Here is a 57,671-nt window from a genome sequence, read left to right as displayed (position 1 = left end):
CCAGCACGGTGCGCAGCTGCGTTCCGATGCCGCCGCCGCAGTCGACCACGTGACCGCCGCCGGGGAAGTCATAGGTCCGGGCCGCCGCCTGCGGCGAGTCACCGAGGTAGGCGGTCATCATGCGGCCGAACGAGGCGAACTCCTCCGGGTGTGACCCGTAGTACGCGAAGAGATCGCCGGAGCCGGTCAGATCGACGCCGGAACGTCCGGTGCGGAGCGTGTCGACGATCTGGCCGAGGGACGCGTGGAACACCGGGCTGCCCTGGGTCAGGACCAGGTCGCGGGCGAACGTCGGGTGCCCGTCGCACAGATGCCGGCCGGAGTCGGTCAGTTCGTACGTGTCCGGCTGGGTCGTCCGGAAGAGACCGGTCGATGCCGCCGTTCGCAGGACCTGTCGCAGCGGCCGTTCCTGGGCGCCCGCCTTTTCCGCGATCTCGGGCAGCGTCAGCGGGCCGTCGGCCAGCAGGTCGGGGACGCGGAGGGCGGTCAACGCGTACACCGCGCGAGACACCGCCGGGTACAGCGCGGCGGTCATGATTGATTCGGGAATGGTGGCCATGTCGGTCAGACTCCAGCCGCGCGGTTGCGGCTGGTACGCACGACCAGACGGAGAGTGGTGCCGGCCGAGATCTCGTTGTTCATGGATCCCGACGCTAGAGCGGTGGGCGGACGTCAGGGACGTATTACCGATACGGGTCAGGCGATGAGGCTCAGGCCCTTCAGCGTGTGCAGCAGCCTGGCCAGGCGGACGTCCGTGTCGGTGCCCGGCCGGGGCTGCAGCAGCATCAGCCGCTGTGTGGTCGACTGACTCAGCATCACGGAGCACTCCAGCTCGAGTAGCCCGACCCGCTCGTCATTGATGCGCTTGACGTTGCAGTGCAGAGCCGCCACCGTGTGGTCGTCCCACCAGGCCGCGAAGTCCGTGCTTGCGGACCGTAGCTCATCAACCATCATCACAGCTCGCGGATCTTTTCCTCGCCGGGCGACCACCGCCCGAAGGTCTGCGACGAAGGCCTGGCCGGTCTGCTCGTGCTGCTCGGGCGGTTCCTGCCAGTGCCGGTACTCCGCGCAGGTGAACCACTGCCAGATCAGATTCGTCGACCGCTTCCTCGGCCCGGTCAGGTCGCCGAAGATCGCGATGTTCATCCGGTTCTGGACCAGCGCGTCACCGAGCTCGTGGACGATGGCCGCGGGAACGTGTGGTGACAACGCGTCGAGGGCGGCCACCAGCTGAGGGTCGGGTTCGATGCCGAACTCGGGCTCGAACGGCGTGGAATAGCCGGCCAGGCGGAACAGGTGGTCGCGTTCGTCGGCGTTGAGCTCGAGTGCCTGCGCGATGCTGCCGAGCATGGACGCCGACGGATGCGGCCCGCGACCCTGTTCGAGACGCTCGTAGTAGACGAGCGACATGTTCGCCCGCTCCGCGACCTCGTTCCGGCGCAATCCAGGCGTACGACGCAGGGTCACGCTCTTGATACCGACCGACGCGGGCGGCAGGGACTCGCGTCTACGGCGAAGGAAATCTCCGAGCTCAGTCGTCGCTTCGGGCATATGTCAACAATAGTCGTACCGGCGACGGCGATCGGCACCACCATTGATCCGACGGGCATTCTCCGAGTGCGCGCCTGGATAGGATCAGGTCCCTCAGCCGTGGGCCACGGGCTCCGCCTTGAGCCATCCATCCGATCCTGTCCTCGCCGAAGGTGCCGAGCCCGTGGTCAAGCCGTAGCTGGCTGCGACCGGCGCCACCCCGCGTGTTGTCCTGCGATACGAGGACCTGATCCCCCCGCCGTAGAGGTAAACGAGGAGGTGGGCATAGCGCCGGGGTCACTAGGCTTCCGCACATGGATCAACGTGATCAACAGAGCGACATCGTCCGGCAAATTCAGCTGCTCGAGGCCAAGCTGGTGGCCGCGACGCGCGCTCATGAGGTCGTCACACTTGCTGAGCAGGCGTCTACTTCGAAGTCGGCCGTTCCGCAGGTGATGGAGACTTTCTCACTTACCGAAGAACAGGCAGTAGTAGTCCTGGACTCACAGTTCCGTGCTGTCACCTCGACGGCTCGCGAACAAATCGAGGAAGAGATCCGAACTCTGAAAGCCTCCGTCGAGTCAAAGGGGAATTGAACGCGCGTGCTGTGCCGGCCTACGGCCCGGGATGGATGATCTAGGCTCTGCGGTGCGGCGGGCTGGTGGACGTCGCTCCAGGTGAATGATGTCGGGTGAGGGAGTGGATGGTTTAGATGGCTCGTCAGACAATCACGGTGTTGACCGACGATCTCGATGGCGGGGACGCCGACCGGACGGTCGAGTTCGGGTTCGACGGGGTGACCTACACGATTGATCTGTCGGAAAAGAATGCCGGCAAGCTGCGCAAGGCGCTCGAGCCGTACCTCGCGGTCGCTGCCAAGGCCGGCCGTGTCGCGGGACGGCGTGGTGCAGCCGGAGTGTCGCGGGCGAGCAACCGGGACGACAACCAGGCGATCCGGGAGTGGGCCACCAAGAATGGTTGGGCTGTCTCGGAGCGCGGCCGCATCCCGAGTTCCGTCGTCGAGGCATACAACAACCGCTGACCATCGGAAGACATCCCGCGGTCCGTATTGAGTGGCGGGATGTCTCCGTGACGCGTGGGGCGACGACCCGGCAGGTGAGACGCACGACGGGTCGGGTCCTGGCGCGGCGCCGGGCGGCCGTTCCGCCATGCCACGACGTGACACGAGGCCCTTTGAGCAGTGGCGCAGGCCTTCGAGATCCTGAGCAGTGCGACTCGCCGACCATTGTGGCGGGCGTAGGAACAGCCGATCACAGCGACGGTTACGCTGGGTCAACAGCAACCCGAGGAGGTGGCCTGTAGATGATCAATGTGCAGGAGTTCGCCCGGCGGCTCAGCACCCTCGGAGCCGAGGCGTTCACCAGCGACGATGTCGTGGACCTGGCGACCGCCGCCGATATTCGTATCAGCGCTGACCTGGAGATTGACGCCGATCTGGCGCAGCGCCTGCTTGACCGCATCTCGCCCGCGCTTCCCGTCACCGGAGCGCAGATCGCGGCGTCGCAGTGGCCGCCACCGATGTCCTCCCGGTCTACAGCGCCTCCGATGACGTTCTCCAGTCCCGGTGCCGTCGATGGCCCGACTGATCAGCCGACTCGACCCCGCAGTTCTAGGCCTGCGCATAGCGGCCGGCGACCCGGCTCTCGACGACCTGGCAGGTGAATCGGCTGGCTTACCCCTCCCGAATGCCGCGGCGCCCGCACGAACCGCTATGTGGCGATCGCCAACATCGCTGATCTGCACCTGAGCGTCGGCGAGGTGGCCGAGAGCTTGGACGGCGGCCGTGCCTTCCGCCCGGAATCGGCGTCGAGGCCCTCGCCTACGGCGTACATCTTGAGGTCTGGGAGGTCGTCTTCGGCGTCGTCTGGCTCGGCGTCTGCCTGGCGATGCTGATCGGCAGCCTCGCCGTGGCGGGCATCCTGATCGCTCCGAACGCCCGGAAACTCTGGGCGGAGTTGAGGGCCTTGGGCAGGCTCACAGGAAGGTTCAAGTCCGAGGGTCGCGATCCTGACCGGTGACTACCGGCAAAATGCCGCAACAGCGCTTCGGGGTATTGCCCGCGTGGTAGGGGCTGACGCGGACCTGCCATTGACGGGCCGGTTCATCGTGCACGGCGACCGCTGCGCAGTGTGCGGTCGCCAGCAACGCCATCTCCTCGATCCGGCCGGCGGGGAGGATGGCCCTCAGCCGTCCAGTGCCGACGGCCCGCAGCCTTGCCCGCCCCTCGGCCACAACGGTGACCAATGTCTGCCCGCCGTCCGTGAATCGGTAGATCCGAATGGTGTCGATAGTTGGTGAGACTCTCTCCTGACGCCCGTTCGCGGTATTCCACAGGCGGGTAGCGCGCTCGTCACCCCGGTCAGCCAGTTGGCGGCCGTCCCGTGAGAAGTTTACGCTCTTCGGCCTCCAGACAGGCCACGGCCCCGGTGCTTCCGTTCAACGGATTGCGCTCGGTCATCGACAGGGGTTCGGAGGCGCCCTGATCGCGGCAGATCGGTCGCCGGAGCCGCGGAGGTTCTCGCTGGATAGGGGGGTCAAATCCTGTGGATCGTGATGAGGTCTTCGAGGCCTGCGAGATCGTCGGCGTTGCGGGTGTAAATAGCGGCGTCGTGAGCGTGCGCGGTTGCGGCGATGAGCAGATCCATGACTCTTGCTCGTGGCTGGCGGCCGGTCTCGACGACGCGTGCGGCTAGCCGTGCGTAGCTGTCGGCGATGGCTTCGTCGATGGGGAGCGGGTCGAATCGGCGTTGAATGGCGCTGAGTCGTGCCAGGCGCAGCGCTCTCGCCTCGGCGGTTTTCGCGATCAGAACTCCGAACTGGAGTTCGGCGAGACTCGCGGCGCTGATGGCGAGTTCGCCGCGGATCGGGGTTATGTCGGTGGCGATGAGGATGCTGGTGTCGAGGATGCCTCGACTCACCGTTCGGCCCACGGGTCGGCGACGGTGTCGTCGAGGAGGTCCCGGTCGTCGGCCCATCGAGGGTCGGTGGGTTGATCGAAGACTCCGGCGAGGTCGTCCCACTCGCGCCAGGTGCGAGGACTCACCGGGCCGAGCACCGCGGCCGGCCGGCCGGCAACGGTGATCGTCACTCGTTCACCCGCTTGCGCCCGGCGCACCAGGTCGCTGGCGTTCTGCCGCATTTCCCGCAGTCCAACTTCATGCACAGACCGAGCGTAGCACATGTGCTACCGGCCCTCGAGGAGTGCATTGCCGGATCGAGACCGATCGATCGGGCCGCCGTCGAGCCGCTTCGATGTCAGTCGCCCTCGACCGGGCGGATCTCGGCGAGATCAGGTGCCCGATCATCGGCAGATCAGTACGTGATCATGCGGTCTCGGCGAGCAGCCGGGGAACCGCTGGGCAGGGGTGCCGCGGTCGCCGTGTCCAGCGCCCTGTTGTGGTTATGAACGGCCGCTCGCGGGGGTGTCGCCGTCGAAGCCGGCCTGGCGGATCGCGAACACCTGGCGTGTACCCGGGCTCTCGGTCATGGTGTAGAGGCAGTCCGGTACGCCGCCGGGGTCGTCTCCGGAGGACCAGTAGGACAGGCTTTCGGCTCCGCCGGTTCCGGGGTACGCGACCGGCTCGGCTCCTGCGGTGCGGTGCCAGTAGCGCAGCCGGGGGCTCGGCCCGCTGCTGCTGAACCAGAACCGGTCGTTGCGGGTCGTAGCGCCCTGCACGTGGGTGAACGGAAGATGGTAGGCGTCAACGGCGGGCGCCGGGGACGGCAGATGACTCACCGGGTCGAGGTCGAAGCGCCACAGGGCGATCGCGGGCTGCTCGACGTAGGCCGAGACGACCATGCGGTCCGGCTCCGACGCCCGGTCCAGCGCCAGCGAGGAGAACCGTACGCTCGTACCCGTGCTGATGATCGTGCCTACCTCGACCAGCACGTACCGGTAGCCGGCGGCGTAGAAGCGCCCGTCGGACTGCCGGCCGAAGCCCTCGTCCCGCAGGCTCGAGGTCTTGACCTCATGCAGGTGGTGCCAGTCGAACACCCGGATCGTGCTGGTGCTGGCCACGTAGAGCAGGTTTCCGTACCACAGGGCGCCGCCGGCGTGGCACGGTACGTGCTGGATGTTCCCCTTGCCGTCCGGTTGGACCAGCAGCACGTGCCGGTACCGGTCGCGGCCCGCTCCGTGGCCGCCGGCGGGAGCGAGGCTGATTCGCGATTGGACCGCCGCGTGGTCGTTGCGGGTCTTTCGCCGGTACCAGCTCAGGGCCACGGCCTCGGCGCCGTCGTATTCCCGGGTGCCGGCGGCGTCGGCCGTGGTGGTGATGCCCTGCGGATACCAGAGGAAGTTCCGGTCGTCGGCCTGGTCCTCGCTGTTCCAGCCGAATCCGTGCGCCGCGGACGGCGACAGGCCGTCCGGGGCGGGCCTCCGGGCCGCGGAGAGCGGCTCCATGGTCCGGTTGGCGTCGGCGAGGATCTCGGCGATCGTCCGGTGACTTGCGTCGCCGCCCAAGGCCTCACGGACGGAGGCCGCGTCCGGGTTCGCCTGATACGCGATCCGGTAGTCCGGGGCCTGCACCGGGGTGGGAGAGCTGGTCATCGTCGTCCTCCGGTCGTGCCGAGTCGGTCAGTTCCCGCCGAAGGCCGACGTTGCAACGTCGGCAGCTCGACGGGCCGGATGCAAAGCACAGCGGATATGCCTATCGCCAGCAGCAGACGAGCATTCGTCCACAACGGACCGCCGAGAGCGGTGACCGGCAGGATCATGCAAATGATCACCAGAACGATCCAAGCTACTCTTGCCCGGTGGCCGCGCACGGGTAGAAGGATCCCGAGAACGAGCCAGAACTGATGGTGGGTCCAGGAGACCGGTGACAGCACGATGCTCGCCGCGCCGGCGATGATGGCCGCCGTCAGCCAGTCGCCCGCCCGGGCCGCGCGTGCGGCTCGCCGGAGGGCCGCGGCGGCTATCGCGCCGCCTAGCGCCAAGGCCAGCAGGAAGCGCGGCTCGGCCGGCAGGTGCAAGCGGAGAAGCATGCCGTTCAGGGACTGATTGCCGGCCGAGGTGATGTGGCCCAGCCGGCCGACGTCGAAGATCTGCGACGTCCAGAAGCGTCGGCTGTCGGCAGGCCGGGCGACTGCACCGAGGGCCGTGCCGACGGCGAAGGTGGCCGCGGCGGTGACGGCGGCCCGGCGGCGGCCGGCCAGGAACAGCAGTGCGACGAAGATGAGTGGAGTCAGCTTGACGGCGGCGGCGAGTCCGGTCAGCACTCCGCCCCACCTCGTCCGCCGTAGAACCAGCAGATCGATGAGAACCAGCACGGCCAGAAACACGCTGACCTGACCGAAGCGCACGTTGGAGCTGAACGGCGCGGACAACGCCAGGGCCAGCGCCACCCAGCCGGCCAGACCGGAGGTCAGGCGGTTCGGTGTGAGGCGAGGTCCGCACGGCTCGTCGTCGGGGGCGGCATCTCCGGAGTGTCCAACATAGGCCCGGACCGCGAGGAAGGCCATGACGGTCACCGCGGCCACGGTGACCAGGGTCCACAGCGTCTGCAGCAGGGGGACAGGGACTTCGGCGAGGGGCCGGAGCAGCAGGGCGGCCAACGGCGGGTAGGTGAAGGGCGCGTCACCGCGGGCGAAGTCGTACAGGCTTGGAGCCGTCACCGCACCCACGTACACGTGCAGGTCGGAAAGGCGATCGTCGACCGGGCGGGACAGCGACGCCCCAGCGGTCGCCGCAGCCGCGGCGGCCGCGGCGACCCACGCCAGTCGCTTGACACCCGCTGCCCGGGCGAGACTGATCGCGGTTGTCGAGGGCACGCCGGAAGGCTATTCAGGGACGCGGGCCGGGAGCGTTCCGTTGAGCCGAACGGTAAGAGGGTGGTGCCCGAAAGGTCATGAGAGCCGGGTCGCCGCCGGCGATGTGATCCAACGGTCACCACGAGAAGTGCGCCTGCACAGAGTTGGTTGCCGGTGACAAGGCGGTCCGACACGCTCGTAGGAGTCATCGGGGAATCACTGTTCCCCAAGGAGGTAAGTCATGACCAACAACGTTCCGGCGCCCAATCCGACGACCTCTGGGGCCGTCCTGTCCTTGGCCATCAAGGCCGTTCTGGTGGCGTTGGCCTCCCTCGGTTGGGTACCTGTTTCGGACGGTGCCATCGCCGAGGTGACGCTGGCGGTCGGCGCCGTCGCCGACGCGCTGGTCTACTTCGGCATCATCAGGCCGAGGGTCGGCGAACTGCAGCGCGCAGCGGCCGCATCGCCGGCCGAGGTCAACCAGACGGTGTGACAGGGCTGCCGCCCGTACCGGGTCGGCGACAAGCCCCGCGCCGACCTGTGGAAGTGGATGCATCGGGCAGACCGCCCGCCGACGCGCTGCTCAGGCATCGGCAGATGAGGTGGCGGTCTGCCCCGAGGTTGATGCCTGTTCGGTCAATCGGCCGTGCCTCGGCTCCCCTCGCAGGGAGGCTTGGGCCGGAGGACGTTCGCGAGGAAGGAGCGAGATGAAACTATCCTCGTTGGCGGCGGGATTGCTGGGGTGCCTCATCGCGTCGATGAGTGGATGCGCTGGGCAGCGCGGTGACGACGACAGCAGTCCGGCCCCGGCGGCTTCCCGTCACCCGAGCGCGACCGGGCAGAGCAGCGCTACGGTGTGCCATGACGAAGACGTCTCCGCGGTGTTCCGGACAGCGAGCAAGCTGGACACCGGCGCGGAGGTTTACGCGGAACTCGTCGTAACCAACGTCTCTGGTCGGCCTTGTCTGGTCGGTGGATATTCCGCCTTCTTCCTGATTGAGCGATCAACGAGATTCGCTTGGAAGAAGGGACGGTCGGCCGGCGAAGCGTCGGTACCCTCGATCATCGAGCTGGCACCGGGTGAACGCGCGGCCACGACGTTCGTCTGGACTCAGTGCCGCGCCGGGGAGCATGGTTGTGCCGTCGGCGACGCTGTCGCCATCACCTTCGATCTGTCCCACCAAGCCCCCCGACCGACGTTGCCGGTCGCGCTCGAAGGGTTCCCGCCGAGGCCAGAAATCTCGATGAAAGATACGGCGCAGTTCCCTTATGAAAGGCGATGAGGCCAGAATCCAGGACGTGGGCCGGTAACAGCACCTCCAACGCGGCCGGCGGCTCGTGCGCGCGAGCACCCATGCCGCCCGGTGGCACCGCGGCCGGCCACGTGCGGACGGTCAGGACGTCGGAGAAGGTGGTGCCCGAGTCGCTGACCCGGACGGTTGTAGGTGGTGCCCGGGGGTGATCCCCGTGCGGAACTCGTACCACCATCCCGACCGCGAGTGGAGAGCCGTGGAGAAGGCTTCCCGCGGTCAGCGCAGGCGCCAGACCAGCATTCCCGCGATGTCCCCGAAACACCGTTGGCGGTAGATCACACCCGTGTGGAAGAGGTGGCCGTCCCAGACCGGATCGGCGATGCCGGGCTGAGGCTGTTCGGCGATGTAGTAGCAGCCGTCGGTGCGGTCCTGTGCGCCCCATCCGTCCTGCCAGCACGGAACCCGCACGCCACTGGACGAGCACCCGGGAGGAGCGGCGTCAGCGTGGTGTGAGTTCCCAGCCGCGGGCGTCGCGGCCAGCGCGACGGCGACGGCCGCCAGGGCAAGTGGGGCAGCAAATGGTCGTCTCGACATCGAGGGAACTCCGAAACCTTCGTCGGCGGTACGTCCGCCACCATCCGTTGGCCGAGGACCGCGAACGCGTTCACCGTGAACAGCGGCAGGTCGCCGTGCTGGTACACGTCCTGGTCGGCGAGCTGCTTCAACATCGTCGCGGCGGCCGCCGCGTCCTCCGGCGACAGACCAAGACCCGCTTCGATGGCCCGGGCCGACCGTGCGATGTCGAGGATGGCGTCGCCGCCGTGCACCGGAACCAGCTCGATGTCGGAGGACGGGATGTCCCAGAAGCCACGCAGGCGCCCGAAGTCCTTGAGCAGCCGCCTGGTGTATTCGCCGTCGGCGCCGAAGAACCGCGCGGCCCGCGGCTCCGGGAAGAACGCCGCGTCCAGGTCGGCCACGTCGTACTCCAGGATGGTCTGGGCGCCGAGCAGCTGTTCCGTGGTCCACCCGGCGGTCTGCGCGCTGATCCAGTTGTAGAACGGGGTGTCCTGGCTGCATTCGTAGTCGTCCGGGTCGATGACGCTCAGCGCGGTCGGATCGGCGTCCAGACCGGCCGAGGCGCGTCGCGCCTGATGGTCGTCCGGCAGCAGCTTCCGCAGTTGCTGGACGAGTTCGCCGGTGCTGCTCCTGGCGGTTGGTTGCTCGGTCGCCAGGACCGGCGAGACCGCCAGGCCGGTCGATGCCGCCGCGGTGGCAACGACGACCGGAAGGATCCACCTTCTCCGCACGTCCGTCTCCCTACGCTCGGGGTGTGGGCCGGTTGGCCTCACCGACCCTGACGCGGATGCGGGCCCGCTTCTCATGTGTTGTCCCGGAAAGGCAGCCGGGTAGGCCCGTGCGGACGAATCGGAGGCTCTCTGAACGGGGCTCAGGATGCCATCGGCGCGGCCGGGATCCGTGCGCTCGTGATGTGCTCGAGCAAGGCCGTGGCCACGTCGTCGGGTTGGGTCAACATGCCTCGTGGGAGCCGCGCACCATGATCGGCTCTACGCCGAGGCGAGCCGCCAGCTCGGCGCCGGGAGCCGCCAGGGCGATCGATGCACTTTCCATGAATTCGGCGACGGAGGGCGACCCGGGTGGGGAAAAGTCGGCTCTCGCGTCTCACGCGGTAGCGACGAAGGGGTATGGCGATGTCACATGGTGTTTCGCTTGGTCCCGGTCGCGATCGGCAGGGGAGATCGGCGCCGTCCCGGACAGGTGTGAAGGTCAGATCCATTCCTGTCCGGAGGTGACATGACCGAGGACGCCTTCCGCGACTTCTTCGCGGCATACTTTCAGCACGTCTGGTACTTCGCGGTACGGCGTACCCGAGCACCCGCCGACGCCGACGACGTCACGTCCGAAACGTTCGCGGTGGCCTGGCGCCGCCGTGCCGACATCCCCCGCGACGGCGGGGACCGCCTGTGGCTCTTCGGCGTCGCACGCAACGTGCTGGCCAATTCTCGGCGCCGCGCCGATCGGCAGGACCGTCTGCGTGATCGGATGGCCGCGATGAACGAACCCACACCGCCGATGGAGTACGAGACCGAGGATCCGGCCGTCTGGCAGGCGCTCGCCGCACTGACCGAGGAACACCGCGACCTGCTGCTCATGCGCTTCTGGAACGGCCTGGAGGTGGCCGACATCGCGACCGTGCTCGGCATCCGGGCATCGCTCGTGTCGTCGCGACTACACAAGGCCAAGGAGAGGTTCCGAGGTGAGTTACGGCGGCGAGATCGCGGCGCGGCCGGAGAGGTGATCGACGATTCCCCCACGGAGATGAGCACTCGGCCATGAGCGATGACGAGCTGGACCGCTTGGCCCGGCAGGACGTAGCCCTTCGGTTCGCGCCGCCGGCGCCGGGATCGGACCGCTACCAGAGTCTCCTGGAGCGAGCCATGACCACGACTGCAACCGCACCCCGGCCGGTCGAAGCCCGGCCCTCACGACGTCGCCGCCGCTGGATCGGCTGGACCACCGCCGCGGTCGCCGCCGCCGCCTCGGTGATCGCGGTCGGCGCGGCCGTGGTCCGAGGACCGGCCGAGCCGGCCCACGCGGAGCCCCCCGCCACCACGATGCGGCTGGCCGCGCAGGCCCTCACCGAAGTGAAGTCGTTACGCCTCCGTGAGGTACCGGATGACGGCGGCCCCTGGTGTGAGACGGAGGTCGGCGGCGGGGACATCCACTACTCCTGCTTTTCCCCCGGTGAGACCGAGCCCGGATTCGAGTACACGAGGATCGGCGACGACGTATACCTGACCGACGAGCGCGGCAAGATCACCAAGGACAGTTACCGGAAGCCTCGCGATCCCAAGATGGAATACGAGATCTCTGACTACGCGCCGTTCACCCGGTCGGCCGGCGACGTGATCGCGGCGGCGGCCGCCGACTCTTCGCTAACCGAGCTCACCGGGCTCACCGAGCTCGGCGAGCAGGAGGTGACCGGAGTGAACACCCGCCATTTCCGGATCTCGGTAGCGGAACGGACGAAGGACTCCGACCCGATCGCGGCGATCGCACAGCTGCCGTCGGCGGAGCTGGCCTGGTTCGGGCTGGACGGGATCGACGAGGCGCAGGGCGTCGCCGTCGAGTTCTGGGTCTCCGGCGACCACCTGATCCGGCGGGTGGCCGTCTCGAACAAGCCGTCCATCGAGTTCTACGACTTCAACGCGCCGATCACCATCCGTGCGCCGAGCCCGAACTAGGCCAGTGGTGCAACGGTTCGCGCCGGAGGACCGCAGCGAGGTCATCGTCGCCGAGCTGCCCCGGTTGGTCGCTGAGCCGATGCGCCCGTTGGGGCGGGCGCATCGGCTGGTGACCGTTCCTGAGTGGAGCGGGAGGTCTATCAGCGGATGTCGTCGCGGCCGGCCGCCTTACGTGTCGTCAGGTGCGAGGGCCCACACCGAGTGATGCTCACCCGTCCCGGCCGGCTCGCGAAGGCTCTGGGTGAGGCCGCCTGGAACTCGGTCCACCAGTCCCTCGGACCGGATTCGCTGCGTCTTCGGTCAGCGGACGCCCCGATATCACGCCGTTGGTTCTTGGATGGCCGGGTGAGCAACATCGACAATGCGATGACCGCGTTCCGCACCGGGCAGAGCGAGCTGGCCGAGCGATGGAGCCTGGCCGAGCTGGATCGCGCCCGAGCGGACGGCGATCTGCCCGCCGAGTTCGACGCCCTGTGCATGCTCGCCCGGGTCGCGCTGCGGAAGCGGTGCCTGACCGACGCGTGGCGGCTCGCCGACAAGGCCCGCACCGTGGCGGCCCACTTGCCGGATCGACGGCACGATCGCGTGCCATCGCACATCGAGGCGGTCGCGGCCCGAATGTCCGGCAACCTGACGTACGCGCGACGGCTCTATCGCGAGGGCATCGAGCTCAGCCTGGCCGCCGGCGACGCGCGCACGGTCATCGCCGAACGGAACAACCTGGGGTACGTCGAATTGCACGCCGGCGACATCGATGCCGCCCGCGAACTGTTCACCCAGGCCAGAGTGGAGGCACTGCAGGTCGGGAACGGCCACATGCTGCCCGACATCGCCCTGGCGGCGGCGGTGCTCAGTGCATCCGACGGTCACCCGGAACGAGCTGCTCACTTGCTGGGAGCGGCCGAGGCCGGATATGCCGCCCTCGGCATGATCCCGGACCCCGACGACGAGGACGAACGGTCGGATCTGCTCATCTCGCTCGACCGCACGATGACCCCCGACGACTTGGCTCTGGCCCGGATCGCGGGGTCCGTGGCCGGCATTCGCCGGTTACTGACCGACTGGGCCTGACCGGCGGCACCCGCCACCGGGGGACTCGCCCCGCGGCCGTCCGGGCAGGTCAGCACCACCGTCAGCGGCGGCGTCTTCGCTCCCGGCGGCGAGGGCGTGGCCGGCACCGACATCGTGGTGCCGCCGGACAGCGCCGGGCTGATCGTGCAGACCGAGGGCGTCGACCCGGGCGCCAACCTCGATCTGTACCTCTACCGCGGCGGGCACGCCGCTGACCGGCGAGGTGTGGGCGTACACCGAGCTGCGGACCGGTGGTCAGATCGTCCCCGGTCTGCTGGTCAGCTCCCGGTAGGGGACGGACCCGCCCGGGAGGACGCGGCTTCCCGGGCGGATCCGCACCTCAGGACCCAGAAAGGCAGCCGACGTCGCGGAGCCAGCCGGAAATGGCCGCGTTGGTGTCGTCGGGCAGCTCCACCATGATCGTGTGGCCACCGTCCAGCTCGACCTCGCTGAGGTCGGTGCAGTCCTTGCGCATCGGATCGGCCAGGGCGCTGTACGACGTGTCGCAGACGGTGTCCCGGCGCGCGTGCACGAACAACGCCGGCAGCGAGATGACCGGCCGCGTGGCCTCCGCCGCGTAGATCCGGTTAGCCCGATCGTTGAGGTACAGCGAGACGTTCCCGCGGAAACCGGTGCATTCGTACCCGGCCACCAGGGTTTCGAAGTCGGCCTCGGCGAGCATGCTGGTGTCGCGCGGGACCGTCGGCGCCACGTGGGCCGGGCCGAACCAGCCGCCCCTGGCCCGTACCGTCGCCAGACTGGACGGCCGGCCCACGACATCGGTCGCCGTGCGCTGGTAGATGACGTTGAGCGACGCCCGGGTATCCGCCTCGAAGTCCTGCACGGCCCGCTCGAGGTTCTCGTGGTAGTTGACGTAGTAGTCCCATTGGCCGTACGGGTATTGGTCGGTGGGGTAAAGGTCCCGGTTCACCAGCGGTACCAGATTGTCCAGGGTCAGACCCTCGGGGAGGTACGGCGTGGTCAGGTTGGCGACGGCCCGGCACCGGACGGGGTGGTGCGAAGCGATCGCCCAGACGACGGCGCAACCCCAGTCGTGCCCGACCCAGACCGCGGGGCGGCCGCCGAGCGCGTCGTGCAGCTCCACCATGTCCTGGACCAGCTCGCGCAGGCCGTACGCGGCCGGATCGGCCGGCACCGCCGATCCGCCGAAGCCACGCAGGTCGGGAGCGACACAGTGCCAGCCGGCCGCGGCGAAGTATTCGACCTGCCGCCGCCAGACGATGGCGCTACCCGGCCAGCCGTGCAGGAAGAACATCAACGGGCCGTTGCTGGGGCCGGCCTCCAGGTAGGCGGTGCGATGCCGGCTGGTCCGCAGGACCCGCGAGCGGATTGTGGTGATGGTGGCCGGTCGAGGGACGGTCGCGAAGGGGGAGCCGAGTGGCACTGCTGCGGCGAGCGTCAGCACGTCGCGGCGGGAGAAGGACACGGGACCTCCGTCGGTGTTGATGACAACAACAAACCCCGGAGGAGATGCTCGCCACGGACGGGGGAGGGTGGAACCCCTTTGTCCACAAGGGCAGTCGATTGAGGCGGTCAGCAATCCGGTTGCTGCCGGGCTCCGGTCCGGTCCGGTCCGTCCAGGAGAGGAGCGGCGGAGGGACTGCCCGGCCAGGCGTCGCAGATCGCCGGACCGGACGATGTGAAGTCGAAGTTTCCTGAGTTCCGAAGGACAGAAAGCAGAGCCGGCAGGGTGACCGCCGCCGTCAGCGCGTACCCATCGGTTGAGGGGTGCCAAGGTGTGGGCGTGCACCCGCCGGCTCAGGTGGCGTGACACCCCGGCGGCCAACAGGGCGGCAGGGGTGTTGCGGGAGCGATCCGCGCGGATGGCTGTGGAACTTTGCGCGTTCGGACCGGCGGCCGGTCAGGCCGCTCCGGCGACGGGTCCGGCTCGGTGCGAAGGCGGCGCTGCCACCTGCGTGGGCGCCGTGCCCGGAGGTGTGTGTCAGTTCTTCTCGATCGCGGGTGCGTACCTGTCTGCCGGTGAACGGGCAATCGTTGCTGCCCGTTCGATCGAGCTCATCCGGGCCGCTGTCGTGTGCCGCGCTCACCGTGCGAATCTTCTTCAGCAGGTGCAACCGGCGTGGCAGGCCGACCGTGTCTCTCTAGGGGTGAGCTATGCCGGAGGATGACACCGGGGGCTTTGACGAGTTCTACCGCGACACGTGTCAACGCTTGCTGCGTTACGCATATGGGTTGACCGGTGACGCGGCGGAGGCTCAGGACCTCGCGCAGGAGGCGTACGCCCGGGCGTGGCCGCGCTGGCGTCGGCTGTCGGCCTACGACGACCCGGAGGGCTGGTTACGGCTCGTGGTGAACCGGCTGTCCGCGGACCGGTGGCGACGGCTCCGCCAGTTCCGGCTCTGGTCGGCGGCGTCGATGCCCGCGCCGCCCGTTCCGCCTCCCTCGGAGAACGTTGTCGTACTGGTCGAGGCCATGCGGGCGTTGCCGGACAACCACCGCCGTGCCCTGGTGCTGCACTACCTGTTGGATCTGTCGGTGTCCGACATCGCCCAGGAGATCGGCGTCCCACCCGGCACGATCAAGGCATGGCTTTCCCGGGGACGGGTGGCGTTGGCCGCGCAACTCGGTCCCGAGCCAGAGCAATCCGTCATCGCTGGAGGACGCCGTGAAGGATGACGTGGACAGCACCTTTACTGCGCTCCGTGAGCACATCGACGGGGTCCTGGAAATGCCCGCGGCGGCGACCATCCGGCGCCGCGGGGAACGCTGGGCCCGGCGCCGCGCCACCACGGCCGCCGCGCTGTGCGTCGTGCTGGCCGGCGTCGGTGTCGCCGTCGGCCACGACCGGCTGGACCGTCGGGGACCGAAGGTGCCGAGCGCACCCCGGCCGCAGGTGAGCGAACTGTCTCTGGTCGGGTCCGCCATCGACCTCCCGGACGTGGCGGGGCCGGTCCATGTGGTCTCGACCGAATCGCTGGCCGTCGCGGCCTGGACCGGCAGCGGCGGCACCACCCACATCATCGGCGTCGATCCGAGGACCGGCCAAGAGGCCTGGCCGATGCGAACCTTGACAGGGCGGGGTTCGCTCGGTGCGGCCGACGTGGTCGACGGCGCCGTGCTCCTGACCATGGGCCGGCAACCGGGCCGGTTGGTCGAGCTCGACCCCGCCGACGGGTACAGCTCATGGCAGATCTTGTCCGAGCAGGAGGACTACCGAATTCACCTGCGTGATCGGCTGATCGTGATGTCGGCGAGCACGGGCGTCACCCGAGCTGTCGACTGGCCGACCGGTCACGTGCTCTGGGAGGTGCCGGCCGGCTCGGACCCTCCGGTTCGGATGAGAGCTGTCCCGTCGGGCCCGGATCCTCAGCTCTCCGGCTGGCCGACCCCGGACACGTCCTCCGGCGAGCGGTTCCTGCAGCTGACCGAGAGTGGCAAGGTCCTGGTCCGGGACAGCCGGACCGGTGCGGTGCAGCGCACGGTCAGCAACCTCGGGACGGCGGAGGGTCTGGTCGTGGCCAGGGACCATCTCTACACCCCGGAGCAGGGCAGTGACTCCTACCGCATCCGGCAGGCGAATCTCACCGGCCCGGACGCTTCCAGCGTGGTCTACACCGCGCCTCCGGGCCGATCCTTCCTGGGCGCGGCACCGTGCGGTGACAACCGGCTCTGCGTGATCGACGAAGCTCCGGAGGCGCCGCCGCACACCGAGCTCACCGCGATCGACGTGGCCACCTCCCGGGAACTGTGGCGGGTACCCGCACCGCCCGGAGCGGAGTCGCCCGGCTCACGCGGAGACCGCGTGCTGGTCAACGGCGACGACGGCGCCGGCGGCGTCACCTCGGCACTCTACGACTCCACCGGCCGCCAGTTGCTCGATGAGCCGGACCGCCGCTCGATGTTGCTCTGGAACAGCAACGACACCGTGGTCTCGCTGCCCGGCCTGCACGGTCCGCCGCAGCCGGGCAAGGCGAAGGGGCACGTGACCGTCATCTCGGCCGCCGACGGGAAGGCCGTCATCGAGGGTATGGCCGGCGACGCGCCCTTGACCTGCGCCGTCACCGCGAAACGGCTCATCTGTGAGGACGGTCATCGGTTGGAGGTCCGCAGCCTCGAGCCGTGAGAGGTCGCCACGGCCGCACCGGCCACCCGCCCCCACAAAACCCTGGCGCTGCTGTAACCGACCTGGTGGTTCGCGAGTGTCCAGTGCTGATGTTCCTCGAGGCCTGGCGGCTCCGGGAGACCATCCACCCGGACGGTGACAGCGTGCTGCCGTGCCGCCGCCTCGCCGGCGATCCCGAACGCCGGCGCGTGCGGGTCGCCCCGGCGCGGCGGGCCGCCGGAACTGACGGCCTGGCTGTCCAAGGCCGGGACGACTTGAAAGGGATCATCGATCGTTGTGCTCGCACTCATCCTCGCGGCCCTGCGTGTCCGTGCCGCGCAGGCGATCACCCTCATGGCGCTCACCGCGCTGGCCGCCACGACCGCCGCGGCTCTGCCGTGGGCGGTGACCGGGAGTGCGGGCCGGACGGCGGCCGCACACGTCGCCGAGGTTCCGCCGGCCGGCAAGGCGCTGTCGGTGTCCGGGCCGCGGGGAGCCGGGTCCGACCCGGAAGCCGCGGTACGCGAGTTCGCCGCCCTGGTCGGCGAGCGGTTACCGATCAGCGGCGCGACGCCGGTCCGGGGGCTGGTCGAGAACATGTCGGTGGTGGTCGGCAACGATGTCCGCAACGCGCCTGTGGCTTATCGGGACCGGTTCTGCGAGAACGTACGGGTGACCGGCGCGTGTCCCGCGGCGGCCGGCGAGGTCGCGATCAGCGCGGCCAACGCCCGCGCCATCGGCGTGGCCCCGGGTGCCCGCCTGACCCTCGCCCGGACCGGCGGCGACGAGACGCTCGAGGTACGGGTGGCCGGCACCTACCAGCTGAGCGACCCACGGGACGCCTACTGGAGCAACGCGTACTACCGCGCGACCACCGACCTCGACCCGATCTTCGGGACCTCGGCGCTCTTCGCCGGCTCCGGTCCGCGGCCGGCGACGCTCACCTACGACGTGACGGTGCCCGATGCGGTCCTGCGCGGCGACGGCGGCGCTGACCTGCGCCCGGTCCTGGCGGCGGCCGCCGGTCGGCTCGGGGGCGCCGAGGTCACCGTGGGACAACCGCTTGGCGCGCTGCTCACCGACGTGGCCCGGGACCGCGCGGCCGTCCGCTCCGGCATCGCCTTCGCCCTGGCCCAGGTGCTGCTGCTGGCGCTGTTCACGATCGCTCTGGCCGCGTACGCCACCAGCCGCTCGCGGCGGGCCGACGCGGCCCTGCACAAACTGCGCGGCAGCGGCACCCTCGCCACTCTGCGGCTCACCTTCGGTCAGCACCTGGTGCCGATGGCCGCCGGCGCCCTGGCCGGCCTGCCCGTCGGGTTGCTGCTGGCCCGGCTGGCCGCCGGCCCGGTCAGCGCGGCGGACACCGGCCCGGTGGTCCGCCTGGCCGCCCTCGCGGTCGCCGCCGTGCTGCTGGCCGCGCTACTGGCGGTCGCCGCGGTCGAGGCGGTTCTGCTGCGCTCACCGGTGTCCACACTGCTGCGCCACGTTCCCCTCCGGCGCCGCGCCTGGCCGGCCACCGTGCTCGACACCGCCTTGCTGGCCGCCGCCGTGGCCGCGATCTACCAGACCCGCTCCGGCGCGCCGCGGGCCGGCATCGCGGTGGCCGCACCGACGATGACCGCCGTGGCGGTAGCCCTGCTGCTGGCCCGGGCGCTCACCCCGCTGGCCGAGTGGTCCGGTGGCGCCGCGGTGCGCTCCGGCCGGTTGCGCTGGGGCCTGAGCGCACTTCAGCTGACCCGGCGGCCGGGCTACCAGCGGCTGTTCGCCTTTCTGGTGGTGGCCGTGGCGATGGGGGTGACCGGCGCGGGCGCGTGGGTGGCGGGCCGTGAGGAACGGCTCGCGCGGGCGCGGGTCGAGCTGGGCGCCGACCAAGTTCTGACGGTACGGGTGGCCAACCGCACGGCACTGCTCAGCGCCGTCCGTCGGGCCGACCCGGCCGGCCGCTGGGCGATGGCCGCGGTCGTCGACCCCACGGCGCACCCACCGGTGCTCGCCGTGGACACCGCCCGGCTGGCCGCGGTCAGCCGGTGGCGTCCCGAGTACGGGCCGGTCGCCCGGCTGCCCGCCGCCACGACCACGACCGGGGCGCCGGCGCCCCTGCCGCTGATCACCGGCACCCGGCTCACGCTACGTGCGGTCAACCGCGGCCGGGCGCCGCTCACCCTGACCGCGACCCTGCGCAACGAGACCACCGGGCGGCTGCGGACGGCGCGGTTCGGCCCGATCAGCGGCGCTACGACGATCACGGCTCACGTCGACGGCTGCACGCCGGACGCCGGCTGCCGGCTCGCGCGCTGGCAGCTCCTCGGTGCGCCGCACGGCGAGGTGACGGTGCGCGGGTTGGCGCAGGCCGACCCGCCGGCCGTGATCCTCGACCGCGACCGCCTCGCCGACATCGGACGCTGGCGTTCGACCAGCAACGGCGCGGCGGTGGACATCCGGGCCCGGGACGGGGGGCTGAGCCTGGCCATGGATGCCAATCCGAGGGGCTTCGCGACCCCGGGCCGTGACGTGATGGCCGTGGACGGGCCGACGCCGCTGCCCGTGGTGCTCGCCGGGGCACCGCCGCGGCAGTGGCGGCTCGACGACGCCGCGGTGTTCCTGCCGGACGGCGAACGCGTGCCGGTCACCGTGGCCGGCACCCCCGCGCTGCTGCCCGTACTGGGCCGGCAGGGCATGCTGATCGATCTGGACGCCGCCCGCCGGGCCGGGATCGACGACGAGTCAGGGGTCGCGTACCAGGTGTGGCTCGGCCCGGACGCGCCGCCCACCGCCGCGGCCACCCTGACCGCCGCCGGCCTGAGCGTGACCGCGGAGCGGACGGTGGCGCGGCGGACGAGCCTGCTCGCCGCCCAGCCCCCCGCGGTCGTCTCGCGGGTCAGCCTGCTCGCCGCGGGGCTGGCCCTGCTCATCGCCGCCACCGTCATGGCCATCACCTTCGCCGCCGACCGGCAACCCACCCGCGACCAGCTCGAGGCCCTGCGTACGCAGGGACTGTCCCGGCCGGGCGCGACCGCGGTGGCCTGGGCCGGGCCGGTCGCGTTGCTGGCCGCCGGGCTCCTCGGCGGGCTGCTCGCGGCGGCCCTCGCGGCGCCGGTGACCGGGCTGGCCACGCCCGGGTTCCCCGACGGCTGGGCGCTGCTGGCCGCCCCGGCGCCGATCGGGCCCACCGCCGCCACGGTCACCCTGCTCGCCGCGCTGGCCCTGTTCGGCCTGGCCGGCTGGGTGTCGATCCGTCCGCTGGCGCGAGGCCTGCGGTGATCTCCCTCGTCCTGGCGATGCTGTGGAGCCGCCGAGGGCAGGCGCTCGGCCTCGGCCTGCTGTCGTTGTTCGCGGTGGCCTCCGCGGTGATCGCGCCGGGCTATGTGGCGGCGACGGATCAGGCGGTGGCGGCCGGCCAGATGGCCAACGCCACCGCGGACGAGCGCACCCTGGCCGTCCGCACGGTCAGCGACCCGCGTCGGGTCGATCAGGGCCTGCCCGACCCGCAGACCACTGTCCGTGAGCTCGGTTCCCTGCTCGGGTCGCTCGACGGTTTTCGGTTCGTGTACGCCGCCGAGATTCCCGCCGTCGGCGTCGAGCCGGACAACGCCGACCGGACACGCCTGGTCTACCGCCAGGATCTGTGCGACCACGTCGTGACGACGGCCGGCCGGTGCCTGATCGACGAGGGGGAGGCGCTGCTGGGCGAGGAGGCCGCCCGGCGGCTGGGAATCACGGCGGGCGACCGGATCGAGCTGAGCTTCGCGGCGTTCGACTCCGACCCGCGGCATCCCGGGTACGTCTCGAACGGCACGCCCAAATCCCTGACCGTGGCCGGGGTCTATCGCGTCGCCGACCGGGCCGACCCGTACTGGGGCGACCGCGGTTACTTCGCCTTCGACACCGGCAATCGCCCTGGCGAGCCGGTGTTCACCAACCGCGTCACCTTCGAGTCGACGGATCGGGGGGCCACGGACATCACGGTGGACGCCACCGCCACGGCGTCGGCGCTGTCAGTTGGGCATCTCGGGGCGCTGCGGTCCGATCTGGCCGAATTCCAGCAGCTCGTCCAGGACCTGCAGGTCCCGGTGACCGTCGAGAGCGGAATCCCGGACCTGCTGTCCCGGATCGACGCCGGCCGGCGCGAGGCCCGGACGATCGTTCCCCCGATCCTCGTCCCGCTCGTGCTGCTCGCCTGCGTCAGCATCTTCGTCGCCGCCCGCCACGGCGCGCAGGACCGCAGCCCCGAGCTGGCGGCGGTGTCGCTTCGCGGCGTCCGGTGGTGGCAGCGGCTGTGGCTGGCCGCCGGAGAGAGCACGCTGGCCGTCCTGGCCGGTGCGATCGCCGGGTGTCTGGCCGGTCGGCTGCTGGTCGGACTGGCGGCGGCCGCGGTGCTGCCCGGGTCACGGGCCGACGCCGGCCTCACGACGCTGCGGTGGGCGCCGGTCGCCGTGGTCGCGGCGCTGGCCGCCGTCCTGCTGGCCCAGCGCCGCCTGCTCCTGGCGCCGGTGACGCTGCTGCTGCGACGGGTCCCGTCCGGCGGCCGGGGCGCCCGCGGGCTGTTCGCCGACGTGCTGGTCCTGGGGTTGACCGTCCCGGTGCTGGTGCAGTTCGCCGGCAGTGGTGGGGAGTTCACCGGTCTCGGCGCGTTGACCGTGGCCGCGGCGGTGGCCGTCGGCGCCGTGATCGCCGCGCGGACGATGATTGCCGTCGTGGGCGGCTACGCCCGCCGCGCGCTGCGCCGCGGCCGGGTCGACCTGGCGCTGGCCGGCCTGCAGATCGCCCGCCGTCCTGGTGCGGTGCCGCTGTTCGCTCTGGTGGTCGCGGCGGTGTCGGTCGCCGGATACGGGACAGTCGTGGTGGACGTGGCCGCGCGGGGCCGCGACGCGCGCAGCGAGGCCCTCGCCGGCGCCGACCGGGTGCTCGACGTGCAGCCGGTCAGCCGGGCCGGGCTGCTGACCGCCGTCCGGGCGATCGATCCGGACGGCGCCTGGGCCATGGCCGTCGCCAGACTGCCCGGCGGCGTGCTGGCCGCTGACACCACCCGCCTGGCCACCGTTCCGTTCTGGCCCGCCGGTGGGCCGGACGCCGCCGCGACCGCCCGGGCGCTGCGGCCGTCCGCGCCGTCGTCGCTGGTCCTGCGCGGCTCGGCGGTCGCGATCGACCTCTCGGCCGCGGGTTTCAGCGCGGACCGGCCGGTACGCCTGACCGCGGTGTTCGCCGCCGTCGACGGCCGGGACGCCGCGGAGGTCGAGTTCGGCATGCTGGCGGCCGGCCGCAATCGCTTCCGGGCGACGGTGGAAGCCTGCCGGTCAACCTGCCGGCTGGTGGGGCTGCGGCTGACCACTTTGCAGGGTACGACGGGGATCGCCGGTGCCATGGTCATCACCCGCATCGCCGGCGGCCTTGCCGAGGTGCCCTCCGATCAGCTGGCGGACCCGGCACGGTGGCGGATGAGCGCGTACGGCCGGCTCTCCGCCGGCCGCCCAGGCCTGCGGATCGAGGTGTCCGCACCGGCGGGGCTGCCGGACGGTGCCTGGCTGCGGTGGAACGACGGGCCGTCGCCACCACCGGCCGCCTACGCCGGCGATCCGGCCCCACCGCCGAGCCCGGGCACGGGCGGCGATCGGCCGGTCGAGGTCCGCCGCGTGCTACGGCTGCCGGCCGTGCCCGCCGCCGGTGGTCAGGCCCTTCTGGCCGACCTCGAGTTCGCCGACCGGGCGTCGACCGATGTCGGCCCGGCGTTCGGTCCGCAGGTGTGGTTGTCCGCGCGAGCCCCCGCCGACGTGGTGGCACGGCTCGCGGCGCAGGGTGTGGCGGTCACCGGCGACGTGCGTGTCGCCGAGGTGCACCGTCGCCTCGACCGGCAGGGCACGGCACTCGCTCTGTGGATCTATCTGCTGGCCGCGGCCCTGGCCGTCGCGCTCGCCACCGGCTCGCTGGTTCAGGCCGCGCTGTCCGACCGGGCCGGTCGCGCCGGTGACCTCACGGCACTGCGTACCCAGGGTGTCGGCCGGGCGGTGACGGCGCGGGCCACGGCGTGGACCTATCCGGCGCTGGCGGTCGCGGCCGGTGTGACCGGCATGGCGGTCGCGCTTCTGCTCTGGTGGGCGACCGGCTGGGCGCTGCTGGGTGCCTCGACGGACGAGCTGGGCGGGCCGCAGCCGTACTGGCCGCGGCCATGGGTCTTCGCCGGCGCCGGCGTCACCGTGCTCACGGTCCTGACCGGCGCCGCGGTGTCGATCGGCCGGCCCCGCACACGGTTCCCCGCACGGTGACGACCTCAGCACGAAAGACCTAGGTACCGACGGTACCGACCTTGCGAAGCAAGCCGAGCCGCGCCACCACATCTTCCGGGCCGGTGAGGACCCCCTGCAGGTCCGATCCCCGTCCGGCCAGGCTGTCGATCAGGTCGGTCGTGTTCGCCAGCAGGGTGGCCGGCTGTCCGGGCCCGGCAGTGATGGTGATGTCGTCCCCCACATGCGAGATTCGATAGCTCTCCGACGGGCTGCCCGCGAGGGCGAAAGAGGTTTCGAGGTAGCGGCCGGCCCACGCGTGCGGCGCCGCCGCGGACAACAGCGCGTAGAAGATCGCCGCCTGTAGATCGAGTTCGGTGTGGTCGACCGGTCGGCCGAGAGCCACCGCGATGTCCGACTCGTGCAGCCAGGCATCCCAGAAGATGTGCAGCGAGAAGACCGACCAGTGCACCTTGCGGCGCAGGGGACTCCACCACAGGCGGACAGGCGGGTCGTCGATTCGCCGGTCGATCGACTCCGCCTCCTCGCCGGCGAGTCGCCGCAGGTCGTCCAGCGTCTGGGTGGTGGGCGTCCCCTCGGAATGCCGTAGCCACTGTGCCGGCGACGACCGCGGATCGAACGGGTCATCTCCGAACGGCGAGGGGCGGCCGGCCAGCCGCGCGGTGTGGATCAGCGCGAAGTCACGTATATGCCGGGCAACGTCGTGCACGGACCAGCCGGCACATCGCGACGAGCTCTCCCATTCCGCCACGGGTAGCTGCTCGAGCATTTTGATGGTGCGTGCTCGTATGAGATTCATGGCGGGCCGTAGAGCCTCTGGGCCGCAATCGAACCCTGCCCGTTCGGACACCGACTGAACAAGCGCCCCCACCGCTATGCTCCGTTCCCTCCGGCTGACCGAGCTGGTCAGATCCCACGAATTCCGCGATGTGGCGGAGTCATCGAGAACCTTAGGTAGGGAAGGCACGCCCGGCGCTGGCGATGTCCGAACGGACCGACGTTCATGCTCGATAGCGCGAGCCTCGGCGGGCTGTCGCGTGCGCTACCGGGGTGGACGCGGAAGACCGGCCAGGACCGTCTCGGCAATGCGCCGCAAGGCGTTCTCGTCGATCCCGGCCTTGCCGAGGGCTTCGATGCCGCGGTGAACGGCCAGCAGTAGGAGCCCGGATCAGGGACACGTACGGTCCGGGCCGACTTGTGTGCCCGTTCGGTCAGTGGTGTTGTGGCGTCTCGCCGCGCCGAAGATTCTGCCTCGGGCGCAAGCCGTCACTTCGCAGAATCTAGGACACCGATGACCGAACCCCGCAATGCACCGACCGCTGATCTGTCGGGCCGCTTCGCGCTGGTGACCGGGGCCGCGGACGGACTCGGCCTCGCGACGGCCGCCGAACTGGGCCGGGCCGGAGCAAACGTCCTGGTGCACGGCCGGACCCGGCCCAAGGCTGAGCAAGCGATGCGGCTTCTCAGCGGCAGGCCCGGCCTGGAGGCGGCCAGGTTCGTCGCCGTACACGCGGAGCTGAGTTCTGTCGACGAACTGCGATCGCTCTCGTCGCAGGTGGGCGAACTCGCGCCGGACGGACTCGACGTCCTGGTCAACAACGCCGGCGCCCAGTTCAGTGAGCGGCGCCTGACATCGGACGGGATCGAGATGACGACCGCCGTCGTTCATCTGGCCACCGCGGCGTTGTGTCGTCTCCTGCTCGATCAGCTGAGCGAGGCTGCCCGCCGTGCGCGAGTGCCCGCTCAGGTGGTCAACGTGACCTCGATCAACGAGCGAATCGGCAAGCCTGTCAACGATTGGAGTTATGCCGCCGGCTACGGCCAGGTTCGGGCGTACTCCAACGCCAAGCTGATGGCCTTGGCCTACACGTACGCCATGGCCCGGCAGATCGACGAGACGCAGGTGACCTTCAATGCCGCCGATCCGGGCGCTGTCTTCACCGATTTCGGGCGCAAGGCCGGTGGCTCGGCCGGCCGGATGGATCGTGCGCTGCGTCCGGTCGCACCTCTGCTGATCGCCGGCCCGGAGAAGGCGGCCCGGAGGAGCGTCCTGCGCGCTCTGGCCCCGGATGCCGCCGGTCGCAGCGGCGGCTTCTACGCACGAGGTGCCCTGCGTGCGTCATCGAAACGGTCCAACGACCCTGCGGTGATCGCCGAGGTCCAGGCCGTCACCGAAGAGCGGCTGGCAACTCTCGGATTCTGATCGCATCCGAAACGGCTGGTGGCGCTAGCGCCACTACCAGAACGGATGTTGGTGTTATCGATCGAGCAGGTCGTTTCCCATAGCGTTGCTCCTACCCGAAAGGAGCAACTGTGGCTTACCGAACGTCAACGGGACGCTGCCCGCAGGTGACCTCAACTGCCCCAAGCCGTAAGTGATTCAGCGAGAAAGCAGGAGATTTCGATGCGAGGTACGAAGTGGTTCATCTCGGCGGCCGTCGCGGCTCTCGCCGTCGGCAGTGGCACGGTTGCGCAGGCGGCGCTGGTTCCGTCCGGCACGGCCGCCCGGCATGGCACGGCGCTCGTCGATGATCTCAAGGGTGATCTGGACCGGTATCTGAACGAGCGTGGTGTGACCGAGCATGTGTCGGCGGTGTCGCTGCGGACGACCTACCGCGACCGCCGCGGGACCGTCGATGTCGCTGCCGGTACGACCCGGTACGGAGGCCGGCAGCCGGTGTCCGGTGCGGCGCTGTGGCAGATCGGCAGTAATACCAAGGCGTTCACCTCGGTGCTGGTGCTGCAGCTGGAGACGGAGGGCAAGGTGTCCGTCCACGATCGGCTGGGCAAGTGGCTTCCGCAGTACAAGCCGTGGCGTGACGTCACGATCGAGCGGCTGCTCAACATGACCAGCGGGATCTCCGACTATGCCAACACGGAAGCCTTCGGTACCAGGATCTCCGCCGATCCGGCGACCACGTTCACCGCCGAGCAGCTGGTCTCGTTCGTCTCCCGACAGCCGGTGGGCGGGCACGGGTTCAGCTACTCGAACACGAACTATCTGCTCGCGCAGATGGTCATCGAGCGGGTGACCCACGACAGTTATGCTCACCAGCTCACCAAGCGAATCATCACGCCGCTCGGCCTGCGTGATACGTGCTACGCGCCGTACACGTGCCGGGCGAACACCGTCGCGCGGATGCCGGCCGGCTACCTGAAGCAGGCGGGACTGCCCGCACTTCTGGACAAGCCGGTTCCGCCGCTCGCCCTGACCTGGGCGCAGGGCGCCGGCGGGCTGATCAGTTCACTCGCGGACATGGCGACCTGGGACCGGGCGCTGTACGAGGGCCGGCTGCTGCCGGCCAGGCAGCAGCGCGAGCTGCGGAGCCTCGTCTCGGTCAGCACCTCCGCACCGATCAAGGAGACCACCGCCACCGACCCGGTCGGATTCGGGCTGGGCGTGGCGCAGCACCACACCGAAGCCACCGGTGCGGTGTGGACGTACGTCGGCGGCACGCTCGGCTTCCGGACCCTGCACATGTACTTTCCGGGCAGCGGCCTGATCATCGCGATCGGTGTGAACAGTTCGACGGACTCGGATGCCGACAAGTTGCCCGACCTGGCTCAGACGGTCTACCAGACCCTTCGCGAGCACGGCGCCGACCGGTAGCCCTCCGAGAATGTGGCGCGGCCGAAGGTGAATGACATGAAACGATGGTTCCGCGGGTCGCGCGACGTCCTGGTCATGGTGTCCGCAGGCCTCGCCGCGCTTGCCCTGATCCTCGCCGCGCTGGCATCGGCGCTGCTGTGTCTGGTCGGCATCGGTCTGCCGTTGCTGGACCTGACCTTCAAGGCACTCCGGCGCCGGGCGAACCGGCGGCGCAGGCGCCTCGACGATGCACCGGCACCGTACCCGGTGTTGCCCGACAGCATCGTCGGCCGCCTGCGTGCCCAGGTGTGCGACGTGGCCATCTGGCGTGATCTGACGTGGGCTCTGGCGAGTTTCGTCCTCCTGCTTCCGGGTGGCCTGATCATCGTCTATCTCTGGATGTCGGCGATTGCCGGCCTGGCGGCTCCACTGCTGCTGGTGTTCCGGCCGGACGGTGCGACGCTGAGTCTGAATGGGCAGCTGGTGACCGGGCCGGCCACCGCCGGCATGGTCGTCCTGCAGGCGCTCTCCGCAGGCGTGCTGGCTTTCCTTCTGCAGATCCTGCTGTTGTCCGCCGAACGTCTTCTCGCCGGATACCTGCTGCGCCCGACCCGGCGCGCGGTGCTCGCCGGCCGGCTCGCCGAGCTCAACGAGAACCGGGCTGACGCGCTCGACAGCTGGGAGGCGAAGCTGCGTCGCATCGAACGTGACCTGCACGACGGCGCGCAGGCGCAGCTGACCGCGCTGACCATGAACCTCGGCATGGCCGAGCAGCTGGCCGGGGAGGACGAGCCGGTCCGCCGCCTGGTCGCGGATGCCCGCGCCAGCGCAAGCACGGCGTTGGAAGGGCTGCGGGACATCGTTCGCGGCATCCATCCTCCCGTGCTGGCCGAACGGGGGTTGTCCGGCGGGCTGGAAGAGCTTGCGCTTGCCGCCGCCGTGCCGGTCCAGCTGAGCACCGACGTCCCGCGGTCACTCCCGGCGCCTCTGGAGTCCGCGCTGTACTTCACCGCGGCCGAACTGATCACCAACGCCACCCGCCACAGCGGCTGCGATCAGATCGATGTCACCGTCGCCACGAGGGACGGGATGATCCGGATGACTGTCCGTGACAACGGCGCGGGGGATATGGTGCCGCGAGCCGGCGGTGGCATCGAAGGCCTGCGCCGGCGCCTCTCCGCGCTCGACGGACGGTTGCGGGTGGATTCACCGACCGGAGGTCCGACCGTGATCACTGCCGAGGTGCCATGCGTGTCGTGATCGCCGAAGATTCGGCCCTGCTGCGGGACGGCCTGGTCCGGCTGCTGAGCGCGTACGACTTCACCGTCGTCGCCGCGGTCGAGAGCGGCCCGGAACTCAGCGTGGCACTGCATGAACACGTTCCGGACGTTGCAGTCGTGGACGTACGTCTCCCACCGACGCACACCGATGAAGGTCTGCGTGCGGTCACCGAGGCGCGCCGGGCCATCCCGGGGCTACCGGTGATGGTGCTGTCGCAATACGTGGCCCAACTGTTCGCCCGGGAGCTGCTGTCCGACGGTGCCGGCGCGGTCGGTTACCTGCTCAAGGACCGGGTCGGTGACGTGGTGGACTTCGTCGACTCGGTCCGGCAGGTGGCCGCGGGCGGCACGGTGATGGATCCGCAGGTGATCGCCAAGCTGCTGGCCCGTCCCAGCCATGCGCGGCCGCTGACGACCTTGACGCCCCGCGAGCGCGAGGTGCTGTCGCTGATGGCTCAAGGCCGGTCGAACATCTCCATCGCGGACCGCATGGTGGTCACCGAACGCGCCATCAACAAGCACATCAACTCGATCTTCGCCAAGCTCGGCCTCACCCATTCGGAGACGGAGCATCGGCGTGTCCAGGCGGTGCTGACGTACCTCGGCGGTGACGACGTCTGACTCGCCACAGCCGAGTCAGACCGTGCGCCGGCAGCGAACGGGTGTGCGTCGTGAGGCAATGACCGGCCACCCGTGGCGCGGCATGCTGCTCTTGCCTCGTGTGATGCCACGGCACGTCATGCCCGCGGCCACGGGGAGAGTCGCTCGCCATCGAAGGGACCATCGTTGAGCTTCAGCACATTCGTCCTGGGCGCGGATCTGCGTACCACGATCCTCACGTCCGCCGCGGACACCGACGGGCGCCATGACTTCACCGACAACGTCAACGCCGCGGGTTCTCGAACTGCCTTGCATGTCCATACGCGGTACGACGAGCGGTTCTGGATAGTCGAGGGGTCGCTCACCGTGTGGGCCGGTCCGGAAACGGTGACTCTCCGTCCGGGGGACTACTTCGCGATTCCGATGCATGTGCCTCACGCGTTGCAAGCGGGCCCCGAGGGGGTGCGTGCGCTTCAGATCTCGTCACCGGCTGGCTTCGCCGAGCTCATTGCCCGGGCCGGCACCCCTGCCGAACTCGCGACTCCCGACACACCCGTGGACGTCGAGCTTTTCACCAGGATCGCCGTGGAGATGGGCGACGTCATCCTGGGACCGCCTGGGGCGGTGCCCGCCGACCTCACCGACGGCGTGGCCGGGTAACACCACCGTACGGCTCCCGGTGCACCACGGCGCCGGCGCGATATGCACCGGGAGGAAGTCCGTACGCGGCCTTGAACGCTCGGTTGAAATGCGCGGGGTTCGCCATCCCCCAGGTGGCGGCGATGGCGTTGACCGACCGATGGTTCTGAGCCGGGTCGAGAAGTGCTGCCCGGCACCGATCCAACCGGCGTTGCCGGATCCAGGACGACAGAGTCGACTCCTGCGACTCGAACAGCTTGTGCAGGAATCGTACGGAGATGTGGTGGGCGTCGGCGATGAGCGCGGGGCTGAGCCCGGGATCACCCAGACGCACGTCGATGTAGGCGTGGATGTGGTGCATGAGGGCGCGACGCCGGGCGTCGGGTGTGATGCTGCCCGCGCGGCCGAGATGGGTGGACAACGTCACACTGAGCAGGTCGATCACCGCGGCGGCAACGCGTACTTCCTCATCAGGATCGTAGTCCTCGAGGTGCTGCGGCAGTTGGCGGCTGAGTGACGACAGGAGCGCACCGCTGGCCCGGTCGCCGGCCAGGCGGACCGCGGTCATTGTCGCGATGTCCGTGGCCGGCAGCGCGAGCATCGTGCGAGGGAACAAAAGCCTGACGTGGGTGCATGCCGAACTGTTGTAGGCGACCGGCAGCGCCGGGTCGGTGAACGCGAGATCGCCGGCGCCCAGCTGCGCGCGGCGTCCGTTCTGCTCGACGGTCACGGTCCCGCGGCTGATCACGTCGACTTGATACAACCGCTGGTTCTGCTCGCCGATCAGGGCCGGGGTGCGGACGCACTCACCAGGTGGTGTGAGCAATTCGGACACTCGGAGAGGACCGATGTCACCCACGAGCATCTTCGCGTCGAAACCATCGGTGCCGGCACGGCTCTGTAGAGGTAGCAGCAACCGGCCGACGGCCTCACTCCACGCATCGATCCGGTGCGGAGAAGGACGTCCCGAGGTTCGGAAGTGCACCACCATGGGACGCGACGATACGCGGGAGGCATATCAGGGTGCGACGTCGTAGTCGGTGCTCAGGGTGAGATCGCGGTACTGCTCGACGTCGGCGCTCGCCTGGAAGTATGACGGCACGGCCTGGGCCACATTCCTGCCGTTGACCAACCGGGAACCGCTCAGCCGCCCGGAGTCGCTGGCCATCGCCGAGGCACTGAAGCCGCAGCCCGTTCAGCCGGCCAGGGCGCACTACACCTTGGGTGGCTGCCGGACGGCATGCGGGTCACCGCGGCCCGCCGAAGCCGCACAACGCGCCGGCCAAGGGTCAGAACCTCAAGTGCACCGACGTGAACGGCTACTGCACAATGGTCCTCGGCGGCGGGTACGCGGCGCTGATCGTGGTGGTGGCGTTCGGGCTGGTCGGCGGGGCTGGGTTCTATCTCGTCCGTACGCAGGCGGAAACCCGCTCGGGGATCCTGGACGGTTTCGACCAGCGGGGTCGGCTCGCCGCCGGGCTGATCGGCGACAATCTCCGCGCGAGCGACCAGAGAACCAGAGAATACGCCAACACCGCCTTCGCCGGGCCGGTCTCTGGTCTTGGCGCCGCGCTGGCGAACAGCGTGAACGCCTCGACGCCGTGGCTGGTGGTGTTGGACAGCTCCGGGCGGGGCCTGGGCGCCGCCACGCTGGCCAGCTCGGCGCGGTTTGCCAAAGCCCGGCAGCATGACCCGCTCACCGGGCTGGCCAACCGCTCGCTGCTGCACGAGCGGGCCGAGAACGCCATCGCGCACAGGCGCCCGTTCGCCGTCCTCTTCCTCGACCTCGACGGCTTCAAGCCGGTGAACGACACCTTCGGCCATCGGGCCGGCGATGAACTGCTCCGCCAGGTCGCCCAAAGATTGATCGCCGCGACCCGTCCGGAAGACTACGTCAGCCGGTTCGGCGGTGATGAGTTCGTGGTGCTCTGCCGAGGACTCAACGACGGCGAACACGACGCGCTCACCGTCGCCGAGCGCGTTCAGTTGCACCTCAGCGAGCAGTACACGATTGACGGCGACACGGTTCGCATCGGGGTCTCCATCGGCATTGCCACGCCGACGAGTTTCGAGGACGACGCTGAACTGGTCATCCATCGTGCCGATCTGGCCCTCTATCATGCCAAGAACAGCGGGAAGAACCGCATCACGACGTTCGTCCCGAGATGGCCGATGATCACGCCTGATCCGCTGACGGCGGCTTCGGCCGCCCAGTCCCGGCGCGTCCACACGTCGAAGCGGTGGTTCCGGAGCTGACCGAGACGGCGTTCAGCGTCGTCGGATCGTACCCGGCGCCTTGTACGTAAGGTGTAGCCTCCCCGGCCCGCGGCGGAGGTGCCGGCGCAGGCGGCGACGGTGCTGTTCACCGGGCAGTCGGCAAGATGCCGACCGCTGATGACCGCCGGAATGGCCGCACCGGCCGAGGCGGGCAGGCCGGCCAGCGGCGCGCCGTCGACCGAGATGAGCCGGCCGTCCTTGGCGATGTGGTCCTTGACGCCGTTGCCGTAAGGACGAGCCGGCCGCGCTGCCATTTCGGTCCGGAAGCGGCCGCCCGGGTCGACAGGTTCTCCCTTTGGGACAAACCGAGCCTCCGGCCCTGCGGCTGCTCCTACACTGATCCATCCGCGAGGTATATGACTACCGATCAACTACTTCCCAGGGAGAGATCGCCATGGTTCTGCTCAGGCTCCGGGCGGTGTTGGTCATGGCCGCGGTGGTGGTGCTGGCCGGGGCCACGCCGGCGAGAGCCATCAGCGGCGGTGAGGCCGTGGCGCCCGGTGAGTTCTCCTGGATGGTCCGGCTGCTGCCGGTGGACTGTGGCGGGACCCTGATCGAACCCCGCCTGGTGCTCACCGCCAAGCACTGCCTCGACGACCGCCCCGGAGACGGCTTCACGGTGGTTGCCGGCGTGGTCGACCTGGCCGACCCGGCCCGCGACACGGTGGCTTCGGTGGCCACGTACACGCCACCTGGCGAATGGTTCGACAACGACTGGGGCCTGCTGAAGCTCGCCGCGCCGATGTCGTTGCCCACGCTGCCGCTGGCGACCGCTCGCATCGATCCGGAGACGGTCACCGTCACCGGGTGGGGTGCGGCGTCCTGGGAAGGTGAGCAGCAGCGTCACCTGCAGAAGGTGGAGTTGCCGTTCCTGCCCGACGCGCAGTGCGGGGAGAACCCGGACCACTACGACCAGTACCTGTGTACGCGAACGGTGAACCGGCGTAGTTTCTGCCACGGTGACCCCGGTGGACCGGGCCTTCGCCGGCTCGCCCACGGCCGACGGGAACAGGTAGGCATCGTCAGCTTCGGCTCGGACTGCGAATGGGAGAACAACGAGGATGCGAAGCCGGTCTTCACCGACGTCGCCTACTTCGCACCAGACATCAGGCGCGCGTCCCGCCGCCTCGTGTCCGGTGGCTGATCCGAGGAGTTGCGAACGACGTGAAGCGATGGGCTCCTGGGATCCGCGACGTGCTGACCACGGTGTCCGCCGGCCTCATCGCGCTTGCCCTGATCGTGGCCGTGGCGGCTTCGGCGCTGCTGTGCCTGGCCGGAGTCGGGCTGCCGTTGCTCGACCTCGCGCTTCGTGCGATGCGGCGGGTATCGAACCGCTGGCGGGCCCGCCTCGACGTTCCTGCTTCGTACCCGGCGCTTCCCGGCGGGCTCACCGCACGCCTACGGGTCCTCGCCGGGGATCCCGCGACTTGGCGCGACGTGATGTGGCACCTGGCGAATGGAGTCTTTCTGCTGCCGGTGGCCATCGTCAGCGTCGTTCTCTGGGTGTGGACGGCCGCCGGTCTGATGGCACCCCTGCTGCTCGCTGTCGGGCCCGACGGTGAGACGCTGAATCTGAACGGGTCACTGATCACGGGGCCGGCCCAGGCTTGGCTTCTCGTCATGCGGGCAGTGGGAGTGGGCGTACTGACGTTCTTCCTCCAGGGTCTGCTGTTGTCCGTCGAGCGCCGGCTCGCGAGGGTCCTGCTACGACCGACCCGGGGAGCCGTGCTCGTCGGCCGGATCGCCAAGCTCAACGAGGACCGGGCCGACGCGCTCGACACCGGTGAGGCGAAGCTTCGCCGCTTGGAACGTGATCTGCACGATGGGGCGCAGGCACAGCTGACCGCGCTGAGCCTGAAACTGGGCATGGCCGAGCAGCTCGCCGGGGACGACGAGCCCGTGCGGCGCATGGTTGCGGACGCTCGTGCCAGCGCGAGCACCGCGCTGGAGGGACTGCGGGACATCGTTCGCGGTATCCATCCTCCGGTCCTGGCGGAGCGGGGTCTTTCCGGTGGCCTGGAGGAATTGGTGCTTGCCGCCGCCGTGCCGGTGCGGCTGAGCGCCGATGTGCCACGGGCGCTTCCCGCGCCGATGGAGTCCGCCCTGTATTTCACCGCGGCTGAATTGATCACCAACGCCGTTCGCCACAGCGGCTGCGATCGTATCGACCTCGAGGTCCTCACCAGAGGCGGCCAGATTCGGATGACTGTCCGCGACAACGGCGCGGGCGGTGCGGTTCCACGTCCGGGAGGAGGATTGGAAGGGCTCCGCAGGCGCTTGGTCGTCCTCGACGGAAAGCTGGCCGTGGAGTCGCCGTCCGGGGGGCCGACGGTGATCACGGCCACGGTGCCGTTCGGCTCGTGATCAAAGGCTGACCTGGTGGTCAGATGACACCGGCCCGGATCGCGGTAGCCACCGCGTGGACCCGGTTGCGTAGCGACAAGCGACTCATGACGCACCAGAGGATGTACTTGAGGGTCCGCTCCGAGACGTTCATCTCCTTCACGATCTCGTTGCTTTCGAGCCCGGCGGCCAGATGACGGAGGACGGTGGCCTCGCGTTCGGAGAGGACCGGCCCCGCTCCGTCTCCGCCGTTGATCCTTTCGAGGCGGCGGATCTGGTCGGTCAAGTCGTTCCGGGGCACCGCCATCCCCAGACGGTCGATCGCGGCCGCGTTCTGAACAGCGGACAGGAGGTTAGCCTGGGTCGCCTCGACCATGTGCAGGACGGTAACGACGCCCGCCTTGAACATGGCCGCGGGATCCGCCTCGCGGCCGTCCGTGACGATGACCGCGACCGACCCGTGTGCCCGCGCGGCCTCTTGCAGGGGCCTCAGCGTCGGCAACACGAGCCGGCTCAGGTCGGCCACGACGACATCGCTGTGTACGTTCGGGGAGAACCGCCGGACGGACAGCTCCGGCAACCGTTTCAGCATCGCGGTGATGCCCATCTCTCGCAGCGGTTCGGACGCGAGCACCGACACCGCGATCGATTTGCTCATAGTTCACCTACCTCCATCTTCGCCGGGGACGGTCGGCCATCAGAGCTCCATCCGCGCAACGTACGACGAACGCTACGGAGGACGGGCGTGCCGATCGATGACACAGGCATGCACGAATGCCGGTGGTGCCAGCGCCACCATCGGTACGAACCAGAGCAGGGATTTGCGCCTGCACCACCGTCGCCGACCACCGCAGGGACGCGGTTTTCGCCCCTACCGATCAGACGCGGGTGCGGCCAGCGTGCGTGCGTGGTCGCGGGTGAGGTCGTTCGTCGGGAAGAAGCACTCGATGCGGAGTTCCTGCAGCGTGATGTCTTGCGCGGTGCCGAGCGTGGTCACGGTCGAGAAGTAGTCGAACCGGCGCCCGTCGCGGGCGTACTGAATGGGTATGACCGGCAATGTGGGCGTGCTGGCGTCCAGCGATCGGAGTGAGGCGGGCACACCCGGGTATGCCAGCACCTCCCGGAGGATGGTTTGCGCGCGTTCGTCGGTGACCCCGCCGATGGCTTCGCGGCGGACCCGGCGTACCAGGGCCTCGCAGACCTCCGGCCAGTTCGTCACGTAGCGCCGGACACCGTCCGGGTGGAACATCCGGCGAAGCACGTTCGGCGGACCTGGTGCCGCCGCGTCGTGCCCGGCCTGCAGAAACTCGAAGAATCGGGTGGCCGCGCCGTTGACCTGCCGGATGTTCCAGTCCCGGTCGATGACCAGCGCGGGATAGGGCTCCTGCTGGGCGAGGATGACGTCGAGGGCGCCGCGAACCGCGGCCAGTTCCGGAGCGTCGAGCGCCGACTCCGGGTAGACCGGCGCGAAGCCCGCAGCGAGCAGGAGGCTGTTGCGTTCCCGCAACGGCACATCGAGCACCTCGGCCAGTTTGAGCACCATCGTGCGGGACGGGCTCGACCGGCCGGTCTCGATGAACGACAGGTGCCGTAACGAGACCACGGAGCCGGCCGCCAAGGCCAGCTGACTCAGGCCCCGGGCGTTGCGCCAGTGCCTGATCAGCGTGCCGACCTCGGACATCACGCCACTATCCCTCATTCCCGGCTCCGCCGGCCCTCAGCGCTCAACGTTCCAGCTGTGTTCGAGCAGCCGGTCCTCGAGCGGGAGATCCGCGACCGTCGCCGCGTAGTTGGTCATCGCTGAGATCGCCACCCCGGTGACCACCTCGAGGATCTGGTTGCGGTCGAATCCGGCGGCGAGGAACGCCGCGGTGTCGGCCTCGTCGAGGTGTCCCCGCGTGGTGATCAGGGCCTGGGTTAGCGCCGACAACGCGGCGAGCCGCGCGTCGGTGGGAAGCCGGCGCTGCCGGATCGCGTCGACCTCGGCCGGCGGCACACCGTCGGCCAGCGCCTCCAGCGTGTGGAACGCGACCGCCCACGCGGAGTTGTTGGCGACCGCGTTCGACAGCAGCAGCACCTGCCGCTCGGCCGGGGAGAACGTGCCCGCGCCGCGGAAGTGGCCGAAGGCGGAGAAAAACGAGTTCAGCAACGGCGACGAGTTCGCCATCGCGCCCGCCACACCCGGAATGAAGCCGAAAGCTTCCTGAAGGAGCGCGAACGGCTGCTTGGCGTAGTCCGGTGCGGTGTCGATCGTGTGGATCTCGTAGTTGGTCATGCCGGCAACTCTGCGCCCGCAGCCGTCGCCCAACAATTCCCTCCGAGGTAATACCTGGCCTGACCGGCCTTCCGCGACGCGGGGTAGAGCTAGCGGTACCCGCGGGTGGGTAGTAGGCGGGATAGATCTTGACCGCCGCCGAAAATAGCGTTTTCGGCGTGGTCGAGATGGGGGTTGTCGGCAAGCCCATCAAGGAGTTGCTGACCTTCCAGATCTACGGTCGCCTGCTGGTGCAGATGCATGACGAGTTCGACCTCAACGGCGACGGTCAGCTGACCGCCGTCGAGGCTGCCGATGGCCTGGTGGGTCAGCCGAAGGAGGTCGCCGACCAGCTCCGCTCCGTGCTGCTCGACGGCAGGAAGGTGCTGGCCCGTACCGACAAGAACCACGACGGCCGGATCGCGATCGTCGCCGACACCGCCGTCGCCGCGGCCGGCAACAAGGACCACAAGCTCGTCATCTACCCCGGCATGGCCCATACCATGAACGTCACCCGGAAGTTCTCCCCGGAGTTCGGCGAACCCGACAAGCAGGTCATCACCGAGATTCAGGAGTGGCTCGATTCACACCGCTGAGAAACCGCGAAGCGGCCGTCACGGGCGTGGTGCGCCGGGACGACGGCCGGCCGCCGGTGCCGTCGTGGCGCCGGTGGACACCGCTTTCGCCGGCCGGCTCGGGCCGATCGTCGACCCCTCGACCGATCCCCGGCTCGCCGAGCCGACCGACCGGGAACCGCTGATCTATTGGGCATTCTTTGAGTGCACGTCTGGATAAGATCAGGCTGACAAGCATCTCAACTTGTCGATGCGCCACCGGGTGCTCGCAGACGTCGAGCCATCGTCGCAGGTTCGCGCCGTTCGTGCCGCGACCACCCGATGTTCCCCGGTTGAACGAGGGCTCCGCTGCACGTCATGCGGCCAGACATCACCCCGAAGGGCTACCAGCGACATACGACAATCAGCCGCCGAGTCCTACTAGGACTCGTCCGTGCAAGGTCCTCAAGTGCCTTGCCCGATGTCCAGGGAGGGCGTTTGCGGGCGTGGGCGCATTTGATGAGGATCATGCCTCGCGTCCGGGGCCGTCCCGGGTCTGCTGGAAGGAAGTCTGTCGTGAGCTATCCCTCTGATCCCGTCCCTGCGGAGAACGCCGCGCCCGTAGTCAGAGAGAAGGTCGACCGCCTCGAACTGGTAGTCGCCGTTCTTCTCGGACTCGCCGCTACGCTGACCGCGTGGGCCGCGTTCCAGGGCAGTCTTGCGGGCGGGGACTCGCAGAAGGAGTTCACGAAGGCCACGCTCAGTTCCAGCGAGGCCGGTCAGTGGTACGACCAGGGTACTCAGCAGAACAACGCGGATCAGCAGCAGTTCATCCAGTACGTCATCGCGGCTCAGGATGACGACAGTGGTGTGCCCGTGTACCTGCGCGAAACCGTTATGGACGACAACCTGGTCAAGGCGATCGAGTGGTGGGAGAAGCAGCCCGATGACGGGGCGGACACTCCGTTCGACGATGTCGAGGGCAACCCTTACACGATCGAGCAGTGGGATAAGGGCGAGGAGATGGAGAAGCAGGCCGCGAGCGAGAACGAGCGCGGCGAGTTCCTGGACGAGTACGGCGACAAGTTCGACGGTGTCACGGTGCTGCTCGCCACCGCCCTCTTCCTGTTCGGTATCGCGGCGGTGTTCCGCGGTCGGAAGGTCCGCATCGGCACACTGGGCGTCGGGGCTTTCCTGCTGTTCGCCTCGGCGGTCCGCCTGGTGGATCTCGGCGTCTACCAGTGGACCGCCTGACCTGCGGCGTACCAGACGGGCGCCGGAGCTGCATGGTGCCCGTTACCGCTATTACCCAAGCCAGACCTGCCGCCTGACATCGCCGTCGCCGGTTGTGGATCGGTACAGGCCGTTGTGCCGGGTGCGGCTGGCACGAGCCGGCGGCCGGTCTGCCGGTCGTAGGCCCGACCTCGGCTTTTCGTGAAGGATTGATGTACGACGCGGCACGGCCAGGTTTGGGCGTGCGTACGCACCGACCCCGTCGATAGGGCCTTGATCATGACCTTGACCGATGTGCTGGTCCGAGCCGCCACTGTCGCACCCGGCCAGGGATTGGTCCACGTCGGCGACAACGACCGTTTCACCAGTTATGCCGAGCTTTTCGCCGATGCTCTGCGCATCGGTGGAGGCCTGCGCGAGGCGGGCCTGCGCCCCGGTGACCCGCTGCTGGTGGTCGCCGATGACAGTGTCGACTTCCTGGGCCTCTTCTGGGGCGCGATCGTCGCCGGCGTCGTTCCGGTGCCCCTCCCGCCGGAAGCCCAGCGCCTCGCCGCTGTCCGCCGCCACCTAGGCGATCCGCCGCTGGCGGGCGACACCGCGACGCCCGGCGCCATCCTGATGTCGCCACGCGACCTGCGATCCGCGCACCCACTTTCCAGCCCCGTTCGGGTCCGTCCGGACGACCTCGCTTTCCTCCAGTTCTCCTCCGGCAGCACCGGTACGCCGAAGGGCGTCGAACTGACCCACGCCAACGTCGTCGCGAACCTGGAGCAGGCGGCCCACATCAGCCGCGTGACCAGCACGGACATCGCGGTCACCTGGATGCCGTACTTCCACGACATGGGCCTGATCGGCACTCACCTCGTGCCGCTGCACGCGGGCTGCCGCCAGATTCGGGTGAGCCCGCTCGCCTTCGCGAAACGCCCCGAGCTGTGGCTGCGCACCGCCTCCCGGCACCGCGCCACGATCCTGTCGGCCGCCAACTTCGCCCTGGCCCTGGTCAACCGCCGCGTTCCTGAGGAGATGCTGGACGAGTTCGACCTCAGCAGCGTCCGCCTGCTGATGGTCGGGGCCGAGCCCATCTCCCCGTCGGTCTGGGCGACGTTCGCTTCCCGGCTTCGCCGGGCACGGCTGGCACCCGACGCCATGAAGCCGGTGTACGGCATGGCCGAAGCCACCGTCGCGGTCGCCTGCCCACCCTTGAACGAGATCGCCGTCCCACTCCACCTGAGCCGTGCGGCGTTGTCCCGCGGCGTCGCCCTGCCTCTTCCCGCCGGCCCCACGGGCAACCCCACCGTCTCTGCCGCGCCTGGGGACTCGGCCGGCCGACCTGGTCTCCTGCCGGCCGTGTCATTCATGGACGTCGGTTATCCGGTGCCGGGCTGCGAGCTGCGCATCGTCGATGACACGGGCATGGTGCTGGAGGACTTCCTGGTCGGGCACATCCAGGTTCGCGGGCCCAACGTCACCCGCGGCTATCACGGCGACCGCGCCGCCACGGCCGCAGCCTTCGACGGTGACTGGCTCCGCACCGGCGACCTGGGCTTCCTGCGCGGCGGCCGCCTCTGCGTGACCGGCCGGGACAAGGACGTCCTCTTCATCCACGGCCGGAATTTCCATGCCGCCGACCTGGAGGAGGTTGCGTCCGCCACCCCTGGACTGGGCTCCGGCCCCGTCGCTGTGGTCGGCGTGACCGACCCGTCGCAGGGCCGCGAACAGGTCACGGTCTTCCTGTCGGCCCCCGCCGTCCGTCCCGACCTGGCGGGTCTGACCGCTCTGGTCCGCGCCCGGGTGGCGGAGGCCCTCGCCTATGACCAGGTCCGCGTCGAGATCGTCCCCACCGGCGCCTTCCCTCGAACGACGAGCGGAAAGCTTCGACGCCAACCTCTCCGCGACCGTCTCACGACCACGACCACGCCCGCCTCGTCAGCGGAGGCGCCGCCGCCGACCGGCCGGACCGCCGCGACCGCTGAAGCGTCGTTGGCTGCGGGAGCGCCTCTGAGCCGTGCCGAGGTGGAGAGCGTGGTCCGGGCAATCTGGGCCCGCGTATTGCGAATGCCGGTGGAGACGATCGGACCTGAGGACCGTTTCCTGGCGATCGGCGGATCGTCCTTGGCAGCCATGGAGGTGCTGGCAGCGCTGGAAGACGCGTTCGGCCGCACCCTCGATCCGGCGACGCTGAGGGACTGCGCGACCGTTTCCGCCCTCGCCGACCGGCTCCTTGCCGACGAGGCCGACGAGGCCGTCGGATTGACGCCTCCGCCTTCCCCGCAACCCGACTTGGAACCCGCGAGGGCCCAGGCCGCCTCGCCCCCGGATCACATCGGTCGGCGCGAGGAGTTGGCGGTTGTCGGAATGGCGTGCCGGTTTCCCGGGGCGGATACGCCGGAGGAATTCTGGGCCAACCTTGTGGCTGGGCGGGACAGCGTCACGCCGGTGACCCGATGGGCCGACGGCGGGCACGGGGCCTTCCTGGCGGATCCGGCCCTGTTCGATGCCGGATTCTTCGGGATCGGGGAGGACGAGGCGCGGTTGCTCGATCCTCATGCCCGGATCTTCCTCGAACTTGCCCACGAGGCGCTGGAACGGGCCGGATATGCCGGACCGCACCGCACGGGCCGGCGGATCGGGGTGTTCGCCGCTGTCGGCGAGAGTGGGTATCCCGAGATCGTCGCCGGCGCGCTCGGCGGCGCTGTCGGGGGCACCGGGGCGCATGCGCTCACGGGGACGCTCCGAAACCTGACAGCTGCCCGTGTCGCACATCTGCTGGACCTCCGGGGTCCGGCGCTCGCGGTCGACACCGCCTGCTCGTCCGCGCTCGTGGCGCTGCATCTGGCCCGGCTCAGCCTGTCGGCGGGGGACTGCGACGTCGCGGTCGTCGGCGGGGTGAACCTCAACCTCACCGCCACCGGCGAGATGCTGCTCGGCGACGCACGGGCGCTGTCGCCGACCGGGCGGTGCCGGGCGTTCGCCGTGGGCGCTGACGGGTTCGTGCCGGGGGAGGGCGGGGCCGTTCTGATCCTGACCCGCCTCGCCGATGCTGGTGACGATCGCGTGCTGGCCGTGGTCAGGGGCACCGCCGTCAACAACGACGGCCGCTCGCTGAGTCTGATGGCGCCCAATCCGTCGCTCCAGCGAGAGGTGATCGCGGACGCCTACCGGAACAGCGGTGTCGACCCGGCCGAGGTCAGCTATGTGGAGGCGCACGGCACCGGGACCGCGGTCGGCGACCCCGTCGAGGCACGTTCGCTGGCCTACGCGTTCCCGCCCCGGCCGGACGGTCGTCCCCGCTTCCTCGGCTCGGTCAAGACGAACATCGGTCACCTGCTCAACGCCGCGGGCATGCCGGCACTGGTGAAGGTGATCCTCGCACTGCGGCATCGGGAGTTGCCCCCGTCGTTGCACCACGACCGGCCATCACCCCGCTTCGACCTGGCCGCGACCGGGTTCGAGGTGGTCACCGAACATCGGCCCTGGACCGGGGCGCTGATCGCCGGTGTCAACGGTTTCGGGTTCGGCGGGACCAACGCCCACGTCATCGTCGCGGCCCATCAGACGGATGATTCCCGTGAAGGCGACAGGGCCGACGGGCCGCATCTGCTGACGCTTTCGGCGCGATCCGGGCCGGCTCTGCGGGCGGCGGCCTCCGAGTTGGCGGTCCATGTGCGGAAGCATCCGGAGTTGCGGACGGCGGACGTCTGCGCGACGGCCTCGTCGGCCCGGGACGATGGGCCCTACCGGATCGCCCTGGTCGCCGGAGACGACCTCGCGGAGCAGCTCGCCGCGGTGGCGCCCGGGTCTCCGCTCGGACGGCCGGGCCGGTTGGCGTTCCTGTTCGGTGGACAGGGCACGCAGCGGCCCGGGCAGGGCGCCGACCTGTACGCCACCGCTCCCGTGTTCCGTGCGGTCCTCGACGAGATGTCCGCGGCGGCCGGCCCGATCGCCGGCCGGACCCTGGCCGAGTGGTGCATCGATCCGACGGTCCCGGTCGCGGAACTGGCCCGGACGGAGGTCACTCAACCGCTGGTGGTCGCCTTCGGGGTGGCCCAGGCGGCGCAGCTCGCCGCCTACGGGGTCCGGCCGGGCGCGGTCGCCGGCCACAGCGTCGGGGAACTGTCCGCCGCCGTCACGGCGGGCCGTCTGACCGCGGTCGAGGCTGTCCTGCTGGCGGCCCAGCGGGGCCGGCTCACCGCCGCTCTCGCCGCGCCCGGTGCGATGCTCGCCGTCGCCGCGTCCGTCTCCGAGATCGCCGGCCTGCTGACCCGCGACGCCGCCCAGGGCGCACCGGATGGGTTCGCGGCGCACGGCGTGGTCGTCGCGGCCGAGAACGGCCCGGAACGGGTGGTGCTCGCCGGCACGCTCGAGGCGATCGAGCAGGTCACGGCCCGGCTCGGCGCGCACGGCGTGGTCACCCGCCGCCTCGCGGTCTCGCACGCCTTCCACTCGCCGGCGATGGAGCCGATCACCGATCAGCTCGGCCGGTTGGCGCCACCGCCTCGCGCCACGGTGATTCCGCAGATCAGCACGGTCACCGGCGAGTGGGGTGCCGCCTTCGACGCGCCCTATCTGGCGGCCCATGCGGTGCGCCCGGTCCTCTTCGCGGCGGCCGCGACCCGGCTGCGTGAGGCCGGCTTCGACACGATGGTCGAGGTGGGTGGTTCGGTCACGCTTTCCTCGTTCGTACGCGAGAAGGCAAAACCGCGAGCAGGTGTACGGGGAACGGCGGCTCTCTTCGCGGGCCGGGACGCGGCCGGGCTCCTGACCACGGTCGGGGAGCTGTGGTCGCGCGGGGTTCCCCTCGACCGCGCCGGGCTCGACACCGGGACGCGTCGGGTGGACCTTCCCACCTATCCGTTCCAGCGGCGCCGCTACTGGATCACCGACCCGCCACGGCCGGTCCTGTCCGTTCCGGCCTGGAGCGAAACTCCACTCCCGGACAAGACGTCCACCCGTGCCGGTGACACGGCACCGACCTGGCCCGGAGCCGGGGAAGCCACGGTCACGCCCGGGCCGGCGGGCTCAGCGTCCCGGGAACCGGGGGACGACCCGGCGGTGACGGTCCTGGTCGCCGACACCGAGGCGGCCGAGACCGCCTTCGCGGCGATCGCCGCGGCGCCGACGGACGGCTTTCTGCTCATCGTGACCAGCGACCTCTGGGCGATCGGCGCGGAGCGGCCGCGTCCCGGGTACGCGGTCTGGGCCGGGCTGGCGATGGCCTTCGCCGACGAGAATCCGCGCGCCGGTGTACGGATCGTCGACCTCTGCTCGGACGACACGGAAGAGGCCCGGACCGCGGCCGTCGAGGCCGAGAAGGCGGTGCCGGCCGCCGGACCCGCGGAGATCGTCGCCTGGCGGGCCGGCCGACGGCTCACACGGGTCTTCGTGCCGTCGGACTACGAGGAGGAGAGCACCGCCGACATGCCGGCCGTGCCCCGGGACGGCAGTTACCTGATCGTCGGAGGGGCTGGGGCGGCCGGTGCCGAGATCGCCCGGCACCTGGCCCGGCGCGGCCGGCCGAGGCTGTTGCTCGCGGGCCGTTCCGCGGCGCCCGTCGCGCTTCTCGACGAGTTGCGTGGGCTGGGGGCCGAAGCGGAGTACCGGGTGGCGGACGTGAGTGTCGCGGCGGATGTCGCGGCGCTGGTCGCCGGCCAGGATTTCGACGTCGTGGTGCAGGCCGCCGGTGTGGTGCGGCCGGGCAGCCTGCGGACCAAGACCGCCGGCGAGCTGGCCGCCGGGCTGGCCGCGAAGGTACGCGGGACGATGTTGCTCACTCGTGCGCTGGGGGAGCGCCCGCCGCTGGTGGTGGCGTTGTCCTCGATCTCGTCGGTGCGGCCGGGGCTTGCCGGTGCGCTGGGTGAGTACGTGGCAGGCAATGTCTTCCTGGACGCTTTCGCGGCGGCGGAACGGGCCGCGGGCCGCCCGTTCGTGGCGGTCAACCTTCCCGCGCTCGCCGGCGCGGGCCTCGCGGCCGTACACACCCCTCGGGGTCCGGCGAACACCGGCGACGGGATGTTGCCGATCGGACGGCTGCCGGAGGTGTTGTGGGCGGCGGCCGGGCTCGGCGCTCACCAAGTGATGATCACCGTGGCGGGTACGCGACCAGCGACTGCCGCACCGACCGTAGCGCTCGGGAACGGGCTGGTGGACGGCGGGTCCTCGACGACCGGGGAGCGTCCCGGCAAGTCGTTGACGACGGGAGGGGCTCCCGGCCGGACACCCGCCGGAGGGGCGGCCAGGGTAGAAGTCTCGCCGGGGCCGGCCACGTCCGCCGGGAATGGGTGGGGGCATACCGCCCTGGTGGCGCTCGTCCAGGAGCTGCTGGCCGGACCATTGGCGCGGGAAGCGGAATCGATCGGGACCGACGAGCCGTTCCTGGCGTTGGGACTGGACTCGCTCACCGCGGTCGACATGGTCAAGGAGCTGGAGAAACGGCTCGGACGAACGCTGTCGACGACACTGTTCTTCGAACACCGGACGATCGGGGAACTCGTCGGGCATCTGGCCGGGCCGGAAGCGACGGAATTCCCGTTCAGTCCGGTGCAGCGGGCCTTCGTCACGACGGGACGGCTCTATCCCGCGGTCCCGGCCTACGCCTATGTGCGACAAACCCTTGGCGGGCCGATAGATTCCGGACGGCTGGGGCGTGCCTTCGCTCAACTGGAGCGACGGCATCCGATGCTGCGGGTGCGATTCGGTCCGGACGGCCAGTACTTCGTGGCGCCCGGCAGCAGCCGGGGACCGGAGTGGTACACGGTTGTCAGGAGCGGTGCCGAACCGCTCGCATCGACTGGCGAGTGGGACGCGTCGGTGGCGGAGCTGGACGCCGAACTGCGGAACCGGACGTTCGACCTGAGCCGGGAAGGACCGATCCGGGCGGTCCTCGTGGTGGCGGGGGAGGAACTCGCCCATCTCGTCGTGGTGATGCATCACGCGGCGGGCGACGGATACAGCATCGCGGTGCTCGGGGACGAGCTCTGGACGATCTATGAAGGACAGGAGCCGGCAGCGCCTCTACCGGTGACGTTCGCCGACCATGAGGCGCGGCGAGTCCCGCCCGCTTCGGCCGATGTCGAATACTGGCGTGCGTCCCTGTCCGAATATCCACGGCTCGGGCTGCCGTTCGACGGTGCGGCCGAGGAGGAACCGTCGGCACCGTTCGGCGTACACCAGAGGGTGTTGGAAAGGGAGATCGGCGACCGGCTGACCGCGGCGGCGTGGACTGCCGGCGTGTCCGTTTTTCATCTTCTGCTGGCCGGCTATGTGCGATGCCTCGCGCGGTGGAGCGGGCAGGAGTCCGTGCCGGTTTCGGTGGCCAGGGCGGGGCGGACCGCCCGGCTCGATGGCATCGAGCGGATGGTCGGACCGTTCGCCGACACGTTGCCGGTGCTCGCCGCCGACGTGCGCGTGGGCGAACCGGCCGTGATCCTGGCGGCCCGGTTGCGTGACGCGTGGTTCGAAGCCGAGCAGCACGGATCGGTGTCGACAGTGGACCTGGCGCGGATGCTGGAGGCGAGCGGAGCGGGGCCGCGCACGGTGAGCCCGGCGAGTTTCAGCTTCGCGCGGTTCCCCGGCGTGGGCCAGAGCCGGACGAACGTGCTTGCCACGACAGCGGGGACGGCGTCGGCGGCCACGCGGCTGGGGCTGGTCTGCTTCGAGCAGCACGGGGCATTGCACTTCTCCTGGAACTATCCGATCGCGGTGTTCCGGCACGCGACCGTGGCACGGTTCGCGGAGGAGCATCTCGCGGAGATCATCGCGCTCGCCGGAGGAGAGGCCGTGCGGGATGACGTGGGTTCGCCGGCCCCTGCTTCGGTGGTGGAGCGGATTCGGCAGCAGTCTCGGCGCACTCCGGAGGGTGCGGCGGTGATGACTGACGGCGCGGTGCTCACCTATCGGGAGATGGATGTCGCGTCCGACCGGCTCGCTGGGCGGCTGGTGGATGGCGGGCCGCGGCGGATCGGGCTGCTGACCAGCCCCGGAGCGGACACCGTGATCGGCGTGGTCGGAATCCTCAAGGCAGGTGCGGCGTGGGTGCCGATGGACGTCGCGCATCCGCCGGCGCGACTGGCGAGCCAGCTCGGCCGGGCCGGGGTGGAGGTCGTGGTTTGCGACGCCGGCACGCGGGTCGCGGCCGAAGCGCTCGGCCGGCGCGGGTTCACGCTGATGGACGTGCGGGTGACGGGCGCGACCGCGGCGGCTGTGGAAGACACGGCGGCGGACACGGCGTACGTCATCTTCACGTCGGGATCGACCGGGCGCCCGAAGGGCGTCGCCGTCAGCCACCGGGCGATGGTCAACTACCTGGACTGGGCGATCACCGCCTTCGGCTATCGGGAAGGGGATCGACTGGCACAGACCGCGTCGATCTGCTTCGACGCCTCGGTGCGGCAACTGCTCGCCCCGCTGCTGGTGGGCGCGACCGTGGTGGCATGGGACCGGGACACCGTACGGGATCCGGAACTGCTGGTGGAGCGACTGGAGCGAGACCGGGTGACGGTGTGGAGCTCGGTGCCGACGCTCTGGGAGCGGGTGCTGACGGCCGCCGAACGAAGTCGGGCCGATCTGTCCGGGCTGCGGTGGGTGCACGTCGGCGGGGAGGAACTGTCGCCGGCGCACGTGCGGCGATGGTTCGACCTGCTCGGTCCGGGGCAGCGGATCACCAACCTGTACGGGCCCACCGAGACGACCATCAACGCGACCTGGCATCTCATCGACTCGCGGCCGGGTGACGACGCGACCCGGCTGCCGATCGGGCGGCCGATCGGCGGGGCGGTCGTGGAGGTGATCGCGGCGGACGGGCGGCTCTGTGCCGACGGTGAGGTCGGCGAGTTGCACATCGGCGGCACGGGGCTGGCCGACGGTTATCTCGACGATCCGGAGCAGACGCGGGCGGCGTTCGTCGAGCGCGACGGGCGGCGCTGGTATCGCAGCGGCGACCTCGCGGCGCGGGACGGCGACGGGGTGCTGTGGTTCCGCGGGCGGGCCGACGATCAGGTGAAACTGCACGGGTTCCGGGTCGAGCCCGGTGAGGTCGAGGCGGTGTTGCGGCAGCATTCCGCGGTGGAGCGGGTCGCCGTCCGGGTCGAAGGGCAGCGGCTGGTCGCCTGGGTGCAGTCGTCCTCGGCCGACGGGCCGTCGCTGCGTGCGTACCTGACCGGGCTGTTGCCGGACTATCTGGTGCCGAGCCGGTTCGAGGTGGTGCCGCAACTGCCGCTGACCGCAGCCGGGAAGACCGACCGCGCGGCCCTGGAATCGGGGCCGGCCGCGCCCGCCGGGGCATCCGAGACGAATGCGCCCCGGACCGCGACCGAGCGGCTGCTCGCTGACCTGTGGGCGCGGCGGCTCGGCGTGACATCGGTCGGGCGGGACGACGACTTCTTCGCACTGGGTGGGGACTCGATCGGTGTGCTGGAACTGTTCGCGAGCCTGGCCGAGCATCGGCCCGCGCTGCCACGACCGACGGTCCTGTACCGGCATCGGACCCTTGCCGGGCTCGCCGCCGTGATCGACGCGGCGGCCGGGCCGGCCGTCGACCACGACGTCGAGGGCAGGCCCGACGGGGATTTCCCGGTCACATTGACGCAGCGCGGGTTCCTGCTCGCCGACGCCGTCGGTGCTCCGCCGACCTGGCTGGCGGCTCCGCGACTGCGCGGCCCGCTCGATCCAGCGCGTTTCCAGCGGGCGGTGGACGTGCTGGTCGAGCGGCATTCGATGTTGCGGACCGTCTTCCCGCAGGGCGCGCGGCCGCCGGTGCAACGCGAGCTTCCGTCCGTCCGGCTCGTCGTCGGCCACGAACCGCGGCCCCGCCCGCTCGACGAGGAGTTGGCGGCGGAGCGGGAGCATCGCTTCGATCCGGCCCGGTGGCCCCTGGTCCGGTTGCGGTTGCTCAGGTACGGCCCGGAGGAGCACGTGGTGCTGGCACACGCGCACCATCTGGTCGGCGACGGATACAGCGTGGCGCTGCTGTTGCGTGAGTTGCTGGCAACCTATGACGGGGAGGGGCTGGCACCGTTGCGGGCGACGTTCCGTGACTACGTGGCCCTGCCGGCGGACGGGACGCCCGAGGTGGTGCCGCACGACGGTGATCCGATGAGCACCGGTGGAACGATCGTCACGGGCGGGCTGACGGTGAGTCCGCCCGGCGTGGCGGCGCTGCGAGAACGGGCACTGGCGGCCGGTGCGACACCGTTCCTCCCGGTGCTCGCGGCCTACCATCGTGCGCTCGCGGCGGTGACCGGCCATCCAGACCCGGTGATCGGTGTCGCGGTGACCGGTCGTGACCATGCGTTGCCTGATGTCGGGCGGATCTTCGGGCCGTGCGCGACGGCCGTCGCGGTCCGTCCCGGGCCCGGTGCCGGCCTCGCCGAGGTGGCCGTTGCCGTCGCCGACGCCCGGACCAGGAGATTCACGGCACCGTACGGCTGGCGGTACTTCCTCACCCACCTCGATTTCGGGGCGCTCGGCCCGCTCGAAGGCCAATTATTGCGGCTGACCTGGGACGACACCGACGCAGACCTGGCTGTCCCGCCCGGCACCGACGTCCTGCTGGCGGTCCGTCCGGTCGACGGCGGTCTGCGCCTGACCCTGCGTACCCGTTTCCCCCGCGAGCAACTGTCCCACCTGGAACGGGAGCTGGCCGCGGCCCTCGGCGCCCCGCCGAACGCCGCAGACATCGGCCCGGCGATGGACGCGGAGAATCTCGGCGCCTCGGAGCGCGGCGGGGGTTCCGGGGCGCTGGACGCCGCGCTCGTTGGCTATCTGCCGGCCCCCGGGCAGCTGACCGCCATGGCCGGGGCACTGCCCGAAGAGGTCCGGCGCCTGCTGCCTGGACTGGACCGCGAGACGATTCGCGCGATGCTCGTCCCCGACGGCCGTCCCCGGCTGCTGGAGACCGTCGACACCCCACTGGGCCGGTCCGGGTTCGTCGCGGTGCCCCGGTTCGCTGACGAGCTAGGCCACGCCGACCTGGCCCGGGACGCGGCGGCAGCGGTCGATCTGGCCGCCGGGCACGGCGCGCGGACGGTCTCACTGGCGGGCATGATCCCGGCTCACACCGGTTATGGGGAGGCCGTCTCTCCGTACCTGCGCCCCGGGGCGAACCTGACGACCGGTCACGCGGTGACCGCCGTGGCGGTCGTCCGTACCGTTCTGGCGGCGCTGGCAGCCCGTGGCCGCAAGCTGGGGGACTGCGTCGTGGCCGTGCTCGGCGTTGGCTCGATCGGCACATCCTCGCTGACCCTGCTGCTCGCCCGCGCCGCCGAGCGGCCGGCCGGACTGATCCTGTGCGATCTGCCGGCGGCGGTCCCGCGTCTCACTGAGATCGCCGCGAGCGTCGAGGTCCCGGTGGAGATCGTGACGGAACCGCGGGCGGTTCAGCGGGCGGACGTGATCATCGCCGCGACGAGCAGCGGCCCGCACACGCTGGACGTCGATCAGCTGCGCCCGGGCACGATCCTGGTTGACGACTCGTTCCCGCACTGTTTCGACACGGCCCGCGCGCTGGCCCGGATGCGGAACCACGGCGACGTGCTGATCGTCGGCGGCGGCCTGCTGGACTGCGGCGAGACGACACGGAGAAGTGCTCCCGGGCTGCCGGCGGTGACGGCGCAGCTGCCGCGGACCCTCGCGTCCTGTCAGCTGGAGTCCCTGCTGCATGCGGCGCAACCCGGCCTGCCGTTGGTCACCGGGCCGGTCGATCCGGAGCAGGCCGCCGCTTACTGGTACGCCCTCGACGCCGCCGGGGTGCGGGCAGCGCCGCTGCACCTTTTGCATGAGCGGCTCGACCTCGATGACGACGTCCAACCACCGCCTACGACCAGCTGAGGCTGGGCATCGACGCCCACCGCTTGCGGGTTGCCCAGGCGGCCGAGAGGGTCGGCTCCCGCGACCACCGTGTGGTGCTGGAACTCTGGGCGTTCGTCACCCCTGGACGGGCGGACCGGCTCGATGGAGATCAATCTGCTCGACCGCCTTGGCCAGAATTCCGAGACCTTCGCGGTGCATGGCGACGCTCCAGTGAAGGGGCGTGTGCGGAGAGGCGATGATCCGTTGACCGTGGCGGCCGTCGACGGTGTTGAAAGATTCGGGAAACCGGTACGCGGGAGTTTGGGCCACGGCCGTCGAGCCGTCCGGTTGAAGCTCGATGTGATACTCGTCGTGCCCAGTGATGAGGCCCAGAGTCTGGTTGAGGACCGAGAAGGTCGTCTCGAGCGACGCCTCCGCGGCGGCGACGCCCTGTTCGCGAAGTAGCCGCAAAGTGCGGTGCGCGTGTGCGGCAAGAAGCTGGTTCACTGGAAGCGTCCACATGGCCTCGCGCCCGGAGGGTACGAGTGCGTCCCGGAGCCGCTGCTTCTCTTCGAGGTCCACGGGGCGGCCGCTGGCGTCACTCTTCTCCTGGACGTGGCGCTTGATCCGCTTGATCAACCACTGGGTGGCGTTCGTGTGAAAGTTGACTCGTTCGTAGGAGTCGCGTTGGTACCGCTTCATGCCTCCGGTCACCGGATCAACCAGAGTGGACAAACGATCGACAATGATGTCCACGATCTCTTGTTCGGTGCAGACGTTGCCCTGCTTCCCGATCGGAGTCCGGCGGCTGGCAAGAATATCCGGTGTGTTGTATCTGAGAAGGTAGACGAGCGTCGCATCCAGCTCTCGGTATCGAATGCTCTCGACCTCTTCGTCAGGGGTCTCGAAAGGTAGCTGACGGCCCACGACGGCGGCGCCGCGATGAATCATCGCGTCCAGCGTCGCCACGAAGTCGGTGTTCTCGCCGCCGGACATGTGCGCCTGCCAGCCGCTCTCGAGATAGGTGAATCGCTTCGCGGAGTCGCCGGTGACGAGCGAAAGCAGCGCATGGAGGGCGGCCACCTGCACCGCCGTCACGGAAGTGCGCTTCGGCACCGCGTTCTCTTCCCACGATCCGCTGTTGTGGTCGTTGTACGGGTAACCACAAGCGTCCAGGTACGGCACGAAGTCGGCCAGCATGCGCCGGTGACGGTCACTGAGATCATCGTCCGATATGAAGCCGCTGCCAAGTGCCTGGAACGACAGATGCGCCATCATGGCCTGGGTGTCCTGGCGATGGCGCCAATTGAGGTCCTTCTCGCTGTTCAGGTCAGCGATCTCGAGGGTGATGTGGGGGTGTTGCAGTTGTGTGGCCGCACCACGAAGACGGATGACGTCCTGCTGTCTTTCCAGCTGCCTGTTCGTCGAAAGCATGTGGAACGCGCTCAGTAGCAGGTTGCGACCCATCGCCCCTTCGGGTGAGTAGCGCTCGGGGTCATGCTGGTGGAGTTCCATGAACGCCCATGCCGTCTGGATGTGGTCGCGCAGATAGACCTTTTCTGACATGTCCCCGTGCGCCGCCCGGGTCTCCGTGGCCGGTACGAACGGGATGCGACGTGCCTCTTCGTCAACATTGATCATGCCGTACGGCACCGCGATGGAGTGTGTACCGCGCTCCTTGAGAAGACGTTCCAGGTCGCGAAGCTGGCTCAAGGTGTAGCTGGGCTGCGCACGGGCGGCCAGCTCGTCATTGCGATAACCTTGATGATCGCCGATGGAGCCGCCACTCAGTTTCTCGTGGAGCTCCGTCAGTAGTTCTTCGTCCCTCGCGACCAGTTCAGAGGGCGGAAGCCATGGTGCTGCTTCCGGCGATTTCGGCCAGGCTTCGCCGATGCTCGCTGTTTCGGCAACCCCGCGGAGAGCGCCCATTACTGGACTTTCCTGAACGATACGAATGACATTTATCCCTCTCAGAACGCGATGCTATGAAGGGAATTCCCTCAACGCCCGATGCGTGTGATATGGCCTTTCCGCATTGATTTCGCGGGTCTTTCCGATGCAGACCGGGGGCCACGCTAGCGGCTCAACGCGCATTACCGGTTCCGGGTTGCACCGACGAACAACCCATCCTGCCCGGTTGATCGATCGCCCTTACGCATACGGCGAGATGCCTGTTCGGCAAACGGAGGGGTCAACCGGGAGAGTTCGCAGTCCGATGCGTAGATACTTCCCATGGAAAGTGTCGCCTCCGCGACAGAGGAATACGCCGGGGCGGCGTGATCGGCCTACTCGCGGGCGCCCCTGCTCACGCCCCACCCCTTAGCTCGACGCGTTGCTCGCCGGGTGAGTTTCATCGCTGCCTGGGCGGTGAACCCGCGGGAGAACCTCGACGTCACCGTCGTCATCTTGAACAACCGGTCGTACGCGATCCTCCGCGCCGAACTCGACCGGGTCGGCGCGGATCAGGAGGCTTGCGCTGCCCGGAGGATGCTCGACCTGTCACCGCCCGATCTGGACTTCGTCGCACTCAGCATGGGCATGGGCGTCCCGGCGAGCCGCGCCCGGACGGTGGGTGAGCTGCGGCAGCAGTTCGCCGCGGCAGTGGCCGAGCCCCGGACCTCATCTCATCGAGGCCGTGCTGGCCTGAGGGCCACCTCATGCTCGCCGGGCGGGTCAGGCCGGACAGGCACATAGTCCTGCCCGACAGTCCAGAGCGCCAAGATCGCGCCGACGGCGAAGTTACAGTAATTCCGGCGGGCGCCGCGGAGTCCATTAAGGACTTTTTAGTGGAGCGAACGCGTCAATCCACAAGAACACGATGCCACTTCATTCAGGCGCATCTCTCGCATACACCTACGTCCGCGCCGTCCGCAGAGGAGCAACAATCGTGGCAGCCGATGAACATGCCGCTGTCGTCGTGGTGGGTTCGGGTTTCGGTGGCTCGGTAGCGGCCTACCGCTTTGCCGAGGCGGGCCGGCAGGTGGTGGTGCTCGAACGTGGCCGGACCTACCCGCCCGGCTCGTTCCCACGCACCCCGGCCGAGATGGCACGGGCCGTCTGGGATCCGAGTGGTGGTCTGCACGGCATGCTCGACGTCTGGTCGTTCCGGGGCATCGACGCGATCGTCGCAAGCGGGCTCGGCGGTGGCTCGCTGATCTACGCGAACGTGCTGCTGCGCAAGGACGAGCGATGGTTCGTCCGTGATCAGCCGATCCCCGGAGGCGGGTACGAGGACTGGCCGGTGACCCGGGCCGACCTCGATCCGCACTACGACCGGGTCGAGCGCACGATGATGGCGCGACCCTACCCGTTTGCCCACCCGCCGTACGACAGCACGCCGAAGACCGTGGCGATGGCCAGCGCGGCCGCCGATCTGAAGCTGGAGTGGCAGCTGCCGCCACTGGCGGTGAGTTTTGCGCCCTCGGCCGATGAGCTGCCGGCACCCGGACGGGTGATCCGCGAGCCCAGTTACGGCAATCTGCACGGCGTACCCCGCGTTACCTGCAGGCTCTGCGGCGAATGCAACATCGGCTGTAGCGAGGGCGCCAAGAATTCGCTGGATCACACCTATCTCTCGGCGGCCCAGCACAAGGGCGCCGATCTGCGGGTGCGCCACGAGGTGCGAGGAGTCGCGCCCCGCCACGGCGGTGGATACGAGGTCCGTTACGTGATCCACGAAGATCCCGGCCTGGGTGAGCCACGCGACACCGCCCGGTTGCCCGAGCGGGTCATCAGCTGCGATCGTCTGATAATGGCCGCCGGCACGCTCGGCACCACTTGGCTGCTACTGCGCAACCGCGAGCGGTTCGGCGGACTCAGCCGAGCCCTGGGTAGCCGCTTCAGCGGCAACGGTGACATGCTCGGCTTCGTGTCACGGGCACGGACGCCGGACGGGTCGCACCGTCCGCTGCGCGGATCGCAGGGACCGGTGATCACGTCGGCGATCCGGGTTCCGGATGAGGTCGACGCCCCAAGCCGTCGCGGCACTTCGGGTCGCGGCTACTACGTTCAGGACGCTGGCTATCCCGCCTTCGCCGACTGGCTGACGGAGTCCAGCCAGTGGCCGGGATACCTGCGTCGTGCCGTGATGATCGCGGTCGCCCGTGCCCGCGCACGGTTCAGCCGCACTCCGGGCCGGACGCTGGGTGCGGAGCTTGGCGCCTTCCTCGGCGGCAACGAACTGTCAGACGGCTCCTTGCCATTGCTGGGAATGGGACGCGACATCCCGGACGGCGTACTGCGCGTCGAACGTGACCGGCTCACCGCCGACTGGATCACCGGCACTTCGGAGGGCTTCTTCGCGAGCGTCGAGTCCACCATGCGTGACGTCGCGGACGCGCTCGGAGGTACCTTCCGGCCCAATCCGCTCCGGTTGGTTCAAGAACTGATCACCGTGCACCCGGTCGGAGGTGCGCCGATGGGACGACACGTCGAAGAGGGGGTCGTCGACAGCCGCGGTGAGGTCTTCGGCTTTCCCGGCCTGTACATCGCCGACGGCGCGGCGCTGCCCGGGGCGGTCGGTCCGAACCCGGCACTCACCATTGCCGCACTGGCCGACCGCATGTGCGACTTCGCGTTGTCGGCTGCGCCGCGCTCGCGCCCCGCCGCCCCGCACCCGCCGAAGACACCCGCGGATGAGCCGACGACGAGCGTGAGCTTGAGCGAGGAGATGCCGGGTTCATGACGTGCGTCGCCTTGGCGGCAACGTTCACCGGACGTCGATCATGGGTCTGAGCGCGAGCCGGGCCGGGCTTGGTAGGAGCGGGCGCAGTGGCAGGCATGGCCGGCCGCCGATGCGCGAGATGCCGCTCCGGGCTCCACTCGCGATGCCCGGCGGCTACCACCGCGAGCGGCGGCAGCGACAGTCTCAGCGGGTCCCCTCGTAGAGCCTGAAATACAGGTTGTCGAGTTCTTCGACGTGGCCCTTGATATCCGGAGGATCGACGACGTCGTGCCCGATGCCGAGAGCCGCGGGCAGTTCGTGGTCGGCAAGGGTGAGATGGTTTGTATCGGCGAGATGGCGAGCGACGTCGACTGCCCTGTCCCGATCGATGTAATTGTCGTTCGCGGAAGTCACTACCGCCACGCTCTTCAGGCGCCCGTTGGAGCTCTTGATCTCGCTGTTGCTGCGGGCGATGCGGAGATATTGCGACAGAGCCGCGAAGGAGAAGCCGTGGCCGTCGACATGGTCGGGGAGAATCCGGAAACCGTACAGCACGATGAGCGGCTTGACCGCCGCCGAGGGCGCCCGGCCACGGCTAGGTACATAGAACGGGGACAGCAGCAAAATACGCTGCACCGCGTCGGGCCGGTGGGCCGCCAGCCATGTCGCAAGTACAGCGCCGCCGGAGATGCCGACGACCCCGACCTCGTCGCCCAGGCCGTCGGCCACGTTCATCGCGTCGTTGGCATAAGTCACCAATTGAGTGGCCCTGACCCTTGCATGCGCCGACGTGTCGAGCAAACCGTGGTCCGGTGCGCGGGGTACCCAAACGTTGTAGCCCATCCGGAAATAGAGTCGAGCGAGCTGGGTGAACTGCGATGGGCAAGCGGTGTAGCCATGGAGGAGGACAACTGCTTTGGCGCTTCTCCGACCGTGGGACAGGAGCGCACTACGGCATTCAGGACGAACGGAAGGATTTTCGGTGTCGGCCTTGACGGCTTCTTCAGCCTGGTTGGCGGCTGTCGGAAAGCCGAATTCTCTGGCCGGAGCTGCTTGCAACTGGGAGGTCCCGAGCGGCCAGACGTAGATCGTGACGACCAGCACCAGAAGGAGCGCGATGAGACCGCGGATGACGAGCGCGAAACGCCGCCCCGCCGAGCGTCGACGTACCTCCCCGGTCATTGTTGCCCCACTCATTGGCGCATGCCTCCACTCGGAACGCCTCGTAAAAACGAACTTCCGTACAATCCAGATTTATCAAACTTCAGAGGCGGCCGCATCGTCAACTTCTCGTGTCCTAACGGCTTCTATGTGCTTCCCGTGTGAACGATGTCGCACAGAGCCGGCATATCCATGTGTGCACGCGAGCGAATCGATCAAAGGCGCACCGATACCTGCGCCGGGCGGACCTTCCGATGAGCGCCTATTGACGGATGCGTGCCGACGTTGAGGAGGGCTGATCGCGTCGGCCGCGGGGTGGAAAGGCTTCGGGCCCGCGCATGCGCAGGATCATCGCAACCGCCGCCAGCAACCATGGCAGGTAGGCCGCGAGCATGACGCCGAAGTTCGGGCTGGCGCTGACGCCGTAGCGCTCCTCCATCAGGATGATCAGCACATTGGCGGCCATCATGCCGGACCAGGCGAGGGCGGGAATCCGGATCCAGGCGCGCGATCGCGCGAAGGCGTAGATGCCGGCGAGGTAGAAGGGGCCGAACAACAAAACGTCGATCCAGATGGTCATCTGCCAGAACGCCGGCCGTGCCATCAGCAGCGGGTCGAAGGACCGCCCGTACCAGTGGATGAAGTCGACCACCGGCGGCGGTGGCCAGAAGGGATAGGAGAAGTGGGCCGGGTCGCCGATGACCAGTTGCTCGATATCGATGGTGTAGGTGACGACGACCGTGTTGACCGCGAAGAACGCGACGAACAGGGCGTCGATGAGCCGCTTGCGCAACGGCACCGTTTCGGTTTTACCGGCCATCGCCGCCCTCCATCGGAACCTCTGGCTACGATCGTGGAATCACACGGTGTCTGCCGGACCAGCCGGCGACGTTCGGAAATGTCATCGACGCGGGCGACATGTGAAGAACCAGCCTATGGCGGCCCTTGCGGTCTCCCACAAAGATCGAAAATCGTCTGCCACGGTGCCCCTGCCGTTTCCGATGAGCCGATCTCGGCCGTAGCCCGACCAACACCCGAGATTGTTGTGTACGAAGGTGACCGTCGGAACGTCTCTGTCCACACGGGCCGAATGACCGGCCCGACCGGCCGTCTCCCGTGGTCGGCGGTCAACATCGTCTTGGGCGCCGCGATCGTCCTTCTCTGGATGTGACCGGTTCTCGCCGGGGATCGGCAGCGTACAGCCGGGGCCTGATCAGCGCTGCTGGAGCGGACCGCGATCGACGAAACTGAAACTGGTGGTCGGATCGACCTCGCCGATCTGATCGACGTTCGCCTTCTTCGTCTTGGCGTCCCACAGCACTTGTCCGTACGCCTCGTTGGAGATGTAGAACGTCGGACGGCCCTGATCGTCGGTGCGGCCGGTGGCGGTCACCGAGAACAGGGTGGCCTTCGACCGCCGGCAGTCGGCGGCTTGCAACCAGCTTCCCTCACCCGGGACCAGTTTCACGCCCAGGCAGGTGGGCGCGTCCTGGAAGTGACCCTCGCTGCGGAGCGACCGGATGACGAAGTCCACGCCGGCGGGCTCGAGCACGAAGAGGGTGTCCACGCCAGTGCCGTCCGACGCCGTCACCTCGTACCAATGTCGATCCAGGGAGAGGTTGCGGTCGATCTCCGCGACGTGGATCTGAGTGCGGCGGCCGCCGCCCGGAAGTGATGCGTACGGATCCGCGGAGGACGGGGCCGGCGATGGGCGCGCGGCCGCTGATGGGCGCGGGGACGGCGCGGTGGCCACCGGCTTGTCCTTCGACCGGAGGCTCAGGCCGACGGCCGAGCCCGCCAGGATCGCAACGGCGGTGCCGGCGGCGGCGACGATCAGCCCGGTCCGGCGCCGGGTACGGTGCCCGGGCCGGGCCGGTGCCACCTGATCGTCCGGCGGGATTTCGCCCGGGACCAGCTGCGCGAGCAGCTCGCGGGCGGACGGGCGGTCCTCCGGTTGCTTGGCCAGAGCTGCCGCCACGACACCGCGCAGTGGGTCGGGCAACCCGTCGAGCCGTGGTGGCTGGGTCAGGATGCGCATGGCGGTGGCGGGTGCCGAGCCGGCCTCGAACGGGGTGCTGCCGG

General features: G+C 69.5%; 44 protein-coding genes (2 of these 44 cut by a window edge). 26 read left to right on the top strand and 18 right to left on the bottom strand.

The annotated features are described in order from the left end of the window. Positions 1-535, bottom strand: the 5' portion of a protein-coding gene (locus AB0M54_RS30115; protein ID WP_364475002.1) for a methyltransferase. It extends 449 nt beyond the left edge of the window; the window shows 535 of its 984 coding nt (coding positions 1-535); it begins with the start codon at positions 533-535; its stop codon lies off the left edge, out of view. Between the two features lie 161 nt (positions 536-696). Next, a complete protein-coding gene (locus tag AB0M54_RS30110) occupies positions 697-1,551 on the bottom strand; it encodes a helix-turn-helix transcriptional regulator (RefSeq protein WP_364475000.1) in 855 nt (284 codons plus the stop codon). A 293-nt stretch (positions 1,552-1,844) separates the two neighbouring features. On the opposite strand from AB0M54_RS30110, the gene AB0M54_RS30105 reads away from it, so the two are divergent. The 3 genes from AB0M54_RS30105 (at position 1,845) to AB0M54_RS30095 (ending at position 3,213) form a co-directional block, all read left to right on the top strand. Continuing rightward, the gene (locus tag AB0M54_RS30105) at positions 1,845-2,126 is read left to right on the top strand and encodes a hypothetical protein (protein WP_364323960.1); all 282 of its coding nucleotides are present in this window, start codon (positions 1,845-1,847) and stop codon (positions 2,124-2,126) included. 116 nt (positions 2,127-2,242) lie between these two features. Next, positions 2,243-2,572 carry an Lsr2 family protein gene (locus AB0M54_RS30100; RefSeq protein WP_364474998.1) on the top strand — a complete coding sequence of 110 codons (330 nt, stop codon included), beginning with the start codon at positions 2,243-2,245 and terminating at the stop codon, positions 2,570-2,572. Between the two features lie 281 nt (positions 2,573-2,853). Beyond that, complete coding sequence (locus AB0M54_RS30095) at positions 2,854-3,213, top strand: hypothetical protein (RefSeq protein WP_364474996.1); 360 nt, start codon at positions 2,854-2,856, stop codon at positions 3,211-3,213. An 872-nt stretch (positions 3,214-4,085) separates the two neighbouring features. Here AB0M54_RS30095 and AB0M54_RS30090 read toward each other — a convergent pair. The 4 genes from AB0M54_RS30090 to AB0M54_RS30075 all read right to left on the bottom strand — a co-directional run bounded on the left by AB0M54_RS30090 (position 4,086) and on the right by AB0M54_RS30075 (position 7,167). Beyond that, positions 4,086-4,469, bottom strand: coding sequence for a PIN domain-containing protein (locus AB0M54_RS30090; RefSeq protein WP_364474994.1), 384 nt, complete (start codon positions 4,467-4,469; stop codon positions 4,086-4,088). Beyond that, complete coding sequence (locus tag AB0M54_RS30085) at positions 4,466-4,714, bottom strand: type II toxin-antitoxin system prevent-host-death family antitoxin (RefSeq protein WP_364474992.1); 249 nt, start codon at positions 4,712-4,714, stop codon at positions 4,466-4,468. The genes AB0M54_RS30090 and AB0M54_RS30085 overlap by 4 nt, the downstream gene beginning before the upstream one ends. A 237-nt stretch (positions 4,715-4,951) precedes the next feature. After that, positions 4,952-6,100 carry a hypothetical protein gene (locus AB0M54_RS30080; protein ID WP_364474990.1) on the bottom strand — a complete coding sequence of 383 codons (1,149 nt, stop codon included), beginning with the start codon at positions 6,098-6,100 and terminating at the stop codon, positions 4,952-4,954. After that, positions 6,097-7,167: a glycosyltransferase 87 family protein gene (locus AB0M54_RS30075; protein ID WP_364475025.1), complete on the bottom strand. Its 1,071-nt coding sequence runs from the start codon at positions 7,165-7,167 to the stop codon at positions 6,097-6,099. The genes AB0M54_RS30080 and AB0M54_RS30075 overlap by 4 nt, the downstream gene beginning before the upstream one ends. 376 nt (positions 7,168-7,543) lie before the next feature. On the opposite strand from AB0M54_RS30075, the gene AB0M54_RS30070 reads away from it, so the two are divergent. Then, positions 7,544-7,795 (top strand): hypothetical protein, encoded by a 252-nt coding sequence (locus AB0M54_RS30070; protein WP_364323976.1) that lies wholly within the window; start codon positions 7,544-7,546, stop codon positions 7,793-7,795. A 214-nt stretch (positions 7,796-8,009) separates the two neighbouring features. After that, positions 8,010-8,585 (top strand): DUF4232 domain-containing protein, encoded by a 576-nt coding sequence (locus AB0M54_RS30065; protein WP_364323978.1) that lies wholly within the window; start codon positions 8,010-8,012, stop codon positions 8,583-8,585. Positions 8,586-8,890: 305 nt separating this feature from the next. On the opposite strand, the gene AB0M54_RS30060 is transcribed toward AB0M54_RS30065, so the two are convergent. After that, positions 8,891-9,862 (bottom strand): hypothetical protein, encoded by a 972-nt coding sequence (locus AB0M54_RS30060; RefSeq protein WP_364474988.1) that lies wholly within the window; start codon positions 9,860-9,862, stop codon positions 8,891-8,893. Positions 9,863-10,367: 505 nt separating this feature from the next. Here AB0M54_RS30060 and AB0M54_RS30055 point away from each other — a divergent pair. The 3 genes from AB0M54_RS30055 to AB0M54_RS30045 all read left to right on the top strand — a co-directional run bounded on the left by AB0M54_RS30055 (position 10,368) and on the right by AB0M54_RS30045 (position 12,889). Next, positions 10,368-10,910 carry a sigma-70 family RNA polymerase sigma factor gene (locus tag AB0M54_RS30055; protein WP_364474986.1) on the top strand — a complete coding sequence of 181 codons (543 nt, stop codon included), beginning with the start codon at positions 10,368-10,370 and terminating at the stop codon, positions 10,908-10,910. Positions 10,911-11,011: 101 nt separating this feature from the next. Further along, positions 11,012-11,818, top strand: coding sequence for a hypothetical protein (locus tag AB0M54_RS30050; RefSeq protein WP_364474984.1), 807 nt, complete (start codon positions 11,012-11,014; stop codon positions 11,816-11,818). A 345-nt stretch (positions 11,819-12,163) separates the two neighbouring features. Further along, complete coding sequence (locus AB0M54_RS30045) at positions 12,164-12,889, top strand: tetratricopeptide repeat protein (RefSeq protein ID WP_364323988.1); 726 nt, start codon at positions 12,164-12,166, stop codon at positions 12,887-12,889. A gap of 340 nt (positions 12,890-13,229) precedes the next feature. On the opposite strand, the gene AB0M54_RS30040 is transcribed toward AB0M54_RS30045, so the two are convergent. Further along, a complete protein-coding gene (locus AB0M54_RS30040; protein WP_364474982.1) occupies positions 13,230-14,336 on the bottom strand; it encodes an alpha/beta hydrolase in 1,107 nt (368 codons plus the stop codon). Positions 14,337-15,025: 689 nt separating this feature from the next. Between AB0M54_RS30040 and AB0M54_RS30035 the strand changes: the two genes are divergently transcribed. The 4 genes from AB0M54_RS30035 (at position 15,026) to AB0M54_RS30020 (ending at position 23,233) form a co-directional block, all read left to right on the top strand. Continuing rightward, positions 15,026-15,547 carry a SigE family RNA polymerase sigma factor gene (locus AB0M54_RS30035; RefSeq protein ID WP_364323992.1) on the top strand — a complete coding sequence of 174 codons (522 nt, stop codon included), beginning with the start codon at positions 15,026-15,028 and terminating at the stop codon, positions 15,545-15,547. After that, positions 15,537-16,994, top strand: a complete 1,458-nt coding sequence (locus tag AB0M54_RS30030; RefSeq protein ID WP_364474980.1) for a PQQ-binding-like beta-propeller repeat protein — start codon at positions 15,537-15,539, stop codon at positions 16,992-16,994. The genes AB0M54_RS30035 and AB0M54_RS30030 overlap by 11 nt, the downstream gene beginning before the upstream one ends. A gap of 276 nt (positions 16,995-17,270) precedes the next feature. Beyond that, positions 17,271-20,234 carry an ABC transporter permease gene (locus AB0M54_RS30025; protein WP_364474978.1) on the top strand — a complete coding sequence of 988 codons (2,964 nt, stop codon included), beginning with the start codon at positions 17,271-17,273 and terminating at the stop codon, positions 20,232-20,234. Next, entirely contained in the window at positions 20,231-23,233 is a 3,003-nt protein-coding gene (locus AB0M54_RS30020) for a hypothetical protein (protein ID WP_364474976.1), read from the top strand. Before AB0M54_RS30025 ends, AB0M54_RS30020 begins: the two co-directional genes overlap by 4 nt. A gap of 19 nt (positions 23,234-23,252) precedes the next feature. Here AB0M54_RS30020 and AB0M54_RS30015 read toward each other — a convergent pair whose 3' ends face one another. Continuing rightward, positions 23,253-24,083 carry a maleylpyruvate isomerase family mycothiol-dependent enzyme gene (locus tag AB0M54_RS30015; protein ID WP_364474974.1) on the bottom strand — a complete coding sequence of 277 codons (831 nt, stop codon included), beginning with the start codon at positions 24,081-24,083 and terminating at the stop codon, positions 23,253-23,255. Between the two features lie 132 nt (positions 24,084-24,215). On the opposite strand from AB0M54_RS30015, the gene AB0M54_RS30010 reads away from it, so the two are divergent. The 6 genes from AB0M54_RS30010 to AB0M54_RS29985 all read left to right on the top strand — a co-directional run bounded on the left by AB0M54_RS30010 (position 24,216) and on the right by AB0M54_RS29985 (position 29,341). Beyond that, positions 24,216-24,371: a hypothetical protein gene (locus tag AB0M54_RS30010; RefSeq protein ID WP_364474973.1), complete on the top strand. Its 156-nt coding sequence runs from the start codon at positions 24,216-24,218 to the stop codon at positions 24,369-24,371. A 132-nt stretch (positions 24,372-24,503) separates the two neighbouring features. Then, positions 24,504-25,415 (top strand): SDR family NAD(P)-dependent oxidoreductase, encoded by a 912-nt coding sequence (locus tag AB0M54_RS30005; protein WP_364474971.1) that lies wholly within the window; start codon positions 24,504-24,506, stop codon positions 25,413-25,415. A gap of 201 nt (positions 25,416-25,616) precedes the next feature. Beyond that, a complete protein-coding gene (locus AB0M54_RS30000; RefSeq protein WP_364474969.1) occupies positions 25,617-26,822 on the top strand; it encodes a serine hydrolase domain-containing protein in 1,206 nt (401 codons plus the stop codon). A gap of 36 nt (positions 26,823-26,858) precedes the next feature. After that, the gene (locus AB0M54_RS29995) at positions 26,859-28,061 is read left to right on the top strand and encodes a sensor domain-containing protein (protein WP_364474967.1); all 1,203 of its coding nucleotides are present in this window, start codon (positions 26,859-26,861) and stop codon (positions 28,059-28,061) included. After that, positions 28,049-28,702, top strand: coding sequence for a response regulator transcription factor (locus tag AB0M54_RS29990; RefSeq protein WP_364474966.1), 654 nt, complete (start codon positions 28,049-28,051; stop codon positions 28,700-28,702). The genes AB0M54_RS29995 and AB0M54_RS29990 overlap by 13 nt, the downstream gene beginning before the upstream one ends. Positions 28,703-28,867: 165 nt before the next feature. Beyond that, positions 28,868-29,341 (top strand): cupin domain-containing protein, encoded by a 474-nt coding sequence (locus AB0M54_RS29985; RefSeq protein ID WP_364474964.1) that lies wholly within the window; start codon positions 28,868-28,870, stop codon positions 29,339-29,341. On the opposite strand, the gene AB0M54_RS29980 is transcribed toward AB0M54_RS29985, so the two are convergent. Next, a complete protein-coding gene (locus AB0M54_RS29980; RefSeq protein ID WP_364474962.1) occupies positions 29,319-30,311 on the bottom strand; it encodes a helix-turn-helix domain-containing protein in 993 nt (330 codons plus the stop codon). The genes AB0M54_RS29985 and AB0M54_RS29980 overlap by 23 nt on opposite strands. A gap of 27 nt (positions 30,312-30,338) precedes the next feature. Beyond that, positions 30,339-30,488, bottom strand: a complete 150-nt coding sequence (locus AB0M54_RS29975; RefSeq protein ID WP_364324016.1) for a hypothetical protein — start codon at positions 30,486-30,488, stop codon at positions 30,339-30,341. A 194-nt stretch (positions 30,489-30,682) separates the two neighbouring features. Between AB0M54_RS29975 and AB0M54_RS29970 the strand changes: the two genes are divergently transcribed. The 3 genes from AB0M54_RS29970 to AB0M54_RS29960 all read left to right on the top strand — a co-directional run bounded on the left by AB0M54_RS29970 (position 30,683) and on the right by AB0M54_RS29960 (position 33,961). After that, entirely contained in the window at positions 30,683-31,576 is an 894-nt protein-coding gene (locus AB0M54_RS29970; RefSeq protein ID WP_364474960.1) for a GGDEF domain-containing protein, read from the top strand. Positions 31,577-31,991: 415 nt separating this feature from the next. Then, complete coding sequence (locus tag AB0M54_RS29965; RefSeq protein ID WP_364474958.1) at positions 31,992-32,741, top strand: serine protease; 750 nt, start codon at positions 31,992-31,994, stop codon at positions 32,739-32,741. Between the two features lie 50 nt (positions 32,742-32,791). After that, positions 32,792-33,961, top strand: coding sequence for a sensor domain-containing protein (locus AB0M54_RS29960; protein WP_364474956.1), 1,170 nt, complete (start codon positions 32,792-32,794; stop codon positions 33,959-33,961). A 19-nt stretch (positions 33,962-33,980) separates the two neighbouring features. Here the strand turns inward: AB0M54_RS29960 and AB0M54_RS29955 are convergent, their stop codons facing one another. The 3 genes from AB0M54_RS29955 to AB0M54_RS29945 form a co-directional block, all read right to left on the bottom strand. Further along, positions 33,981-34,580 carry a LuxR C-terminal-related transcriptional regulator gene (locus tag AB0M54_RS29955; protein ID WP_364474954.1) on the bottom strand — a complete coding sequence of 200 codons (600 nt, stop codon included), beginning with the start codon at positions 34,578-34,580 and terminating at the stop codon, positions 33,981-33,983. A 231-nt stretch (positions 34,581-34,811) separates the two neighbouring features. Then, positions 34,812-35,621: a helix-turn-helix transcriptional regulator gene (locus AB0M54_RS29950; RefSeq protein ID WP_364324028.1), complete on the bottom strand. Its 810-nt coding sequence runs from the start codon at positions 35,619-35,621 to the stop codon at positions 34,812-34,814. Positions 35,622-35,657: 36 nt separating this feature from the next. Next, positions 35,658-36,215, bottom strand: coding sequence for a carboxymuconolactone decarboxylase family protein (locus tag AB0M54_RS29945; protein ID WP_364474952.1), 558 nt, complete (start codon positions 36,213-36,215; stop codon positions 35,658-35,660). A gap of 128 nt (positions 36,216-36,343) precedes the next feature. Between AB0M54_RS29945 and AB0M54_RS29940 the strand changes: the two genes are divergently transcribed. From AB0M54_RS29940 to AB0M54_RS29930, 3 genes are all read left to right on the top strand, one after another. Then, positions 36,344-36,790 (top strand): hypothetical protein, encoded by a 447-nt coding sequence (locus AB0M54_RS29940; RefSeq protein ID WP_364474950.1) that lies wholly within the window; start codon positions 36,344-36,346, stop codon positions 36,788-36,790. A 534-nt stretch (positions 36,791-37,324) separates the two neighbouring features. Further along, positions 37,325-38,002: a hypothetical protein gene (locus tag AB0M54_RS29935; protein WP_364324034.1), complete on the top strand. Its 678-nt coding sequence runs from the start codon at positions 37,325-37,327 to the stop codon at positions 38,000-38,002. 258 nt (positions 38,003-38,260) lie between these two features. Continuing rightward, on the top strand, positions 38,261-49,804 hold the full coding sequence (locus AB0M54_RS29930) for an amino acid adenylation domain-containing protein (protein ID WP_364474948.1): 11,544 nt from the start codon (positions 38,261-38,263) through the stop codon (positions 49,802-49,804). Between the two features lie 96 nt (positions 49,805-49,900). Here the strand turns inward: AB0M54_RS29930 and AB0M54_RS29925 are convergent, their stop codons facing one another. Beyond that, positions 49,901-51,694 (bottom strand): hypothetical protein, encoded by a 1,794-nt coding sequence (locus AB0M54_RS29925; RefSeq protein WP_364474946.1) that lies wholly within the window; start codon positions 51,692-51,694, stop codon positions 49,901-49,903. A 414-nt stretch (positions 51,695-52,108) separates the two neighbouring features. Here AB0M54_RS29925 and AB0M54_RS29920 point away from each other — a divergent pair, with 414 nt between their 5' ends. Together AB0M54_RS29920 and AB0M54_RS29915 are read left to right on the top strand one after the other, a co-directional pair. Further along, complete coding sequence (locus tag AB0M54_RS29920) at positions 52,109-52,459, top strand: thiamine pyrophosphate-dependent enzyme (protein ID WP_364474944.1); 351 nt, start codon at positions 52,109-52,111, stop codon at positions 52,457-52,459. 193 nt (positions 52,460-52,652) lie between these two features. After that, the gene (locus tag AB0M54_RS29915) at positions 52,653-54,449 is read left to right on the top strand and encodes a GMC oxidoreductase (protein ID WP_364474942.1); all 1,797 of its coding nucleotides are present in this window, start codon (positions 52,653-52,655) and stop codon (positions 54,447-54,449) included. Between the two features lie 183 nt (positions 54,450-54,632). Here AB0M54_RS29915 and AB0M54_RS29910 read toward each other — a convergent pair whose 3' ends face one another. From AB0M54_RS29910 to AB0M54_RS29900, 3 genes are all read right to left on the bottom strand, one after another. Next, entirely contained in the window at positions 54,633-55,610 is a 978-nt protein-coding gene (locus tag AB0M54_RS29910; protein WP_364474940.1) for an alpha/beta fold hydrolase, read from the bottom strand. 241 nt (positions 55,611-55,851) lie between these two features. Next, positions 55,852-56,409, bottom strand: coding sequence for an emopamil-binding family protein (locus tag AB0M54_RS29905; protein WP_364474938.1), 558 nt, complete (start codon positions 56,407-56,409; stop codon positions 55,852-55,854). A 393-nt stretch (positions 56,410-56,802) separates the two neighbouring features. Continuing rightward, positions 56,803-57,671, bottom strand: partial view of a protein kinase gene (locus AB0M54_RS29900; protein ID WP_364474936.1) — the 3' portion only. Its footprint extends 634 nt past the window's final position; only the last 869 of its 1,503 coding nucleotides appear in the window; its start codon lies off the right edge, out of view; it ends in the stop codon at positions 56,803-56,805.

This window comes from Actinoplanes sp. NPDC051470 (assembly GCF_040682035.1).
Taxonomy (GTDB): Bacteria; Actinomycetota; Actinomycetes; order Mycobacteriales; family Micromonosporaceae; genus Actinoplanes.
This window is presented reverse-complemented; position numbering and strand designations above follow the sequence as displayed.

Bases quoted from the DNA above. Each gene is read 5' to 3' on its own strand.
- AB0M54_RS29975 (WP_364324016.1), bottom strand. From the start codon at position 30,488: ATGGCCAGCGACTCCGGGCGGCTGAGCGGTTCCCGGTTGGTCAACGGC.
- AB0M54_RS29905 (WP_364474938.1), bottom strand. From the start codon at position 56,409: ATGGCCGGTAAAACCGAAACGGTGCCGTTGCGCAAGCGGCTCATCGAC.
- AB0M54_RS30110 (WP_364475000.1), bottom strand. From the start codon at position 1,551: ATGCCCGAAGCGACGACTGAGCTCGGAGATTTCCTTCGCCGTAGACGC.
- AB0M54_RS30035 (WP_364323992.1), top strand. From the start codon at position 15,026: ATGCCGGAGGATGACACCGGGGGCTTTGACGAGTTCTACCGCGACACG.
- AB0M54_RS29990 (WP_364474966.1), top strand. From the start codon at position 28,049: ATGCGTGTCGTGATCGCCGAAGATTCGGCCCTGCTGCGGGACGGCCTG.
- AB0M54_RS29925 (WP_364474946.1), bottom strand. From the start codon at position 51,694: ATGGGCGCTCTCCGCGGGGTTGCCGAAACAGCGAGCATCGGCGAAGCC.
- AB0M54_RS30050 (WP_364474984.1), top strand. From the start codon at position 11,012: ATGACCACGACTGCAACCGCACCCCGGCCGGTCGAAGCCCGGCCCTCA.
- AB0M54_RS30055 (WP_364474986.1), top strand. From the start codon at position 10,368: ATGACCGAGGACGCCTTCCGCGACTTCTTCGCGGCATACTTTCAGCAC.
- AB0M54_RS29950 (WP_364324028.1), bottom strand. From the start codon at position 35,621: ATGTCCGAGGTCGGCACGCTGATCAGGCACTGGCGCAACGCCCGGGGC.
- AB0M54_RS30070 (WP_364323976.1), top strand. From the start codon at position 7,544: ATGACCAACAACGTTCCGGCGCCCAATCCGACGACCTCTGGGGCCGTC.
- AB0M54_RS30000 (WP_364474969.1), top strand. From the start codon at position 25,617: ATGCGAGGTACGAAGTGGTTCATCTCGGCGGCCGTCGCGGCTCTCGCC.
- AB0M54_RS29945 (WP_364474952.1), bottom strand. From the start codon at position 36,215: ATGACCAACTACGAGATCCACACGATCGACACCGCACCGGACTACGCC.
- AB0M54_RS30005 (WP_364474971.1), top strand. From the start codon at position 24,504: ATGACCGAACCCCGCAATGCACCGACCGCTGATCTGTCGGGCCGCTTC.
- AB0M54_RS30095 (WP_364474996.1), top strand. From the start codon at position 2,854: ATGATCAATGTGCAGGAGTTCGCCCGGCGGCTCAGCACCCTCGGAGCC.
- AB0M54_RS30065 (WP_364323978.1), top strand. From the start codon at position 8,010: ATGAAACTATCCTCGTTGGCGGCGGGATTGCTGGGGTGCCTCATCGCG.
- AB0M54_RS29995 (WP_364474967.1), top strand. From the start codon at position 26,859: ATGAAACGATGGTTCCGCGGGTCGCGCGACGTCCTGGTCATGGTGTCC.
- AB0M54_RS30080 (WP_364474990.1), bottom strand. From the start codon at position 6,100: ATGACCAGCTCTCCCACCCCGGTGCAGGCCCCGGACTACCGGATCGCG.
- AB0M54_RS30010 (WP_364474973.1), top strand. From the start codon at position 24,216: ATGCTCGATAGCGCGAGCCTCGGCGGGCTGTCGCGTGCGCTACCGGGG.
- AB0M54_RS29965 (WP_364474958.1), top strand. From the start codon at position 31,992: ATGGTTCTGCTCAGGCTCCGGGCGGTGTTGGTCATGGCCGCGGTGGTG.
- AB0M54_RS30100 (WP_364474998.1), top strand. From the start codon at position 2,243: ATGGCTCGTCAGACAATCACGGTGTTGACCGACGATCTCGATGGCGGG.
- AB0M54_RS29910 (WP_364474940.1), bottom strand. From the start codon at position 55,610: ATGACCGGGGAGGTACGTCGACGCTCGGCGGGGCGGCGTTTCGCGCTC.
- AB0M54_RS30105 (WP_364323960.1), top strand. From the start codon at position 1,845: ATGGATCAACGTGATCAACAGAGCGACATCGTCCGGCAAATTCAGCTG.
- AB0M54_RS29930 (WP_364474948.1), top strand. From the start codon at position 38,261: ATGACCTTGACCGATGTGCTGGTCCGAGCCGCCACTGTCGCACCCGGC.
- AB0M54_RS29980 (WP_364474962.1), bottom strand. From the start codon at position 30,311: ATGGTGGTGCACTTCCGAACCTCGGGACGTCCTTCTCCGCACCGGATC.